General features: G+C 62.0%; 52 protein-coding genes and 2 riboswitches (2 of these 54 only partly in view). Of the genes, 33 read left to right on the top strand and 19 right to left on the bottom strand.

Features of this window, described 5'->3' with window-relative positions; translation table 11 throughout:
* Positions 1-1,215: the 3' portion of a metalloprotease TldD gene (gene tldD / locus KVU_RS01615; RefSeq protein WP_013383571.1), read on the top strand. It extends 207 nt beyond the left edge of the window; 1,215 of the gene's 1,422 nt are visible here — the last part of the coding sequence; the start codon falls outside the window, past its left edge; its stop codon occupies positions 1,213-1,215.
* On the opposite strand, the gene xseA is transcribed toward tldD, so the two are convergent.
* Complete coding sequence (gene xseA, locus KVU_RS01610; RefSeq protein WP_013383570.1) at positions 1,216-2,559, bottom strand: exodeoxyribonuclease VII large subunit; 1,344 nt, start codon at positions 2,557-2,559, stop codon at positions 1,216-1,218.
* 75 nt (positions 2,560-2,634) lie between these two features.
* Here xseA and purD point away from each other — a divergent pair, with 75 nt between their 5' ends.
* Entirely contained in the window at positions 2,635-3,888 is a 1,254-nt protein-coding gene (purD, locus tag KVU_RS01605; protein WP_060486240.1) for a phosphoribosylamine--glycine ligase, read from the top strand.
* Here the strand turns inward: purD and KVU_RS01600 are convergent.
* Positions 3,885-4,493, bottom strand: a complete 609-nt coding sequence (locus KVU_RS01600; RefSeq protein WP_014537504.1) for a thiamine diphosphokinase — start codon at positions 4,491-4,493, stop codon at positions 3,885-3,887. The two genes, purD and KVU_RS01600, sit on opposite strands and share 4 nt — an antisense overlap.
* 90 nt (positions 4,494-4,583) lie before the next feature.
* On the opposite strand from KVU_RS01600, the gene KVU_RS01595 reads away from it, so the two are divergent.
* Entirely contained in the window at positions 4,584-4,838 is a 255-nt protein-coding gene (locus KVU_RS01595; RefSeq protein WP_014537503.1) for a hypothetical protein, read from the top strand.
* On the opposite strand, the gene KVU_RS01590 is transcribed toward KVU_RS01595, so the two are convergent.
* Positions 4,835-6,127 carry an adenylosuccinate synthase gene (locus tag KVU_RS01590; RefSeq protein ID WP_014537502.1) on the bottom strand — a complete coding sequence of 431 codons (1,293 nt, stop codon included), beginning with the start codon at positions 6,125-6,127 and terminating at the stop codon, positions 4,835-4,837. The genes KVU_RS01595 and KVU_RS01590 overlap by 4 nt on opposite strands.
* 185 nt (positions 6,128-6,312) lie before the next feature.
* Here KVU_RS01590 and secG point away from each other — a divergent pair, with 185 nt between their 5' ends.
* The 11 genes from secG to KVU_RS01535 all read left to right on the top strand — a co-directional run bounded on the left by secG (position 6,313) and on the right by KVU_RS01535 (position 17,414).
* The gene (gene secG, locus KVU_RS01585; RefSeq protein WP_013383566.1) at positions 6,313-6,681 is read left to right on the top strand and encodes a preprotein translocase subunit SecG; all 369 of its coding nucleotides are present in this window, start codon (positions 6,313-6,315) and stop codon (positions 6,679-6,681) included.
* Positions 6,682-6,873: 192 nt separating this feature from the next.
* A complete protein-coding gene (gene pyrG / locus KVU_RS01580) occupies positions 6,874-8,517 on the top strand; it encodes a CTP synthase (protein ID WP_013383565.1) in 1,644 nt (547 codons plus the stop codon).
* Positions 8,517-9,293 (top strand): 23S rRNA (adenine(2030)-N(6))-methyltransferase RlmJ, encoded by a 777-nt coding sequence (gene rlmJ, locus KVU_RS01575; RefSeq protein WP_013383564.1) that lies wholly within the window; start codon positions 8,517-8,519, stop codon positions 9,291-9,293. Before pyrG ends, rlmJ begins: the two co-directional genes overlap by 1 nt.
* A gap of 115 nt (positions 9,294-9,408) precedes the next feature.
* Positions 9,409-10,206 carry an ABC transporter ATP-binding protein gene (locus KVU_RS01570; RefSeq protein ID WP_013383563.1) on the top strand — a complete coding sequence of 266 codons (798 nt, stop codon included), beginning with the start codon at positions 9,409-9,411 and terminating at the stop codon, positions 10,204-10,206.
* Between the two features lie 3 nt (positions 10,207-10,209).
* Positions 10,210-10,941 carry a transporter substrate-binding domain-containing protein gene (locus tag KVU_RS01565; protein WP_013383562.1) on the top strand — a complete coding sequence of 244 codons (732 nt, stop codon included), beginning with the start codon at positions 10,210-10,212 and terminating at the stop codon, positions 10,939-10,941.
* Positions 10,942-10,993: 52 nt separating this feature from the next.
* Positions 10,994-11,878, top strand: a complete 885-nt coding sequence (locus KVU_RS01560; RefSeq protein WP_013383561.1) for an ABC transporter permease — start codon at positions 10,994-10,996, stop codon at positions 11,876-11,878.
* On the top strand, positions 11,875-12,681 hold the full coding sequence (locus KVU_RS01555; RefSeq protein ID WP_013383560.1) for an ABC transporter permease subunit: 807 nt from the start codon (positions 11,875-11,877) through the stop codon (positions 12,679-12,681). Before KVU_RS01560 ends, KVU_RS01555 begins: the two co-directional genes overlap by 4 nt.
* Positions 12,678-14,009, top strand: coding sequence for a glutamine synthetase family protein (locus KVU_RS01550; protein ID WP_013383559.1), 1,332 nt, complete (start codon positions 12,678-12,680; stop codon positions 14,007-14,009). Before KVU_RS01555 ends, KVU_RS01550 begins: the two co-directional genes overlap by 4 nt.
* A gap of 62 nt (positions 14,010-14,071) precedes the next feature.
* Entirely contained in the window at positions 14,072-14,758 is a 687-nt protein-coding gene (locus KVU_RS01545; RefSeq protein ID WP_014537501.1) for a type 1 glutamine amidotransferase, read from the top strand.
* Entirely contained in the window at positions 14,755-16,110 is a 1,356-nt protein-coding gene (locus KVU_RS01540) for a glutamine synthetase family protein (protein WP_013383557.1), read from the top strand. The genes KVU_RS01545 and KVU_RS01540 overlap by 4 nt, the downstream gene beginning before the upstream one ends.
* Entirely contained in the window at positions 16,110-17,414 is a 1,305-nt protein-coding gene (locus KVU_RS01535) for an NAD(P)/FAD-dependent oxidoreductase (protein ID WP_013383556.1), read from the top strand. Before KVU_RS01540 ends, KVU_RS01535 begins: the two co-directional genes overlap by 1 nt.
* Here KVU_RS01535 and KVU_RS01530 read toward each other — a convergent pair whose 3' ends face one another.
* The 7 genes from KVU_RS01530 to miaB all read right to left on the bottom strand — a co-directional run bounded on the left by KVU_RS01530 (position 17,415) and on the right by miaB (position 24,393).
* Entirely contained in the window at positions 17,415-17,711 is a 297-nt protein-coding gene (locus tag KVU_RS01530) for an SH3 domain-containing protein (protein ID WP_013383555.1), read from the bottom strand.
* 57 nt (positions 17,712-17,768) lie between these two features.
* Complete coding sequence (metK, locus tag KVU_RS01525; protein ID WP_013383554.1) at positions 17,769-18,950, bottom strand: methionine adenosyltransferase; 1,182 nt, start codon at positions 18,948-18,950, stop codon at positions 17,769-17,771.
* Positions 18,951-18,957: 7 nt separating this feature from the next.
* Positions 18,958-19,007, bottom strand: a riboswitch (SAM-SAH riboswitch).
* Between the two features lie 34 nt (positions 19,008-19,041).
* Positions 19,042-20,514, bottom strand: a complete 1,473-nt coding sequence (gene lnt, locus KVU_RS01520; protein ID WP_013383553.1) for an apolipoprotein N-acyltransferase — start codon at positions 20,512-20,514, stop codon at positions 19,042-19,044.
* Positions 20,515-21,399, bottom strand: coding sequence for a CBS domain-containing protein (locus KVU_RS01515; RefSeq protein WP_014537500.1), 885 nt, complete (start codon positions 21,397-21,399; stop codon positions 20,515-20,517). It lies immediately after the preceding gene.
* 51 nt (positions 21,400-21,450) lie between these two features.
* Positions 21,451-21,948 carry an rRNA maturation RNase YbeY gene (ybeY, locus tag KVU_RS01510; protein ID WP_013383551.1) on the bottom strand — a complete coding sequence of 166 codons (498 nt, stop codon included), beginning with the start codon at positions 21,946-21,948 and terminating at the stop codon, positions 21,451-21,453.
* Positions 21,945-22,985: a PhoH family protein gene (locus KVU_RS01505; protein ID WP_013383550.1), complete on the bottom strand. Its 1,041-nt coding sequence runs from the start codon at positions 22,983-22,985 to the stop codon at positions 21,945-21,947. The genes ybeY and KVU_RS01505 overlap by 4 nt, the downstream gene beginning before the upstream one ends.
* A gap of 85 nt (positions 22,986-23,070) precedes the next feature.
* Positions 23,071-24,393, bottom strand: a complete 1,323-nt coding sequence (gene miaB, locus KVU_RS01500; protein WP_013383549.1) for a tRNA (N6-isopentenyl adenosine(37)-C2)-methylthiotransferase MiaB — start codon at positions 24,391-24,393, stop codon at positions 23,071-23,073.
* Positions 24,394-24,554: 161 nt separating this feature from the next.
* On the opposite strand from miaB, the gene KVU_RS01495 reads away from it, so the two are divergent.
* The 8 genes from KVU_RS01495 (at position 24,555) to KVU_RS01460 (ending at position 34,429) form a co-directional block, all read left to right on the top strand.
* Complete coding sequence (locus KVU_RS01495) at positions 24,555-25,421, top strand: hypothetical protein (protein WP_013383548.1); 867 nt, start codon at positions 24,555-24,557, stop codon at positions 25,419-25,421.
* An 84-nt stretch (positions 25,422-25,505) separates the two neighbouring features.
* Positions 25,506-27,206, top strand: coding sequence for a D-lactate dehydrogenase (gene dld / locus KVU_RS01490; protein ID WP_013383547.1), 1,701 nt, complete (start codon positions 25,506-25,508; stop codon positions 27,204-27,206).
* Positions 27,207-27,309: 103 nt separating this feature from the next.
* Positions 27,310-28,821, top strand: coding sequence for an ABC transporter substrate-binding protein (locus KVU_RS01485; protein WP_014537499.1), 1,512 nt, complete (start codon positions 27,310-27,312; stop codon positions 28,819-28,821).
* Positions 28,822-28,837: 16 nt separating this feature from the next.
* On the top strand, positions 28,838-29,797 hold the full coding sequence (locus KVU_RS01480) for an ABC transporter permease (RefSeq protein WP_013383546.1): 960 nt from the start codon (positions 28,838-28,840) through the stop codon (positions 29,795-29,797).
* 1 nt (position 29,798) lies between these two features.
* Positions 29,799-30,632, top strand: coding sequence for an ABC transporter permease (locus KVU_RS01475; RefSeq protein ID WP_014537498.1), 834 nt, complete (start codon positions 29,799-29,801; stop codon positions 30,630-30,632).
* The gene (locus KVU_RS01470; RefSeq protein WP_014537497.1) at positions 30,629-32,335 is read left to right on the top strand and encodes a dipeptide ABC transporter ATP-binding protein; all 1,707 of its coding nucleotides are present in this window, start codon (positions 30,629-30,631) and stop codon (positions 32,333-32,335) included. Before KVU_RS01475 ends, KVU_RS01470 begins: the two co-directional genes overlap by 4 nt.
* Positions 32,332-33,318, top strand: a complete 987-nt coding sequence (locus KVU_RS01465) for a serine hydrolase domain-containing protein (protein ID WP_014537496.1) — start codon at positions 32,332-32,334, stop codon at positions 33,316-33,318. The genes KVU_RS01470 and KVU_RS01465 overlap by 4 nt, the downstream gene beginning before the upstream one ends.
* Entirely contained in the window at positions 33,311-34,429 is a 1,119-nt protein-coding gene (locus tag KVU_RS01460) for an anhydro-N-acetylmuramic acid kinase (protein ID WP_060486239.1), read from the top strand. Before KVU_RS01465 ends, KVU_RS01460 begins: the two co-directional genes overlap by 8 nt.
* Here the strand turns inward: KVU_RS01460 and KVU_RS01455 are convergent.
* A complete protein-coding gene (locus KVU_RS01455) occupies positions 34,426-34,845 on the bottom strand; it encodes a GNAT family N-acetyltransferase (RefSeq protein ID WP_013383541.1) in 420 nt (139 codons plus the stop codon). The two genes, KVU_RS01460 and KVU_RS01455, sit on opposite strands and share 4 nt — an antisense overlap.
* A 69-nt stretch (positions 34,846-34,914) precedes the next feature.
* On the opposite strand from KVU_RS01455, the gene trpA reads away from it, so the two are divergent.
* The 4 genes from trpA to pth all read left to right on the top strand — a co-directional run bounded on the left by trpA (position 34,915) and on the right by pth (position 38,387).
* Positions 34,915-35,706 carry a tryptophan synthase subunit alpha gene (trpA, locus tag KVU_RS01450; RefSeq protein ID WP_013383540.1) on the top strand — a complete coding sequence of 264 codons (792 nt, stop codon included), beginning with the start codon at positions 34,915-34,917 and terminating at the stop codon, positions 35,704-35,706.
* Between the two features lie 27 nt (positions 35,707-35,733).
* A complete protein-coding gene (locus KVU_RS01445; RefSeq protein ID WP_013383539.1) occupies positions 35,734-36,897 on the top strand; it encodes an alpha-hydroxy acid oxidase in 1,164 nt (387 codons plus the stop codon).
* A gap of 91 nt (positions 36,898-36,988) precedes the next feature.
* Positions 36,989-37,588 (top strand): 50S ribosomal protein L25/general stress protein Ctc, encoded by a 600-nt coding sequence (locus KVU_RS01440; protein WP_081447059.1) that lies wholly within the window; start codon positions 36,989-36,991, stop codon positions 37,586-37,588.
* A 73-nt stretch (positions 37,589-37,661) separates the two neighbouring features.
* Positions 37,662-38,387 (top strand): aminoacyl-tRNA hydrolase, encoded by a 726-nt coding sequence (gene pth / locus KVU_RS01435; RefSeq protein WP_013383537.1) that lies wholly within the window; start codon positions 37,662-37,664, stop codon positions 38,385-38,387.
* 8 nt (positions 38,388-38,395) lie between these two features.
* On the opposite strand, the gene trpB is transcribed toward pth, so the two are convergent.
* The 6 genes from trpB to rpsA form a co-directional block, all read right to left on the bottom strand.
* Positions 38,396-39,622: a tryptophan synthase subunit beta gene (gene trpB, locus KVU_RS01430; RefSeq protein ID WP_013383536.1), complete on the bottom strand. Its 1,227-nt coding sequence runs from the start codon at positions 39,620-39,622 to the stop codon at positions 38,396-38,398.
* A gap of 15 nt (positions 39,623-39,637) precedes the next feature.
* Positions 39,638-40,081: a GNAT family N-acetyltransferase gene (locus KVU_RS01425; RefSeq protein ID WP_013383535.1), complete on the bottom strand. Its 444-nt coding sequence runs from the start codon at positions 40,079-40,081 to the stop codon at positions 39,638-39,640.
* Positions 40,078-40,710, bottom strand: a complete 633-nt coding sequence (locus KVU_RS01420; RefSeq protein ID WP_013383534.1) for a phosphoribosylanthranilate isomerase — start codon at positions 40,708-40,710, stop codon at positions 40,078-40,080. The genes KVU_RS01425 and KVU_RS01420 overlap by 4 nt, the downstream gene beginning before the upstream one ends.
* Entirely contained in the window at positions 40,707-41,069 is a 363-nt protein-coding gene (locus tag KVU_RS01415) for a lipopolysaccharide assembly protein LapA domain-containing protein (RefSeq protein ID WP_013383533.1), read from the bottom strand. Before KVU_RS01415 ends, KVU_RS01420 begins: the two co-directional genes overlap by 4 nt.
* A gap of 3 nt (positions 41,070-41,072) precedes the next feature.
* Positions 41,073-41,354: an integration host factor subunit beta gene (gene ihfB / locus KVU_RS01410; protein WP_013383532.1), complete on the bottom strand. Its 282-nt coding sequence runs from the start codon at positions 41,352-41,354 to the stop codon at positions 41,073-41,075.
* Positions 41,355-41,528: 174 nt separating this feature from the next.
* Positions 41,529-43,196: a 30S ribosomal protein S1 gene (gene rpsA, locus KVU_RS01405; RefSeq protein ID WP_420537794.1), complete on the bottom strand. Its 1,668-nt coding sequence runs from the start codon at positions 43,194-43,196 to the stop codon at positions 41,529-41,531.
* 294 nt (positions 43,197-43,490) lie between these two features.
* Between rpsA and carB the strand changes: the two genes are divergently transcribed.
* The 5 genes from carB to KVU_RS01380 all read left to right on the top strand — a co-directional run bounded on the left by carB (position 43,491) and on the right by KVU_RS01380 (position 51,464).
* Complete coding sequence (gene carB / locus KVU_RS01400) at positions 43,491-46,823, top strand: carbamoyl-phosphate synthase large subunit (protein WP_013383529.1); 3,333 nt, start codon at positions 43,491-43,493, stop codon at positions 46,821-46,823.
* A 79-nt stretch (positions 46,824-46,902) separates the two neighbouring features.
* Positions 46,903-47,085: riboswitch (cobalamin riboswitch) on the top strand.
* 123 nt (positions 47,086-47,208) lie between these two features.
* The gene (locus tag KVU_RS01395; protein ID WP_014537492.1) at positions 47,209-48,978 is read left to right on the top strand and encodes a TonB-dependent receptor plug domain-containing protein; all 1,770 of its coding nucleotides are present in this window, start codon (positions 47,209-47,211) and stop codon (positions 48,976-48,978) included.
* A complete protein-coding gene (locus KVU_RS01390; protein WP_236953133.1) occupies positions 48,965-49,771 on the top strand; it encodes an ABC transporter substrate-binding protein in 807 nt (268 codons plus the stop codon). Before KVU_RS01395 ends, KVU_RS01390 begins: the two co-directional genes overlap by 14 nt.
* A complete protein-coding gene (locus tag KVU_RS01385) occupies positions 49,768-50,757 on the top strand; it encodes a FecCD family ABC transporter permease (protein ID WP_014537491.1) in 990 nt (329 codons plus the stop codon). Before KVU_RS01390 ends, KVU_RS01385 begins: the two co-directional genes overlap by 4 nt.
* Entirely contained in the window at positions 50,754-51,464 is a 711-nt protein-coding gene (locus KVU_RS01380) for an ABC transporter ATP-binding protein (RefSeq protein WP_013383524.1), read from the top strand. The genes KVU_RS01385 and KVU_RS01380 overlap by 4 nt, the downstream gene beginning before the upstream one ends.
* On the opposite strand, the gene KVU_RS01375 is transcribed toward KVU_RS01380, so the two are convergent.
* Both KVU_RS01375 and KVU_RS01370 read right to left on the bottom strand, forming a co-directional pair.
* Positions 51,441-53,012, bottom strand: coding sequence for a DNA recombination protein RmuC (locus KVU_RS01375; protein WP_013383523.1), 1,572 nt, complete (start codon positions 53,010-53,012; stop codon positions 51,441-51,443). The genes KVU_RS01380 and KVU_RS01375 overlap by 24 nt on opposite strands.
* Before the next feature lie 66 nt (positions 53,013-53,078).
* A complete protein-coding gene (locus tag KVU_RS01370) occupies positions 53,079-54,263 on the bottom strand; it encodes an MFS transporter (protein ID WP_013383522.1) in 1,185 nt (394 codons plus the stop codon).
* 648 nt (positions 54,264-54,911) lie between these two features.
* Between KVU_RS01370 and KVU_RS01365 the strand changes: the two genes are divergently transcribed.
* Together KVU_RS01365 and KVU_RS01360 are read left to right on the top strand one after the other, a co-directional pair.
* Positions 54,912-56,126 (top strand): NAD-dependent epimerase/dehydratase family protein, encoded by a 1,215-nt coding sequence (locus KVU_RS01365; RefSeq protein WP_014537490.1) that lies wholly within the window; start codon positions 54,912-54,914, stop codon positions 56,124-56,126.
* Positions 56,127-56,155: 29 nt separating this feature from the next.
* Positions 56,156-57,671, top strand: partial view of a hypothetical protein gene (locus KVU_RS01360; RefSeq protein ID WP_013383520.1) — the 5' portion only. The gene runs 83 nt beyond the window's last position; only the first 1,516 of its 1,599 coding nucleotides appear in the window; it begins with the start codon at positions 56,156-56,158; the stop codon falls past the right edge of the window.

Genomic DNA, 57,671 nt, shown 5'->3' with positions numbered 1-57,671 from the left:
GAGACGACCGGCTATAGCCATTCGACCGAGATTTCCGAGGCTGCGGTCAAGCGCGCCGTATCGACCGCGCGCCTTGCGGTGGGCGCAGGGGGCGGCACGCTGGCCGATGCGCCCGCCCATACGAACCAACGTCTTTATACCGATATAGACCCGCTGGAATCGGCGACATTCCCGGCAAAGGTCGAACTGCTGCGCGCGATTGACGCCTATGCCCGCGGGCTTGACCCCCGTGTGGTGCAGGTGTCGGCCAGCGTCTCGGCGGGGCTGCAGCAGGTGGTGATTCTGCGCCCCGAGGGCGGCGAATATACCGACTTCCGTCCCCTCTCGCGGCTGAACATCTCGGTCACGGTTGAACGTGACGGCCGCCGCGAAACCGGCGGCACGGGTGCGGGCGGCCGGTTCGGGCTGGAAGGCCTGATGGACCCCAAACACTGGCAAACCGCTGCGCGCGAAGCGCTGCGAATCGCGACCGTGAACCTTGATGCCGTCCCCGCCCCTGCGGGTGTGATGGATGTGGTGCTGGGGCCGGGTTGGCCGGGCATTTTGCTGCATGAGGCCATCGGCCACGGGCTCGAGGGCGACTTTAACCGCAAGGGCTCGTCCGCTTTTGCCGGTCTGATGGGGCAGCGCATTGCCGCGCCGGGCGTGACTGTGCTGGATGATGGCACCATGCCGGATCGTCGCGGCTCACTCAATTTCGATGACGAGGGCACCCCATCCGCGCGTAACGTGTTGATCGAGGATGGAATTTTGGTGGGTTACATGCAGGATCGCCAGAATGCACGGCTGATGGGCGTAAAACCCACCGGCAACGGGCGGCGCGAAAGCTTTGCCCATACGCCGATGCCGCGCATGACCAACACCTATATGCTGGCCGGAAATGCCGCGCCCGAAAGTCTGGTGGCGGAATTGAAGGACGGCATCTATGCCGTCGGCTTTGGCGGCGGTCAGGTCGATATCACCAGCGGCAAATTCGTGTTTTCCTGCACCGAGGCTTACCGCGTCCGCAACGGCGTGGTGGGCGAGCCGGTCAAGGGCGCAACGCTGATCGGCGATGGCGCGACCGCCTTGCAGCATATTCGCGGCATCGGCAATGATCTGCAACTGGACCCCGGTATCGGCAATTGCGGCAAGGCCGGCCAATGGGTGCCGGTGGGTGTCGGCCAGCCCAGCCTGCTGATCGGCGGGCTGACCGTGGGCGGCGCGGGCAAGTAACTAGCGAATGCGCACGCGGCCGTCGGTCAGTTCAACCTCGACCGAAGTGGCCGCTTCCAGCGCGGCGGTGCTGGTTGCGACATGGCCATCGGCGCGCACCACCGCAAAGCCGCGCTTCAGCGTCGCCGCATAGCCTAAAGTTTCGCGCAGGCGGTCGATGTTTTCGACCGCCTGTTCTTTTTGCCGCATCAACCGTTCGGTCGCGGCGCTGGCGCGGGTGGCCAGCACGTCGATGGTGCGCAGATCATTGTTGATCCGCGTGCGCAGGACACTGGGGGTCAGCGCGTTGCGGGCAAGGCGCAGGGCGCGCGCATCAATGCCGGTCTGCAGCGCCGCATCCAGCCGCTGCGCCGCGAAATCCAGCCGCTGCGCCTGCCCCGCCAGCAGCGCATCGGCGCGCGGCAAGGCCCGCGACAGATCGGACAGACGCTGGCCGCGCCGTGTCAGCACCTGCTGCATCGCACGCGATTGACGCGCCTCTAGGCTTTGCATCTGCGCGAACAGATCCATTCGCACCGGCACCGCCATTTCCGCCGCAGCGGTGGGCGTCGGCGCGCGGCGGTCGGCGGCATAATCGATCAGCGTGGTATCCGTCTCGTGTCCCACCGCCGAGATCAGCGGAATGTCCGAGGCAGCAGCCGCGCGCACGACGACCTCTTCGTTAAAGGCCCATAGATCCTCGACCGAGCCGCCACCGCGCGCCACGATCAGCAGATCGGGACGCGGCATCGCACCGCCCGGTGTCAGCGCGTTGAACCCGGCGATCGCGCGGGCGACCTCGCCCGCCGCCGCCTGCCCCTGCACGGCGACCGGCCAGACGATGACCTTGCGGGGGAATCGGTCGCGCAAGCGGTGTAAAATATCACGGATCACAGCCCCCGAGGGCGAGGTGATCACCCCGATCACCTCGGGCAGAAACGGGATCGGCTTTTTGCGGGCGGGATCAAACAGGCCCTCTTCGCCCAGCTGCGCCTTTAGCTTTTCCAGCCGCGCCATCAGGGCACCGGCGCCTGCGGGGGCGATATCCTCGATGATCATCTGGTATTTCGACTGGCCGGGGAAGGTGGTCAGACGGCCGGTCGCGATGACCTCCAGCCCCTCCTCGGGGCGCGCAGACAGGCGCGCGGCCTGCCCTTTCCACACCACCGCCGCCAGAACCGAGCGGTCATCCTTCAGATCCAGATAGATGTGACCGGACGACGGACGCGAAATGCGCCCCAGCTCGCCCCGCACGCGGACATGGGCGAATTCGCCCTCGACCATGCGCTTCACCGCGCCCGACAGCTCGGACACGCTGAATTCGGGTGCATTGTCTTTGGGCTTCTCGTCCTCGAACAGTTCCATAGCGCGCCTTTGTCGTCTTGCCTGCATGTCGCGCCGACTTTAAGACCCCAAAGCAGTAAGGCAAAGGGGGCTGACGTGAAGATTCTTATTCTGGGATCGGGCGGGCGCGAACATGCGCTGGCTTGGGCTATCAAGCAAAATCCCACATGCACCGATCTGATCGTGGCCCCGGGCAATGCGGGTATCGCGGCGGATGCGACCTGTATGGCCGTCGACCCGCTGGACCCCGCCGCCGTTGTGGCGCTGGCAAAGGCGCAAGGCGTCGATTTCGTAATCGTCGGCCCCGAGGCTCCGCTGGCCGCTGGCGTATCCGATGCATTGCGCGCCGCCGGTATCCTGACCTTTGGCCCGAGCCAAGCCGCCGCGATGCTCGAGGCCTCCAAGGGTTTCACCAAAGAGGTTTGCGACGCCGCAGGCGCGCCGACCGCCGCGTGGGCACGGTTCGATAATGCCGCCGAGGCCCATGCCCATATCGCCCGCGAAGGAGCGCCGATTGTCATCAAGGCTGACGGCCTTGCGGCGGGCAAGGGCGTCACCGTCGCCATGACCGTCCCCGAGGCGAGCGCGGCCATTGATGCGCTGTTCGCGGATGCTGGCGCGGAAGTCGTGATCGAAGAATTCATGGACGGCGAGGAAGCCAGCTATTTCGTGCTGTTCGACGGCACAACCGCCCTTGCAGTGGGATCGGCGCAGGACCACAAGCGCGCCTTTGACGGCGATACCGGCCCCAATACCGGCGGCATGGGGGCCTATTCCCCCGCCCCCGTCTTCACCCCGGCGATTGAACGCCAAGTGATGGACGAGATTATTCGCCCCACCATGGCCGAGATGACCCGTCGCGGCACGCCGTTCCAAGGCGTGCTGTTCGCGGGCCTGATGATCAAGGACGGCAAGGCGCGGCTGGTGGAATATAACGTCCGCTTTGGCGATCCCGAATGTCAGGCGCTGATGATGCGGCTGGGGCCGCAGGCGCTGGATCTGATCCTGGCTTGTGCCGAGGGGCGTCTGGATCAAGTGCAGGTCGCATGGGCGGATGACCATGCCCTCAGCGTGGTGCTGGCGAGCCGTGGCTATCCGGGCGATTACGTGAAAGGCAGCGTGATTGACGGCCTCTCGGCTCTGCCCAACGACCCCGATCACAAGCTGTTCCATGCGGGCACCGCCTTTGGCGCGGATGGCCAGATTGTGGCGGCGGGTGGCCGTGTTCTGGCGGCCACGGCGCGCGGCAGCAGCCTGCAGGTCGCCCAGATCGCCGCCTATCACATGGCCGAGGCGATTGACTGGCCCGAGGGCTTTTTCCGCACAGATATCGGCTGGCGCGCGCTTTAACCCAGCGCGGCCACGGCTGCGGGCAAGCTTGCCCGCGGCAGAATCACCAATAGACCAGTGCGGGCGGGTGCGATGAAAATCGGCCCGCCCTTTGCGCTATTGGACACCCCCGTGCGCGCCAGCGGGTCCAGATGCAGGCCATGCGTCGCCCATTCCAGCCCCGTGCTGTCGCATTCCATCGCCACCAGTGGAAACAGCGAGACGCGGGTGCCTGCGGGCAGTTCCATGTGAAACGCGGGCGGACAGTGAAAGATGATGTCATCTGTCCCGATGACAATGGTGCGCCGGTCTGGATGCCCCGCCAGCGCCCCCAGCACCGCCAAGGCATGATCGGCCCGCCCGCCCCAAAAGCCAACGGCCAAGCGCAGCGGCGCACCGACGTGGATCAGCGCCTTTTCGAAATCGGTGGTGATCTGCTCGTTCACCTGTACCAGCCGGTCCTGAAAGGCCGCGCGGGCCGCATCGCCCAGCGAATCAAGATCGCCAATGACCAGATCAGGCTGCAATCCATGGCGCAGGCATTGATCCGCACCGCCATCCACCGCGACAATGGCGGCCCCTTGTGCCGGGGGCAGGTGATCCACAGGCACCGGGCCGATCAACATCACAGGCTTGTCGAAATGAATAGGTTTCAGAACGGGCCCCTTATCCGTTAAACTGCCGCCGAACGCGCAACACATACGATCGGGGAAATGATGACCGCACGCAAGATTGTGACCGTCACCTATGGCGAGCTGACAGTCTCGGTCGAGGGTTATGATGCCCCCGAGGCGATTCTGGAAGCGATCGCCACCATCATGCGCGACCTGCCGCATATGAATGTGCCGAAAAACCCGCCCGCGCTGCTGCCCTTGCGCCTGTCGCCGGAACAACGTGTGCCAAATGAAAACGAGGCGACACATGTTGTGCCGCCTCGCCTACTCCATCCCGATGAGACCCCGGCGGATTAATCCGCAAAGGGGTCGGTCACCAGAATCGTGTCGTCCCGCTCGGGCGAGGTCGACAGCAGCGCGACGGGGCACTGGATCAGCTCCTCGATGCGGCGGACGTATTTGATCGCCTGCGCCGGCAGATCGGCCCAGCTACGGGCGCCTGCGGTGGTCTCCGACCAGCCTTCCATCTCTTCATAAACCGGCGTGCAGCGGGCCTGTTGATCCGCAGCGGTCGGCAGGTAGTCGACAATCGCACCGTCCAGCTCATAGCCGACGCAGATTTTCAGCGTCTTAAAGCCGTCCAGCACGTCGAGCTTGGTCAGCGCGATGCCCGACACACCCGAGGTGGCGCAGGTCTGGCGTACCAGAACCGCGTCGAACCAACCACAACGACGCTTGCGGCCGGTGACGGTGCCGAATTCATGGCCACGCTCGCCCAGACGCTGACCATCTTCGTCGTTCAGCTCGGCCGGGAACGGGCCTTCGCCCACACGGGTCGTATAGGCTTTGACGATGCCCAGCACGAAATCAATCGCGGTCGGGCCAAGGCCGACGCCGGTCGCGGCCTGACCGGCCAAGGTGTTCGACGAGGTCACATAGGGATAGGTGCCAAAATCCACATCCAGCAGCGCGCCCTGTGCGCCTTCGAACAAGATCCGCTTGCCCGCGCGGCGGGCATCGTTCAGCACTTTCCACACCGGCGCGGCATAGGGCAGCACTTTGGGTGCGACGTCCAGCAGTTGCTGGATCAGGGCATCACGGTCGATCGGATCGAGGCCGAGGCCGCGACGCAATGCGTCGTGATGCGCCAGCAGCCGATCAACGCGCAGCTCGAGCGTCGCTTTATCTGCCAGATCGGCGACGCGGATCGCGCGGCGGCCGACTTTATCTTCATAGGCCGGACCGATGCCGCGACCGGTGGTGCCGATTTTGGCAACGCCGACAGCGCTTTCACGCGCACGGTCCAGCTCGCCATGCAGCGGCAGGATCAACGAGGTGTTCTCGGCGATCAGCAGGTTGTCGGGGTTGATATCAACACACTGCCCTTGCAGCTTGGCGATCTCAACCTCGAGGTGCCACGGGTCCAGCACGACGCCGTTGCCGATCACACTCAGTTTCCCGCCCCGCACGATGCCCGAGGGCAGCAAGCTTAGCTTATAGACCTGATTGCCAATGACCAAAGTATGGCCCGCGTTATGACCCCCTTGGAAACGCGCGACGATATCCGCGCGTTCGGACAGCCAGTCCACGATTTTGCCTTTGCCTTCATCGCCCCATTGGGCGCCAACGACGACTACGTTTGCCATGCCCTGAACTCCTCGTCCGGCAAAAATACCGCGCACCCTATAGCGAGGCACAGCCATATGTGAAACCGCTTTTTCACCCCGGCGACGCATTTACGTCTGATCCGCGCAAATGGACCGGCAGGGGTTGCGGCGCGCGGCACTTGGCTTTAGACAGACGCGCATCGCAGAAGTAGGACCCCCTTCCAATGGAAACTGTTGTCATCATCGTTCACCTGATCCTGGCACTGGTGCTGATCGGCGTGGTCCTACTGCAACGCTCGGAAGGCGGCGGCCTTGGAATGGGCGCTGGCGGCGGCAACGGCGGCCTGCCCTCGACGGGGCGTTCGGGCACGACCGCGCTGGCAAAAGCCACCTGGTGGCTGGCAGGCGCATTCATCGTGACCTCGCTGGTGTTGACGATCCTGGCTGCTACGGGCAATTCGGGCTCGGGCCTGATGAGCAACCCTGATCTGCTGCTGCCCCCGCCCGCATCTGACGCGCCTGCGGCCTCTGGCCTGCTGCCGCCTGCGGCTGGCACGACGGAAAGCAATTCGTTGCTGCCCAGCGGGAACTGATTCCCGCCTTTACCACAAAATCTAGAAGCGGCTTTGCCGCTTCACCCATTATTTCGCGGTCAGCGGGTTGCATAAGCCGGCCATAATCGGCTATAGTTAAATCCCGTGGTAAGCGCATTTTCATGCGCTGGCCGTATGATTCTATGCAATTCGATCTGGCAACATGATCTGGCAACACGGGGACATCCACAGATGGCACGCTATATTTTCATTACAGGCGGTGTGGTTTCCTCGCTGGGTAAGGGCCTTGCCTCTGCCGCGTTGGGCGCCTTGCTGCAAGCGCGCGGCTATTCGGTGCGCCTGCGCAAACTGGACCCCTATCTGAACGTTGACCCCGGCACGATGTCGCCTTTTGAACATGGCGAGGTTTTCGTGACCGACGACGGCGCGGAAACCGACCTAGACCTGGGCCACTATGAACGCTTTACCGGCGTTGCGGCGCGCACGACCGATTCGATCTCGTCCGGCCGGATCTATTCCAACGTTCTGGAGAAAGAGCGTCGCGGCGATTATCTGGGGAAGACCATTCAGGTCGTCCCGCATGTCACCAATGAAATCAAAGACTTCCTCTCGATCGGCGCCAACGAGGTTGATTTCATGCTGTGCGAAATCGGTGGCACTGTCGGCGATATCGAGGGGCTGCCCTTCTTTGAGGCCATCCGTCAGTTCATTCACGAGCGTCCGCGCGGCGAATGCATCTTGATGCATCTGACGCTGCTGCCCTACCTTGCCGCCTCGGGCGAGCTAAAGACAAAGCCGACCCAGCATTCTGTCAAGGAATTGCAGTCGATCGGCCTTGCCCCCGATGTGCTGGTCTGCCGCAGCGAGCAGCCGATCCCGGAAAAAGAACGCGAAAAGATCGCCCTGTTCTGTAACGTCCGCAAGGATGCCGTGATCCCCGCCTATGACCTGAAGTCGATCTATCAGGCGCCCCTCGCCTATCACGAGGCGGGTCTTGATGATGCCGTGCTGAACGCCTTTGGCATCGAGCCTGCGCCCAAACCGAACATGACCGTTTGGGAAGATGTCATTGATCGCCTGACCAACCCCGAGGGCGAGGTTAAAATCGGTATCGTCGGCAAATATACCCGTCTGGAAGATGCGTATAAGTCGATCTCCGAGGCGCTGACCCACGGCGGCATGGCCAACCGCACCAAGGTGAAAATCGCTTGGGTCGATGCCGAGCTGTTGGAAAACGACAATCCCGCCAATACGCTGGAACAGTTCGACGCGATCCTGGTGCCCGGCGGCTTTGGCGAGCGTGGCACCGAGGGCAAGATCCGCGCCGCCCAATTCGCGCGCGAGCATAAGGTGCCATACCTTGGCATCTGCCTGGGTATGCAGATGGCCGTAATCGAAGGTGCGCGTAACGTCGCGGGCATCAACAGCGCCGGTTCCGAGGAATTCGACCACGAGGCGGGCGTCCAGCGCTTTGAACCCGTGGTCTATCACCTGAAAGAATGGGTGCAGGGCAACCATGTCATCGCGCGCAAGCGGGACGACGACAAGGGTGGCACCATGCGTCTGGGCGCCTATAACGCCAACCTGAAGGCCGGATCGAAGATCGCCGAGATTTACGGCGCGACCGAGATCGAAGAGCGTCACCGCCACCGCTATGAGGTCGACACCCGCTACAAGGACAAGCTCGAGGCCTGCGGCCTTGATTTTGCGGGCATGTCCCCTGATGGCCGCCTGCCTGAAACGGTCGAATGGAAGGACCATCCGTGGTTCATCGGCGTGCAATACCACCCCGAACTAAAGTCCAAGCCCTTCGCCCCTCACCCGCTGTTTGCTGGCTTTATCAAGGCGGCGCTGGATAACTCGCGCCTCGTTTAATGCTATCATATCAGCATATCTATCACGCCGGGAATCTGGCTGACGTGCAAAAGCACGCGGCCCTTGCCGTGGCGCTGGATTATCTGACGCAAAAGAACAAACCCCTGACCTATATGGAAAGCCATGCGGGTCGGGGCCTGTATCTGCTGGACGCGCCCGAGGCGCTAAAGACCGGCGAGGCCGCGCAAGGCATTGAAAAGGTGGCGCATTGGTTCGCCGATGGCCACCCCTATGCCCGCGCGATTGCCGCGACCCGCCGCGATCATGGCCCCCGCGCCTATCCCGGCTCGCCGCTGATCGCCGCGCAGATCCTGCGCGATCTGGACACGTTGCATCTGGCCGATCTGCACCCACGCGAAAACGTGGCGCTGCAAAATGCGATTGCCCCCTTTGGCGCGCGCATCCACCAAAAAGACGGGTTCGACATGGCCTTGTCGCTGACGCCGCCCGATCCGCGCCGCGGCCTGTTGCTGATTGATCCCAGTTACGAAATCCGCAGCGATTACGCCGCGATCCCCGGCAAGATCGCGGCCATCGCCCGCAAATGGCCGGTCGGCATCATTATGCTGTGGTATCCGATCCTCTCGGACGCGCCGCATTTGCCGATGCTGCAGGCATTGGCCGATGATTTCCCCGATGCCCTGCGCCACGAAGTGACCTTTCCGCCCGCACGCGAAGGACACCGCATGGTCGGCTCGGGCCTGTTCATCCTGAACCCACCCTATGGGCTTATCCCCGAGCTTGAACGCCTGTCAGGCCTGTTCGCGCAGCTTTAACTGCCACAGCTTTGGGCAACCGCCCCATTGCGGGCACTGGCATCTGCTGAAAGCGTTGCAAAAAAAGCCAGATGCAGCCAACCTGACCAGAAGGTAAAACGGAATAGAACTCCTCGTGACCCATAGCGCTCCTGTCATTGCGATCCACAACCTGCATAAATCCTATGGCGATCTGCCCGTATTGAACGGCGTGGATATCACCGCGCCAAAGGGACATGTGATCGCACTGATCGGCTCGTCCGGATCGGGAAAATCGACGCTGCTGCGCTGCTGCAACCTGTTGGAAGACAGCCAAGATGGCGAGATTTTGTTCGACGGCAAACCGGTGCTTTGGGCGGGCGCAGGCCTTGATCGCCGCCCCGCCAGCCCCGCGCAGGTGCGCCAGATCCGCACCAACCTGTCGATGGTGTTCCAGCAGTTCAACCTGTGGTCGCATCTGACGGTGCTGCAAAACGTGATGGAAGCGCCGATCATCGTGCAAAAGCGCGACCGCGCCGAGGTCGAGGAAAAGGCCCGCGCCTATCTGGCCAAGGTCGGCATCGCCGATAAGGCCGACGCCTGGCCCTCGCAGCTATCGGGCGGCCAGCAACAGCGCGCCGCTATCGCCCGCGCCCTGTGTATGGAGCCGCAGGCCCTGCTGTTCGACGAGCCGACCAGCGCCCTCGATCCCGAGTTGGAACAAGAAGTGATCAAGGTGATCAAGGATCTCGCCGCCGAGGGGCGCACCATGATCATCGTCACGCACGATATGCGCATGGCCGCCGATATCAGCGATCATGTCATCTTCCTGCACCAAGGCCGCATCGAAGAAGAAGGCCCGCCAGAGGCCGTTTTCGGTGCGCCGCAAAGCCAACGTCTGCAGCAATTCCTGTCCGCAGGCCAGCCACACGCAACTTTCGCCAACAAGGAGTAGACCATGAAAACCCTGCTGCGTTCCACCGCGATCCTGTCGCTGGGGCTGCTTGCCTCGGGCGCGATGGCCCAAGATATCGTCCGTATCGGCACCGAAGGCGCCTATGCGCCCTATAATTTCGTGAACGACCAGAACCAGCTGGACGGCTATGAGATCGAGCTGGGCAACGAGCTGTGCCTGCGCGCCGGCATCACCTGTGAATGGGTGCAGAACGACTGGGATTCGATCATTCCGAACCTTGTCTCGGGCAATTATGACGCGATCATGGCGGGCATGTCGATCACCGATGAGCGTCGCCAAGTCATTGCTTTCTCGGACGAATATGTTCCGGCGCAAAGCTCGCTTTATGTCGCACAGACCGAAGGCGTCGATGTGAACACCGCCGTCGTCGCCGCGCAAACCGGCACGATCCAAGCGGGTCATGTGTCCGAGACCGCCGCCACCTTGCTGGAATTTGCGACCTTTGACGACGCGCTCGCGGCTGTGACCAGCGGCGAGGCGGATGCCGTTTTGGCTGACGGCGACAGCCTGCTGCCCGCGATCGAGGCATCTGGCGGCGCGCTGGTCGTTGTGGATTCGGTGCAAATCGGTGGCGGTATCGGTGTTGGCCTGCGCCAGTCGGACACCGCACTGGCCGAGACGTTCAACACCGCCATCGCCAGCATGAAAGCTGACGGCACCATCAACGAGTTGATGGTGAAATGGTTCGGTGCCGAAGCCGAAACCTTTGAATAAAAAATGAAATGGCGGCCTTTGGGCCGCCATTCCCTCGATTAGGAAAGACGGTATGGGTAGTTTCTGCGCAGATCCCGCAAGCCTCTCGGGCCCGGCATGGATGCTGTGCTATTTGACGAACCCCCGCCATCTGGCTTTTTACACGTCATTTGGAACGGTCATCGCGCTGCTGCTGATTACGGCGGTTGTGGCACTGTCTTTTGGCTTTGGCGGCGCCATGGCCGCACGGGCGCGGATCGCGCCGGTGCGCTGGTTCGGCAAAGCCTATATCGCGATTGTGCGCGGCGTGCCGGATATCGCCTTTTTCATGTTCTTTGTCATCGCGCTGGATCAGGCGTTTGAAATCGTCCGTCACCATGTGAAATGCCCCGATTGGGATCAGCCGATCCGGCAGGGCAGCGATTTTCTGGTCTGCGCGGCGGCGAAACTGCCGCTATCCACAGACCCAGCTTGGGTGCATGAGCTTTACGCCTTTGCGCTTGCGGTTCTGACCTTTTCCATTGTTTTCGGGGCATTCGCCGCGAATATCCTGTTTGGCGCGATGAAATCCGTGCCGCGCGGCCAGATCGAGGCCGCCGAAAGCTATGGCATGTCCCATGGCCAGATCTTTTGGCGCATCACCGTGCCGCAAATGTGGCTTTACGCGCTGCCGGGCCTGTCGAACCTGTGGATGGTGCTGATCAAGGCAACGCCGCTGCTGTTCCTGTTGGGCATTCAAGATGTGGTCTATTGGGCGCGGGAACTGGGCGCATCGCGCACGCCGCAATTCACCAGCTATCCGCATGGCGACTGGCGGATGTGGTATTTCCTGTTCCTGTTGGTGTTTTATCTGACGCTGACCAAAATTTCCGAGATCGGTTTCGACCGCTTGCAGCGCCGCTTTAGCGCAGGGCAAGCCACGACGGGCGGCGAGGCCCTACGAAAGGCCGTCGCATGAGCTGCTGGGACACTTTAACAACTTACGGTCTGCGCAGCATCGGCATCGGGCCGCGCGCGCTGCCCAGCGCCGATATTACCCTGTGCGATCAATTCGTTCTGATCGGATCGGGCATGATCTGGAACGTCTATTTCGGCATTATCGCGGTGATTTTCGGCTTTGTCGCCGCCGTCGCACTGGCGGTGGCCAAAGACAGCCGGAACCTTTGGGTGCAAAAGCCCGCGGCGTGGTTCATTTTCATCTTCCGCGGCTCGCCTTTGTTCATCCAGTTCTTTTTCTGCTATTTCCTGTTCCTGTCGCTGCGCGGCTGGGTGCCGCAATTGGGGTTCCTGACTTCGGCGGTTTACGGCGCGCTGGTGGTGCTGTTCATGAACACCGCCGCCTATTCGGCCGAGATCTTTCTGGGCGCGCTGCGTGCCATTCCCAAGGGCGATGTCGAGGCCGCCGATGCCTATGGCTTCTCGGGCTTTTCCCGCTTTCGCCGCATCATCTTTCCCAACATGCTGCGCCTTGCCTGGCCGTCTTATACAAACGAGGCGATCTTTCTGTTCCACGCAACGACGCTGGTGTTCTTTTCCGGCTTTCCGGCGGTGCAACAACAAGGTGACGCGCTGTATTATGCCAGCTATCTTGCAGGCAAGACGTTCAACCCTTTCATTTCCTATCCGATTTTGGCGGGCTATTTCATCCTGCTGACATTGCTGATCACCCTGATAATGGGGGTGGTGAATAAACGACTGAACCGACATCTTCCGCAGGAAAGGCGCAGTCGGATAAAGCTCCGACTACGATTGATAAGATGAGTTGGCTTGATGACAATCCGCATATCAAATCAGTCCGCACCGCAGCCGTTGACCTGAACGGTCAGGCGCGCGGGAAACGCACCCCCAGCCGGTTTGCCCGCCGTATCGAAGAAAGTGGCACAAGATTTCCCGCCTCGGCCCTGAATTTGGATATTTGGGGCGAGGATGTCGAAGACAGCCCCTTGGTGTTCGAAGAGGGCGACCCCGACGGCCTGTTGCGCCCGACCGAGCGGGGATATGTGCCCATGCCATGGCTGGACGGCACATCGGCGCTGCTTCCCGTCTGGATGTTCAAAGACAACGGCGACCCGTTCGAGGGTGACGCCCGCCACGCCCTTAGCGCCATTCAAAACCGGTTTGCCGAACGCGGCCTGCGCCCGGTCGTTGCAACCGAGATGGAATTCTATCTGGTCGATGACAGCGAAGCCGATCTGCGCGTGCCGCGATCACCCCGATCAGGCAAGCGGCGCATCGGGGCCGAAAGCCTGTCGCTGCGCGTGCTCGATGCCTTTGACGCCTTTTTCAACGACCTCTATGACGCCTGCGAGGCGATGGATATCCCCGCCGAAGCCGCCATGTCCGAGGTTGGCCCCGGCCAGTTCGAAATCAACCTGCAGCATGTTCCCGATGCCTTGCGGGCCGCCGATGATGCCTGGTTTTTCAAGATGCTGACGCGCGGCCTTGCGCGCAAACACAAGATGGCCGCCAGTTTCATGGCAAAGCCCTATCCCGATTTTGCCGGCAACGGGCTGCATGTGCATTTCTCGTTGATCAACGAACATGGCCGCAATGTCTTTGCCAATGACACGCATGACGGCACCAAGGTGCTGTATCGCGCGATTGCGGGCTGTTTGCAGGCCATTCCCGATTGCGCACTGATCTTTGCGCCCCATGCCAACAGCTATGAACGCCTTGTCCCCGAAAGCCATGCGCCGACCGGGATCTGCTGGGCCCATGACAATCGCACCGCCTCGATCCGCGTGCCCGCGTCTGAATTTCAGGCCCGCCGGATTGAACACCGCGTCGCGGGCGGCGATGTGAACCCCTATTTACTGCTGACGGCGATTCTTGGCGCGGCGCTGATCGGCCTTGAGGATGACATGCGCCCCCCGCCCGCGATTGAGGGCAGCGCCTATGATCAGCCTTTGCCGCAAATTCCTGTCAGTTGGGAGGCCTCGATCGACGCCTTTGCCGGATCGGAACTGGTGCGGCGCATTTTCCCCGATGCTTTGGTTGATAATCTGGTGCGCACCAAACGGCAGGAAATGCATTACATGGCCGAGCTGACCCCCGCCGAACGGCTGGAACTGTATTTGGACACGGTCTAGCCGCCTTGCCCGAAGGGTCAATTTTCGCTAAGGTCCCCAGTAACAAGCCAAATGGTGACTCCATGAAAATCGGTATCCTGCAAACCGGCTACGCTCCCGATGCGTTACAGCTTACCCATGGCGATTTCCCGGATCTGTTCATCAAGCTGCTGGACGGTCAGGATTTCGACTTTCAGACATGGCGCGTCGTCGACATGGATTTTCCGACCGGCACCGATCAGGCTGATGCTTGGCTGATTACCGGATCGAAGCATGGCGTTTACGAGGATCACGCCTTTATCCCGCCGCTGGAACAGTTCATCCGCGACATTCAGGCCAGCGGCAAGCCATTGGTCGGCGTATGCTTTGGTCACCAGATCATCGCCAAGGCGCTGGGTGGCCGGGTCGAGAAATTCGATGGCGGCTGGCGCGTCGGGCGGTTCGATTACGATTTCGGCGGCGAGACACTGGCCCTGAACGCATGGCACCAAGACCAAGTGCTGGATCTGCCCGCAGGTGCGCGCCGCATCGCCAGCGGCCCGATGTGCGAAAACGCGGCTGTGGTCTATGGCGACAGTATTTTCACCATCCAGCCCCATCCCGAATTCGGCACCGCCTATGGCCACGATATGATCGAACAGCGCGGCCCCGGCATTGTGCCTGATGATCTGCTGTCGCGCGCCCGCGCGGCAGCAGACCTGCCCCTTGATGCGGGCCGCCTTGGCGCGCGCATCGCCCGTTTCCTGAAAACCAAAGAGATCCCTGCATGAGCTGGACCGACCAGATCCCACAAGCTGCGCGCGACTACCTCGAGGCGAACAAGCTGGACGAGGTCGAATGTGTCATTGCCGATTTCCCTGGCATCGCCCGGGGTAAAGCCGTTCCCGCCATGAAATGGGAGCGCCAGCAATATTTCCATCTGCCTAATTCGATCTTTTTCCAGACGATCACCGGCGAATGGGCCGAGGCTGCAGGCCCCGAGGGCTATGTCGAGCCTGACATGGTTCTGCGCCCCGACCTGTCAACCGCCTCGGCTGCGCCATGGGCCAAGGATGGCACGCTGCAGGTCATCCATGACGCCTTTGATCAAAAGGGCAATCCGGTCGCCTGCTCGCCGCGCAATGTGCTAAAGCGCGTCGTCGCGCTTTATAAAGCGCGCGGCTGGACGCCCGTTGTCGCGCCCGAGATGGAATTCTATCTGGTCGCCCGCAATACCGATCCGGCCAAGGCGATCTCGCCCATGATGGGCCGCACCGGCCGTCCCGCCGCCGCACGGCAGGCCTATTCGATGACCGCCGTGGATGAATACGGCCCCGTCATCGACGACATCTATGAATTCGCCGAAGTGCAGGGCATCGAGATCGACGGCATCACCCAAGAGGGCGGTGCCGGCCAGATCGAGATCAATCTGCGCCACGGCGATCCGGTGAAACTGGCGGATGAGATCTTTTATTTCAAACGTCTGATCCGCGAAGCCGCGCTGAAGAATGATTGCTACGCGACCTTCATGGCCAAACCGATCGAGGGTGAGCCGGGCAGCGCCATGCATATTCATCATTCGATCATCGACCTACAGGGCCGCAATCTGTTCAACGGCCCCCATGGCGGCGAGACCGATTTGTTCTTCCACTTCATCGGGGGCTTGCAGGAACATATGCCTGCGGCCATCGCGGTGATGGCGCCCTATGTGAACAGCTATCGCCGCTATGTGCGCAACTTTGCCGCGCCGATCAATCTGGAATGGGGCCGCGACAACCGCACGACCGGCATCCGCATTCCGATCTCGCCGCCCGAGGCCCGCCGGATCGAGAACCGTTTGGCCGGGATGGACTGCAATCCCTATCTTGCCATCGCGGCCAGCCTGGCCTGCGGCTATTTGGGTATGGTGAACGAGATCTGGCCCGAAAAGCGCTATCACGGCGATGCGGGCGATGCCGAGGGCGAGGATATCCCGACCTCGCTGGGCGATGCGATGGACCTGTTTGACGAGTCAAAGGCCCTGCACGAGGTGATGGGGCCGGATTTTGCCCGCGTCTATTCCATCGTGAAACACACTGAATATGATGAATTCCTGCAGGTGATCAGCCCGTGGGAACGTGAACATTTGCTGCTGAACGTCTGATGAACCCTCTCTATCGCAACGACAAACCGGGGGAGTATCCGCCCAGCTGGTACACAGCCAGCGCGACCATTCCCCCTGCCCGCCCGCAGCTGCATGGCGCGCATCGGGTTGATGCCTGCGTGATCGGCGCGGGCTATACCGGTCTTTGGGCGGCTAAAACGCTGGCGGCCGCGGGACTGTCGGTCATCGTGCTGGACGCGCACCGCCCCGGCTTTGGCGCCTCTGGCCGCAATGGCGGGCAGGTTGGCTCGGGCTATAACAAGGGCCAGATCTGGCTGGAAAAGCGGCTGGGCGCGACCCGCGCCCGCGCGCTATGGGATGTGGCCGAGGACGCCAAATCCCAACTGGTCGATTTTTGCAGCGTGACCGCGCCCGAGGCCCGCTATCGCCCCGGCGTCGCCCATGGCGAATATTCCGCGACCGAGGGGCGCGAGATGCGCGCCGAGGCTGATTTCCTGCGCGACCGCTATGGCTATGACAAGATCACCTCGCTGGACAAGGACGGCATCCGGGCGCTGGTGAAAACGGAGTCTTATGTCGCGGGCCAGATCGACCGCGGCGCGGGACATGTCCATCCGCTGCGCTATGCGCTGGCGCTGGCCGCGAGCGCCGAGCAAGCGGGCGCGGTGATCTTTGAAAAGTCCGAAGCGATCCGCATCGACCAAGGCCAGCCCGCGACCGTCCATACCCCAAACGGCAGCGTCACCGCCGATTGGGTCATCACGGCGGGCAATGGTTATCTGACCGATATCGTGCCCAAAGTCCCCGCCCGCGTCATGCCAATCAACAGTTTCATCGGCGCGACCGAACCCTTGGGTGATCTGGCGGCCCAGGTTCTGGCCGAGGATATCGCGGTTGCGGACAGCAAATTCGTGGTGAATTACTATCGCATGTCCGAGGATGGCCGTTTCCTGTTTGGCGGGCGTGAAAGCTATTCCATCGGCTACCCCAAGGATATCGGAACGGCGCTGCAAGCGCGGATGTTGTCGCTGTTCCCGCAACTGCAGAGCGTAAAAATCAGCCATGTCTGGGGTGGCACATTGGCGATCACCATGTCGCGCCTGCCCTATGTGGCGCGGGTGGCGCCCAATATCCTGTCCGCCTCGGGCTATTCGGGCCACGGCGTCGCGCTGGCCGGTATGGCAGGCCGCGTCATGGCCGAGGCAGTGCTGGGCCAAGCGGGCAAGTTCGACGTGATGGGCGCGCTGCCCGTGACGCCCTTTCCGGGCGGCACGGCGTTTCGCGCGCCGCTGTTGACGCTGGCGATGACGTGGTTCGCGCTGCGCGACAGGTTAGGGCTGTAATTAGTTGGCGGTCAGGTAATCGGCCGAGACATAGCCGTGAATACCGGGTGCCGCCGCCAGGCTGACGCGGCACCACCGCTGCCCCAGCTCCGTGACACAATCCTGACGGCGCAGGCGCGTGCCGTCAGGCAGGCCCAGAATCACGGCATATTCAAGGCTGGGGCCTGCGCGTAGTTTCAAAAGATCATTCTGCCCGACACCCCTGACCGTGGTCGTGCCGCCATAGCTGGCCATCGAGCCGCCGCCACAACCGGCAAGAAAAACAAGGGCAAGTAAAGCTGTCAGGGTCAGGCGCATCAGTGGTCTCGATCGTTGGATAAAAGTAAGGCCCCGGAACACCGGGGCCTTATCATCTTAGACGCTGCGCTTCAGCGCGTCGATCAGATCGGTGCGTTCCCAGCTAAATCCGCCATCCGCATCCGGCGCGCGACCAAAGTGGCCATAGGCCGAGGTGCGCGCATAGATCGGGCGGTTCAGTTGCAGGTGGTTGCGAATACCGCGCGGCGACAGGTCCATAACTTGGCCCAGCGCCTTTTCGATCGCGGCATCGTCCACCTCGCCCGTGCCATAGGTGTCGACATAGATCGACAGGGGTTTGGCCACACCAATAGCATAGGACACTTGGATCAGGCAGCGTTCGGCAAGGCCCGCCGCCACCACGTTTTTCGCCAGATAACGCGCGGCATAGGCGGCCGAGCGGTCAACCTTTGTCGGGTCCTTGCCCGAGAACGCGCCGCCGCCATGGGGGGCCGCACCGCCATAGGTATCGACAATGATCTTGCGCCCGGTCAGGCCCGCATCGCCATCGGGGCCACCAATGACAAAGGTGCCCGTGGGGTTCACCCACCATTCGGTTTTATCCGTCAGCCAGCCCTCGGGCAGGACTTCGGTGATATAAGGCTCGACAATCGCGCGGATATCATCCGAGCTTTGCGCCGCGCTGGCATGCTGGGTGGACAGCACGATCGAGGTCACCTCGACCGGTTTGCCGCCCGCATAGCGCAGCGAGATTTGCGACTTTGCATCGGGGCGCAGCAGCGGCGCGGCGCCGGATTTGCGCGCCTCGGCCAGACGGCGCAGGATCGCATGGGCGTATTGGATCGGCGCAGGCATCAGCTCGGGCGTCTCGGTGGTGGCGTAACCGAACATAATGCCCTGATCGCCTGCACCCTCGTCCTTATTGTCACGCGCATTGACGCCTTGGGCGATATGGGCGGACTGCTCGTGCAGCAGGTTCGTCACCTCGACGGTGGCGTGGTGGAACTCGTCCTGCTCGTAGCCGATGTCGCGGATCGCCTCGCGGGTGATGCCCTCGACCTTGTCCATGAATTCATGCAGGCGTGCCTTGTCGGACAGGCCGACCTCGCCGCCGATAACCACACGGTTGGTGGTGGCAAAGGTCTCGCAGGCGACGCGCGCCTCGGGCTCTTCGGCGATAAAGGCGTCAAGCACCGAGTCCGAAATACGGTCGCACACCTTGTCGGGATGCCCTTCGGAAACCGATTCCGAAGTGAAGATATAGTCCTGTCGGGCCATGAGAAATTGCTCCATTTCAATCTTACCCGCCACGTCAGGAAGCCGTTGTGGGGGATGCTGGGGACAGGCCTATGCCTGCCCCGCGCTGGGGTCAATGCGGTTTGCGCGCGCGGATGGTGATAAGCGCGCCCAAAAGCAGAAAAATCGCCGCAAATGCGGGCCAATCACCAAAGCGTGCATAGGGTGTTGCACCGAGGGCCTGCGGCAGCAGCGCATCCAAACGCCCTGCCTGATCCAGCGGCAGGCTGGCCGTCATCCGCCCGCGCGGATCAATCATCGCCGAGACACCGTTATTTCCGACCCGCACCATCGGCAGGCCCAGCTCGATCGCGCGCATCCGCGCCTGCACCAGATGCTGGTAAGGACCGGCAAAGCGGCCGAACCAAGCATCATTGGTCACCAGCACCATGAGACGCGGGCGCGCGCCTGCGGCATTCACGGCGGCGCGCACCTCGGGGGCGAAGATGCCCTCATAGCAGATCAACGCCTGCGCCCAGCCGATGCCCGGCACATCCAGCCGCCCCGGCCCGGTGCCGATATCGAAACCCGCCCCATCACGGGCGGCAAAACCGCTGATGCCCCATTGCGAGAGCGTCTCGCCGAACGGGATATATTCGCCAAAGGGCACCAGATGCACTTTGTCATAGACCTGCAGCGGCACATCAGGCTCGACCAATGCCAGCGAATTAAAGAATTCCTCGCCGCGCAAGGACACCGCCCCCACCATCAGTGGGGCGCCGGATTCCTCGGCAATCGCCTCGAACAGGCCGCGCGCATCCTCGAGCAGCCATGGCGTTGCGGATTCGGGCCAGACGACCAGATCGGGCGTCGCACCGCCCACCGACAGATCGCGCATCAGCGGGATCAGAGTCTCGACCGTCTCGGGCCGCCATTTATCGGCCTGTGCAATATTGGGCTGTACCATGCGCACCAGCGGCCCGCCGGTCGGATCAGGCAGCGCGGGGAATAGCGCAAGCGATGCGGCCCACAGCGCCGCGATCCCGCCCGGCACCGCCATCGTGCGGGCGCGCGGGCCCAGCCACGCCAGCGCCGCCGCAAGACCAAGTGTGAGGAACGTCAGCCCCAGCGGCCCGCCCCACGCCCCATATTGCGCGATGGGCGTGTCGATCCAGATCTCGCCCGGCATCGCCCACGGAAAGCCGGTAAAAATCCGCGCGCGCACGAGTTCCGCCAGCGCGATCACCGCGGCCGCGGCAAAAGGGCCGGACAGGTGCAGGCGGCGCATCAGCCAGCCGCCAAGGCCCCAAAACAATGCCATGCCGCCGCACATTGCGAACAGGCCAAAGGGCGCCAGTGCGCCGTGTCGGGCGATATCGACCAAGAACGGCTCGACAATCCACCACAGGGTCAGCGCGAAATAGCCAAAGCCAAACAGCCAGAACCTGCGAAAGCCGCTGCCTGCTTTGGCAAAGAAAATCGCCAGCGCCAGAATGGTCAGCGGCCAAAGACCAAAGGGCGCTATGCCAAAACCGGCAAGCGCCCCCAGAGCCATCCATGCGACCGCGCGCATGGCGCGGCCGCGATCTAATTTCAAACGCTTCATTTATTCCGGAACGGCCTCGGGCAGATTGATCCGCAGACGTTTGATGCGGCGATTATCGGCATCGAGCACCTCGAAACTTGCGCCTGCGGGATGTGCGATAATCTCGCCGGTTTCGGGCACATCGCCCGACAGCATAAAGGCAAGACCGCCAAGGGTCTCGACCTCTTCTTCGTCGATGCCGTCATCGGCGGTCAGATCAAAGCCCGATTGCGCGGCAAAATTTTGCAGCGAGACCGTGGCATCGGCCTCCCAGACCAGCGGGGATTCCTGCGTCAGATCGTCCAGCTCTTCGATGTCATGCTCGTCCTCGATCTCGCCGACGACGGTTTCGATCAGGTCTTCGATGGTCAGCAATCCGTCGGTGCCGCCGTATTCGTCGATCACGAGTGCCATATGGATGCGTTCGGCCTGCATTTTGGCCAAAAGCGCGCCAAGCGGCATCGACGGGGGCACATACAGCACGGGGCGCAAAATGCCGCGCAGATCAAAGCCTGTCACATCCGCGCCAAAGCCGAATTTCAGCGCCAGATCCTTCAGGTTGACCATGCCAAGGGGCGTATCCAGCGTTCCCTCGTAGACAGGAATGCGGCTCATCCCGGTTTCGCGGAACGTCTCGACCAGAAAGTCAAAGCTGCTGTCAACCGGCAGCGCGACGATTTCGGCTTTCGGGGTTGCGACATCCTCGACCTCGAGGCGGCGCAGATTGCCAATACCCAGCACGGGCCCAATGGCCTCGGCGGTTTTGACGCTGTCCTGCGGGTTTAGGGCATCAAAGATACGGCTCAGAAAGCCGCCACGACTTTGCCCCTCGTTAGAGGCAGCCTCGCCTTGCTCCTCGTGCAACCCGTTCTGGGTTGACGGGGGCTGATTGCTCGCGTCTGACATGGTCTCCTTCCTGAAACCGATGGGGGACGGGGGTTTCACCCGTCCGAAAAATTAGTTGTGATCCGAATATGGGTCAGCGATGCCCATTTTGCCAAGGATTTCTGTTTCCAGACCTTCCATCAGCGCAGCATCTTCGTCGCGTTCGTGATCAAATCCCAGCAAATGCAGGCAGCCATGCACCAAAAGATGCGTCACATGCACATCCAGCGCTTTGCCGCCCTCATCCGCCTCGCGGGCGCAGGTTTCAAAGGCGATGGCGATATCGCCGATCTCGGGGTCATCGCCCGCTTGCGGCAGCATCGGCATATCGCCGGCGGTGCGCGCGCCGCGTTCCTCGGACGGCCAAGAGAGCACATTCGTGGGCTTTGGCTTGCCGCGAAAATCGGCGTTGAGTTCTGCGATGCGCGCGTCGTTGCACGCGAGCAGGCTGATCTCTAGATCCGCCGGCAGTTGCAGGCGGGCGGCAACGCCCGCCGCCGCCTTGACCGCCAAAGCATCCAGATCGACGGCATGCCAACGCGTTTCCTCGATCAGGCAATCGACGTTCATCGCGCGGCATTCCTTTCGTCATCCGCCTCATAGGCGGCGATGATCCGCGCCACCAGCGGGTGACGCACCACATCCTGCGCGGTGAAATAGTTAAAGCTGATCCGCTTGATGCCCTTCAGCAGACGCTCGGCCTCGGAGAGGCCCGAGGTCACGCCGCGCGGCAGGTCGACCTGCGTGCGGTCGCCCGTGATCACCATGCGCGACCCCTCGCCCAGACGGGTCAGGAACATCTTCATCTGCATGGATGTGGCGTTTTGCGCCTCGTCCAGCACGACAAAAGCATTCGACAAGGTGCGTCCGCGCATGAAGGCCAAAGGCGCGATCTCGATCACCTTTTCCTCCATCATCTTTTGCACCTGCTTGCCGGGCAGGAAGTCGTTCAGCGCGTCATAAAGCGGCTGCATATAGGGGTCGATCTTTTCCTTGGCGTCGCCCGGCAAAAAGCCCAGACGCTCGCCCGCCTCGACAGCGGGGCGCGACAGGATGATGCGGTCGACATGGCCGCCAAGGAACATCGACACGCCAACGGCAACCGCCAGATAGGTCTTGCCGGTGCCCGCAGGGCCGATGCCAAAGGCCAACTCGTTGTCCATCAGATTGCGGACATAGGTCTTTTGCGCCTCGGTGCGCGGCTCGACCGTTTTGCGGCGGGTGCGGATCTCGACCGGCGCATCAAGCGAGGGACGCGGGCCGCCAAGGGGCGCTGCAGGCGCATCGCGCTGCACTTCGGGCTGGGCGGGGCTGCCCATGCGGATCTCGCGATCAATGTCGGCGGTTTCCAGACCCTTACCCGCCTCAAGCCGCTGGTACAGCGCCTCAAGGACGTCGCAAGCGCGGGTGCGGTCATCAGGCTCGCCCACGACCGACAGCTGATTGCCGCGGCGCAGGATCTGCACCGACAGGCGATCTTCGATCAGGGCCAGATGGCGGTCATGCTGACCGCACAGGTCGATAAGCAGATAGTTGTCAGGGAATTCAAGGATCGTCTCGCCCGTATCGGGCTGATGCGGCCCGGGCGGCTGCGGCGTCAGTGACAATCAGTGCTCCTTTGTGGCCATAGCGGAAATTGCAACACCATAGGGGTGTTTTGCCCCCTGATGCTGCATCGCGCAAGCCTCGTGTTTAGGTGGCCAGACGGCCGGCAAGCGAATTGGTGCTGGTCGCCATAATCTCGACCATGCGGATTTCAGCGATATCGCTTTCGGGCGCATCGGCGTGAACGGCATGCAGGTAACCGGATTTGCCGATCAGTTGACCGGGCATCCGGCCTTTCTTTTCGAACAAAACAGGGATCGTCCGACCCACCATACTGGCCAGCGAGGCGTTTTGCTGCGCGATGATCTGCGCCTGCAGACGCTGCAACCGCGCGTCGAGCAGTGCGGGCGGCAGCTCGGGCTTTTCAGCGGCGGGCGTGCCGGGGCGTGCCGAATATTTGAAGCTGAACGAGGCGCCAAAGCCGACTTCTGCACAAAGCTGCAGCGTATCTTCGAAATCCTGATCCGTCTCGCCCGGAAAGCCGACGATGAAATCCGACGACAGCACGATATCGGGGCGTGCAGCGCGGATGCGTTCGATCAGGCGCAGATATTGTTCCGCCGTATGTTTGCGGTTCATCGCCTTTAGGATGCGATCCGATCCCGATTGCACCGGCAGGTGCAGATAGGGCATCAGCTTTTCTTCCTCGGCATGGGCGGCGATCAGATCATCGGCCATGTCATTGGGGTGCGAAGTCGTATAGCGGATACGGGCCAGCCCGTCGATCCGCGCAAGGCGGCGCACCAGATCGCCCAGCCCCTCGGCGCCCTGCCCGTGCCATGCGTTCACATTCTGGCCCAGCAGTGTAATCTCGCGCACACCGGCCTCGACCAGACCCTGCGCCTCGGCGATGATCTTATCGGCGGGGCGGCTGACTTCGGAGCCGCGCGTATAGGGGACCACACAGAAGGCGCAGAATTTATCGCAGCCCTCTTGCACGGTCAGGAAAGCGGTCGGGCCGCGCTGGGCGCGCGGACGCGCCTTGAGTTGCGTGAACTTATCAACCTCGAAATCCGTATCGACGGCGCGGCGGCCCGATTGAACGCGGGCCTCCATCGCGGGCAGATTGTGATAGCTTTGCGGGCCGACGACCAGATCGACCAAAGGCATCCGGCGCATGATCTCGGCGCCTTCGGCCTGCGCGACGCAGCCTGCGACACCGATCTTCAGTTGAGGGTTTGCCTCTTTCAACGGCTTCAGGCGGCCCAGATCGGAATAGACCTTTTCAGCCGCCTTTTCGCGGATGTGACAGGTGTTCAGCAGCACCATATCCGCCTCTTCGGCGTTATCTGTGGTGACATAGCCCTGCGCGCCCAGCGTTTCTGCCATGCGCTCGCTGTCATAGACGTTCATCTGACAGCCATAGGTCTTGATGAACAGCTTTTTGGTTTTCTCGGCTTGGTTGTCCATCACAGGGCCTTCCCGCGCTTGATCGTTCGTATCAAGGGCCCGTTTCTACCCCTGAATTCGTGCTAAAGTCCTGCCATAATCTGCAAGCGCTACACTTGCAATGCTTTGGCCTTTGGGCGATCACTTGTTCAAGCAATCTAAAGTTGCAGCAAAGGTCAGCCATGCGCTACGCCAGCGTCGATCACTTTCTTACCGGGGCCAGCGCCGTATTGGCCAAAGGCCCCATCGGCATCATCTATGCCGACGATAATATCGAGATCGACAGCACGATCAGCCATCACCTTGCCCGCGGGCCTAAGGTATTGATTGTTTTCGGCCATAAATCCTTTGTCATCGCCCCCGAACTGTCGGATCTGGTGCATTACATCGAATATGATGTGTTCACGGAAAACGGGTTGCCGCTGGCCGTAAACCGGCTGCTGGATGCGGCGCCTGAAAAGGTTTGGTTCTACTATAGCTATAATGCCGAATATTTGTTCCATGCCTTTAGCGAACATCGCACGATCGCCGAATTGACGACCTTTTGTGCCGAAGAACGCCGCGACAGCGTGCTGACCTATGTGATCGACCTATATCCGGGCGACCTGCAGCGCACCGACAGCGGTATCAGCCTGTCGGATGCCTATATCGACCGCACCGGCTATTATGCGCTGGGACGCAAGGACAAGGAAAACAACTATGAAGAACGGCAGTTGGATTTCTTTGGTGGCCTGCGCTGGCGGTTCGAGGAATATGTCCTGCCCCGCTATCGCCGCATCGACCGTGTCAGTATTTTCCGCAATAAGCGCGGGCTACAATTGTTGCCCGATCACCGGCTGAATATCCCAGAATACAACACCTATGCCTGCCCCTGGCACCACAGCCCAACGGCGGTCATGGCCTCGTTCCGCACAGCGCGGGCATTGCGGCGCAATCCCGGCTCGCGCTTTGATATCAAAAGTTTCATGTGGCACAATTCGGTACCATTCACATGGAACTCGCAGCAGCTCCTCAGCCTTGGGCTGATGGAGCCGGGGCAATGGTTCTAAAGCGCGTAGCATAGCTTTCCCCCTTGAACGGGGGGCGCGGCTGCCCTAGCCAGTCAAGGTAATTTACCATGACGCAGGCCCATTATGACCGATATCGCCGCAGCCGAGCTGATCTCCCGCCTGACCAAAATCGTCGGGGCCGAATTCGTGCAGACCGCCCCCGCAAAAATGGCGCGCTTCACCACCGGATATCGGTTCGGCGACGGCCCGGCGATTGCGGTGGTGCAGCCTGGATCGCTGTTGCAGCAATGGCAGGTGTTCAAGCTGTGCGTGGAATCGGGCCGTATTGTCATTATGCAGGCCGCCAATACCGGGCTGAACGGCGGCTCGACCCCGTTTGACAATCAATATGACCGCGAAGTTGTCGTCATCAGCGGGATGCGCATGAACCGCATCGACCTGATCGACGGCGGCAAACAGGTGCTGTGCCTGCCCGGCGCGACGCTGCACCAGTTGGAAAAGACCATCCGCCCCCTTGGCCGCGCGCCGCATTCGGTGATCGGATCGACCAGCGTCGGCGCGACTGTCGTGGGCGGCGTGTGCAACAATTCGGGCGGCGCGCTGATCCGGCGCGGGCCGGCCTATACGCAGCTGGCGCTTTATGCGCGGGTGACAGCGGATGGCCGCGCTGAACTGGTCAACCACCTCGACATCACCCTTGGCGAGGCGGCCGAGACGATCCTCGCGCGGCTGGATGCGGGCGATTACGATGCGACCGATGTGCTGTTCGACGCGGGCAAGCGCGCCTCGGACCCCGATTATGCGCAGATCGTCCGCGATTTGGATGCGCCGACGCCTGCGCGCTACAACAACGACCCGCGCCTGCTGGACGAGGCGTCGGGCAGCGCAGGCAAGCTGTGTGTCTTTGCGGTGCGGCTGGACACTTTCCCCTCGGGCGGCCCCAGCAAAGTGTTCTACATCGGATCGAACGATTCCAATGAACTCTCGGATCTGCGCCGCGCCGTGCTGACCGCATTCCAGACGCAGCCGGTCGCAGGCGAATACATCCGCCGCGACGCCTATGAGCTAGCGGTGAAATACGGCAAGGACATTTTCCTCGCGCTGAAATACGCAGGGACCGAGCGGATGAGCACGCTTTATCGCCTGAAATCAGGCTTTGACGCGTTCACAAAACGCATCGGACTGGGCGATAATCTGTCAGATGTGATGCTGAACGGGCTGATGGGTATCCTGCCGAACCACCTGCCCAAGCGGATGAACGACTTCGCCGCCAAATACGAACACCACATCCTGCTGCGCATGGATGGCACCGGCATTGACGAGGCCCGCGCTTGGCTTGCCGCCCGTTTCCCGAATGCCACCGGCGATTTCTTTGAATGCACGGATGACGAGGCTGACGCCGCCTTTCGTCACCGCTATGCGGTCGCGGGATCGTCGGTCCGCTATCGCGCTGTGCATCACAAAAGGCTGGATAACCTTGTCTCGCTGGACATGGCCCTGCCCCGCAACATTGACGACTGGCGCGAGGATCTGCCCGTCGAGGTGCGCCCCGCGATCGAGATGACGATGGCCGCCGGTCACTTCCTGTGCATGGTGTTCCACTATGATTACGCGATCAAAAAGGGCTGGGACTGGCACAAGGTCGAGGCGGATATTATCGCGCATCTGGCGGCGCGGGGCGTTGAATTCCCGTCCGAACATAACGTCGGGCATCTTTATGATGCGAAACCCGCACTGGTGGATTTCTATCGCAGCCTTGACCCGACCAATACGATGAACCCCGGCATCGGCCGCACCACGCGCAAGCGTAACTGGGCGAACTGACCCCGTGACGACGCCTGCGGCCTGTGCCAAACTTGGCGCAGGCATTCACGGGCGCCGAGTCTAACATCGGCCCCTGCCCAACTGTCCGCGGAGGGGACCCATAATGACATTTTTGAACGCTACGCGTCTGTCCGGCCTTGCACTGGCCGCCTGCGGCGCCTTGGCCGCCATGCCTGCCAGCGCCGAAGTGCTGCGTTTTGCCTGGGCGCAGGATGCGACCGGCATCGACCCGCACAAGCAAACCGCCTTCCCGTCGCTGCGCCTAATGGAGCTGGTCTACGAGCCGCTGGTGCGCCTTGACGCCGATCTGAACATCGTAAGCGCTATTGCCGAAAGCTGGGAATTCACCAATGATTCCCAGACGCTGACCTTCAAACTTGACCCGGATGCGAAATTTTCGGACGGGACGCAGGTCACCGCGGCCGACGTCAAAGCCACGTTCGAGCGGATTTTGGACGAGGCAACCGGCGCCTCGGCGCGCGCGAATTTCGGCGCCATTGCCAGCATCGACACACCCGACGATCTGACCGTGGTGTTCAACCTGTCGCTGGCCGATGTGCCGCTGCTGACGGCGATGTCATCGGCCAATGCCTCGATCGTGCCAGCGGCGGCGATCGCCGATGGCTCGGTCGGCACGTCGGTCGTGGGTTCGGGCCCGTTCACCTTGACCGCGTGGGAGCCGAACAGCCGCGCCAGCCTTGGCGTCAATGAACATTGGGCGGGCGGCGATGTCAGCTATGACGGGATAGAGATTTCGGTGCTGCCTGACGAATCCGCGATCCTTGCCTCGCTGCGCGCGGGACAGACGGATTTCGCGCTGCTGAACGATCCGCTGATCGCGACGCTGGTGCCCAGCCAAGCGGGTCTGACCCTGAACCGCACGCCGCAATTGTCGTATCATGTGCTGCAACTGAATGCCTCGCGCCCCCCGTTTGATAATCTGGCCGTGCGTCAGGCGATTTCCTGCGCCATCGACCGCCAGGACGTGCTGGACACCGCCATGATCGGCGAAGGCAGCGTCACTGGGCCCCTCACCATGCCCGCCTATCGCACCGATCCCGCCAATTTGTTCTGCTATGAACAGGATATCGAACAGGCCCGTGCCCTGATGGCCGAGGCGGGCTTTGCCGATGGTTTCTCGACAACCGTCGTCGTTGCCACCGGCGAGCCGCCCACCGCCGCATCCGAGGCGCAGGTGATCCAGTCGCAACTGGCCGAGATCGGCATCAGCATCGACATCAAGATGATGGAGCTGAGCGTCTATGTCGACACCTGGCTGAAGGGTGATTTCGATATGGCGGTCGCGCTGAACGGCGGCCAGCCCGATCCGTTCACCATGTATAACCGCTATTGGACAAAGGCAGGCAACCTGCAGGGCGTCGCGGGCTATATCGATGATGAACTGGACGAGCTGATGCAGGCGGGTCGCGCGGAATCTGATCTGGACGCCCGGCGCGAGATTTTCGCCGCGTTCGAGGCCCACCTGGCCGAGGCTGCGCCATGGGTTTGGCTGTACACCGCCTATGCCTATTCGGCGCTGCGCGACAATGTGACGGGCTTTGTGCCGACGCCGCAGGGCTCGCTGTTCTCGCTGTCCAGCGTTACTTTGAACTAATCAGGCAGAAGCCCCGATGACATATTTCCTACGCCGGCTGGTCACCTTCCCGCTGATCATGCTGGGTGTCTCGATCCTGGTCTTCGTCGCGATCCGCCTGATACCCGGCGATGCGATCACGGCGATGCTGGGAACGGAATCGGGGCTTTTGACACCGGCCCAGCGCGCGTCGCTGGCCGCCTATTTCGGCATCGACCAGAATTGGTTTGTCCAATACGGGCGGTGGATCTGGGGCGTGGTGCAGGGCGATTTCGGCCTGTCCACGACCTTTGGTCGCCCGGTGCTGGATGTGATCGGCGACCGCTTTCCGATGACGCTGCAACTGGCGGTCATGTCGCTGGTGATCGCCCTGATCATCGGCCTGCCTGCGGGGATTTACGCGGCCACGCGCCAAGATCGACTGTCGGACATCATCCTGCGCATCGTGGCGATGATCGGGCAATCGACGCCGAATTTCGTCATCGGGCTTGTGATTATCTATATCCTGTCGGCAGGCTTTGGCATCCTGCCGGTCATGGGGCGGCCGGTCAGGTTTTTGGATGACCCGCTGGGCAGTCTGGCGCAGCTCTCGCTGCCTGCGCTGATCCTTGGGTTTTCATTTGCCGCTTCGGTCACGCGGATTTCGCGCTCGTCCATGCTGGATGTTTTGGGCGAGGATTACGTCCGCACCGCCCGCGCCAAGGGCGTCAAGCGGCGCAACGTGATCTGGAAACACGCGCTGCGCAATGCACTGATTCCTGTTGTGACCCTCAGCGGGGTCGAGTTCGGCTATCTGCTGGGCGGCGCGGTGATTGTTGAGCAGATCTTTGCCCTGCCCGGCCTTGGACGTGTGGTGCTGGAGGCAATCGGGCAACGTGACTATGCGATGGTACAGGGATCTATCCTGTTCATCGCGCTGAACTTTCTGGTGGTAAATTTGCTGGTCGATCTGCTTTATGTCGCACTAGATCCCCGCATCCGGCTGGAGGGGCGCTGATATGCTAAAACGTATCTGGCAACACCCCAGCGGCCGTATCGGCGGGCTGATCGTGCTGGTGTTTTTGGTGCTGGCGGTCATGGGCCTGACGGGCCTGACACCGCATGATCCCTTGCAGCAATTCCGCATTGATCGGATGCGCGCGCCAAATGGCACCTACCTGATGGGCACCGATCTATTCGGGCGCGATGTCCTTAGCCGGTTGATGATGGCAGTGGGACAAAGCTTTATCGTCGCCTTTGCCTCTGTCGCGATTGCGGCGGTGATCGGCACGGTGCTGGGGCTGCTGGCCGCATGGTTTGGCGGCAATACCGATGGCGGCATTATGCGCGGCATGGATGTGCTGCTGGCCTTTCCGTCGATCCTGCTGGCGATGCTGATCATCACCGTGCTGGGCGCGGGGCTGTGGACGTCGATCTTTGCCATTGCGCTGGTCTATATGCCGATCTTTACCCGCGTGGTGCGCGGCCCTGCCTTGTCACTGAAATCGCGCGATTTTGTCGATGCGGCGCGCACCTTTGGCTCGTCCCGCAGCTATATCCTGCGCCGCCACCTGATGCTGAACCTGATCGCGCCTTTGACGGTGCAGGTGACGCTGGCGCTGGCGTGGTCCTTTCTGACCGAGGCGGGCCTCTCGTTCCTAGGCCTTGGCGTGCAGCCCCCCGCCCCCAGCCTGGGGCTGATGCTGTCGGAAAGCCGCAATATGATGGAGATGGCACCGTGGATGATGGCTTTTCCGGCGCTGACGATCATGCTGATCATCCTTGGATTTAACCTTTTGGGGGATGCGCTCCGCGATATCCTTGACCCGCGCGCGCAGGAGCGGACGGCATGACCCTGCTTTCAGTGAAAGACCTGCGGGTCGGCTTTGGCCGCAAATCCGTGACCGAGGTTGTGCGCGGCGTCAGTTTCGACCTTGCCGCAGGCGAGGTGCTGGCGATTGTCGGCGAAAGCGGATCGGGCAAATCGGTCACCTGCAGCGCGGTGAACCGGCTGGTGGATTTTGCAGGCGGTCAAGTGCTGGGCGGCGCGATTGACTTCACCCGCCGCGACGGAAGCCAGGTTGATATCGCCACCGCCCCCGAAAGCGTGATGGAGACATTGCGCGGCGCGGAAATCGGCATGATCTTTCAAGAGCCGATGACCTCGCTGAACCCCGTGCTGACCATCGGCGAACAGGTGGCCGAGGCCTTTCGTCTGCACCACGCCTTGCATGGCGCAGCGGCGATGGCAGCGGCGCAAAAAGCGCTGGAGCGCGTGCGCATTCCCGATGCGGCGCGGCGGCTGCGCAACTTTCCGCATCAGCTGTCGGGCGGGATGCTGCAACGCGTGATGATCGCAATGACGCTGGCTTGCAACCCGCGCCTACTGATCGCGGACGAGCCGACAACCGCGCTGGATGTGACGACGCAGGCCCAAGTCATGGCCCTGCTGGCCGAGCTGGGGCGCGCCTCGGGTATGGGGATGATTTTCATCACCCATGACATCGGCCTTGTCGCCGCCATCGCGGATAAGGTGATGGTGATGCAGAACGGCGTTGCGGTGGAATATGGCGCGCTGGATCAGATTTTGGACGCGCCGCAGCATCCCTATACCCAGCATCTGCTGCGCGCCGTGCCGCATTTCGCGGGCGGCGATGCCGTCAGGCATGACAATGACGCGGCCGCGCCCGTGCTGCTGGATGTGGATGGGCTGACCGTGCGCTTTCCGGTCTCGGGCGGCTTTTTGCGCCGCAGCGCGGGCGCGGTCCATGCGGTCGAGGGGATCGGCTTTACCCTGCGCCGCGGCGAGACATTGGGCATTGTCGGCGAAAGCGGCTCGGGCAAATCCACCACCGCCCGCGCGATCTTGAACCTTGTGCCGGTGTTGCGCGGCGAAGTGCGCGGCAACGCGGATGGCGCGGTGCAGATGGTGTTCCAAAACCCCAATGCCTCGCTGAACCCGCGTCTGAAAGTGGCGGAAATTCTGGCGGAACCTGTCATCGCCCGCAACAAGACCCTAAGCGATGCCGATCGCGCGCAGATGCAGCGGCTGATTGCCCGCGTCGGCCTGCCCGAAGATAGCCTGACCCGCTATCCACACCAGTTCTCTGGCGGGCAGCGCCAGCGCATCTGTATTGCGCGGGCGCTGATGTTGAACCCCAAAGTGCTGGTGCTGGACGAGGCGGTGTCGGCGCTGGATGTATCCGTGCAGGCCAAGGTGCTGGAATTGCTGGTGGATCTGCAACAGGAATTCGGCCTCGCCTATCTGTTCGTCTCGCATGATATGGCGGTGATCGAACGCATCGTCCACCGTGTCGCCGTCATGTTCGCGGGCCAGATGGTCGAGGTTGGCGCCGCCAAAAGCGTGCTGTCAAATCCGCAGCACAGCTATACCCAGCACTTGATCGCTGCCGTGCCATCGACGCACCGCCGCCATCAGGATTTCGCGCTGAACACCACCGAGATCCCCTCGCTGGTCCGGCCCAAAGGATACGAGCCTGCCGCGCCCAGATGGGTGCAGCACGGCCCCGATCACATGTCGAGAAGTGAAGTATGACACCATTCGATCAGGCTTTTGCCGCCGTTGAACAGCACATTAACACAGGTCGCATTCCGGGGGCGGTGCTCGGCCTTGTGACCCGTGACGGCACCCGCCATTTCCGCGCCGTGGGTCACGCCCAGACCGTGCCGGAGGCGCGGCCGATGACGACGGGCACATGGTTCGACCTTGCATCCGTGTCCAAGGTGATCTTTACCACCGCGCGCATTTTGCAACTGGCGGTGCAGGGCAAGATCGACCTCGATGCGCCGATCACCTCGGTCATTCCCGATTTCCGTCAATACGACCCCAAATGTTGGGAGCGTCAGGTCACCTTTCGCGACTGCCTTGGCCATGCCACGGCGTTTCCAGCGGTCGAGCCGATCTATACTTACGGCGATGACCCGCAGCGCCTGCGCGCCTTTGTGCTGCAACGCGAATGGCGACGGCTCGAGGCGCCGGTCTATTCCGATATCAACTACATCCTGCTGGGCATCGCGCTGGAACGGCTGGCGGGTAAGACGATCCGGCAGATGGATGCAGGCCCCGGCTTTGCCTTTTCTGCGGACCCGAGCCATGCCGCCGCGACCGAATATTGCACCTTGCGCCAGCGCATTCTGGTTGGCGAAGTGCATGACGAAAACTGCTGGGCGCTGCAAGGATCGGGCCATGCGGGCCTGTTCGGCACGGCTGATGCAGTGCTGGGCTTTGCCGCCGATCTCCTCTCCCGCGAAGATGACGCCGATGTGCGCCTGATGCGGCAGACCGTGACCGGCCACCGCACCCATGGCTGGGAAAAGCCGTTTGAGGGCTGGTCGGGCGGCGGCAAATGCAGCGAGGACACCATCGGGCACACCGGCTTTACCGGCACCGGCCTGTGGGTCGATTTCGCGCGCGGCCATGCCTGGACGCTGCTGACCAACCGCGTCCACCCGACGCGCCATTTCGACAGCGGCATTTTCGCGCTGCGCCAAGAGGTAGGAGATCTGATCAATGGCTGAGGCAATCTGGTCCGTCGGCTTGATGACCGGCACCGTGCTGGACGGTAATATCGACGTGGCACTGCTGCGCACCGATGGGGAGACGATCTCGGAATTCGGCCGCTATACCCTCGCCCCCTATCCCCGCGCGACCCGTGATCTGCTGGAAGAAACGCTGGCCGCCGCGCGCGTCTGGAATTTCGAGGGGCCGGAGCCCGCGATCTTTGCCGAGGCCGAGGATGTCCTGACCCGCGCCCAGTCGCAGGCGGTCATGGATTTGGTCACATCGGCGGGTCTGGAGATGTCCGATATTGGTATCATCGGCTTTCACGGCCAATCTGTGCTGCACCGCGCGCCGACGCCGGATCGCATTGGCCAGACGCGGCAACTCGGGAATGGTGCGCTGATGGCGCAGATCACCGGCACGCGCGTCGCCTATGACTTCCGCAGCCGCGACATGGAGTTCGGCGGCCAAGGCGCGCCGCTGGCCTGTGCCTATCACGCCGCCCTGCTGCGCGGGGCTGATACCCGCGATGAGGCGGCGATCCTGAACCTTGGCGGCGTTGCCAATGTCACTTGGACGGATGGCGCGGATCAGGTCATCGGTTTCGACACAGGCCCCGCGAATGCGCCGCTGAATGACTGGGTCAAGCTGCACGGCGCGGGCGATATGGATGTTGGCGGCGCGCTAGGCGCGGCGGGCCACGTCGACGAAGATCGTCTGAGCGCGCTGCTGCAGCATCCCTACCTGTCCAAAGCCTATCCCAAATCGCTGGATCGCTTTGACTTTACCGCCGATATGGCCAAGGGCCTGTCCTTGGAAGATGGCGCGGCGACCCTGACCGCTTTTACCGCCGGTGCCGTTGGCCGCGCACTGGATATGCTGCCGCATCGGCCCTCAAACATATTCGTCTCGGGCGGCGGGCGGCATAATCCGACGCTGATGCGCATGATCGAGGAACGCGCCCGCGTCACCGCCCGCCCCGCCGAGGATCTGGGCTGGCGCGGCGATGCGGTCGAGGCGGAATGCTTTGCTTTCCTTGCCGTGCGAGTGCTGCGCGGGTTGCCGATTAGCTTTCCGACCACCACCGGCGCGCCGCAGCCGCTGACAGGCGGTCGCCTGGCGCCCTAAAGGCTTTTTTGCAAGAACGACCGCGCGCGGCCCGGTGGAAAATCGGGCAGCACCCCAAAGACCGCATAGCCCGCGCGCTGGTAGACGTGCAGCGCATGCGGGCTGAACGTATCGATCCAGGCGCCGTGGCAGCCGCGCGCCCGCGCCTCGGCCTCGGCCATGTCCAGCAGGCGGCGCGCCATGCCCTGCCCGCGCGCGGCCTCGTCCACCCACAGCCATTGCGTATAGAGCCACCCCCAAGCGGTAAAGCCGTTCAGACCTGCGCGCAGCACACCCGCCTCGTCCTGCACAAAAATCACCAAATCGCGCTTTTCAGACGGGCCGGCATCGCCCGCGTTAAAGGCGGCCAGCGCCGCGCCCAACCGATCACGCATGGCGGCGTCAGGCGCGTCGGTCAGGGTGAATGACAGCTTCATCCGGGCAACTCCCCATTGCAATTTCGGCGCGCTTGTCACAAACCAGACCCAACTTAATCGGGGATCGCTATGTCGCGCATTGATGCCAAATTCGCCCAGCTTCGCGCCGAGGGGCGCAAGGCCTTTGTCTCTTACGTGATGGCGGGCGACCCCGATTATGAAACATCGCTGGAGATCGTGAAAGGCCTGCCCGCCGCTGGCGTCGATATTATCGAACTGGGTATGCCCTTTACCGATCCGATGGCCGATGGCCTGACCATTCAGGCGGCGGGCCAACGCGCGCTGGACGGCGGCCAAACGCTGGAAAAGACACTGGATATCGTGCGCGCGCTGCGCAAGGTCGACAATACGACCCCCGTCGTGATGATGGGCTATTACAACCCGATCTATTCGCGCGGCGTGACGCGGTTCCTGTCCGACGCGCGCGAGGCGGGCATCGACGGTCTGATCGTCGTCGACCTGCCGCCCGAGGAAGACAGCGAGCTGTGCATCCCCGCCCGCGATTACGATATCAACTTCATCCGCTTGGCGACGCCCACCACCGATAATGCGCGCCTGCCGACGGTGCTGCAAAACACATCGGGCTTTGTCTATTACGTCTCGGTCAATGGCATCACCGGCACCGCCGCCGCCAGCGCCGCCGCTGTGGGTCCCGAGGTTGCACGGATCAAAGCGGCCACCGATCTGCCGGTGATCGTCGGTTTCGGCATCCGCTCGCCCGAGGCGGCTGAAAGCATTGCAAGTGTCGCGGATGGCTGCGTCATCGGCTCGGCCATTGTGGCGCAGATTGCCGACGGCAAACCCGTCTCCGAGGTGCTGTCCTTTGTCGCCGATCTCGCCGCAGGCGCGCACCGGGCCTAATATTCGCGCCTCATCTGGGAGTTCAACATGACCGTCATGACCACGATCGAGGATCTGCGCCGCGTCTATAAACGTCGCGCGCCCAAGATGTTCTATGATTACACCCAGTCGGGCAGTTGGACCGAACAGACCTTTCAGGACAATACCAGCGATTTCGCCGATATCCGCCTGCGCCAGCGCGTGGCGGTCGATATGTCGAACCGCAGCCTGAAAACCACGATGCTGGGGCGCGACGTGTCGATGCCCGTGGCCCTCAGCCCTGTTGGCCTGACCGGCATGCAATCGGCAGATGGCGAGATCAAAGCCGCCCGCGCCGCCGCGAAATTCGGTGTGCCCTATACGCTATCGACCATGTCGATCTGTTCGATCGAGGATGTGCGCGCGCACAGCAAAGAGCCGTTCTGGTTCCAGCTCTATGTCATGCGCGACGAGGCGTTCGTCGATAATATCATCCAGCGTGCCAAGAATGCGGGCGTCTCGGCGCTGGTGTTGACGCTGGATCTGCAAATTCTGGGCCAACGCCACAAGGATTTGAAAAACGGCCTGTCAACGCCGCCAAAGCCGACCCTGCGCACGATGGCCGACCTTGCGCTGCGCTGGCGCTGGTGTGCGCAAATGGCGAAAACCCAGCGGCGCACCTTCCGCAATATCGTCGGGCATGCGCCCTCGGTCGGCAATCTGTCGTCGCTGTCGTCCTGGACGGCGGAGCAATTCGACCCGCAATTGGACTGGGGCAAGATCGCCCGCATCCGCGAAAAATGGGGCGGCAAGCTGATCCTGAAGGGCATTTTGGATGCCGAGGATGCCGTGATGGCCGCCGATGCCGGTGCCGATGCGATTGTGGTGTCGAACCACGGCGGGCGGCAATTGGATGGCGCGCTGTCGTCCATCCGCATCCTGCCCTCGATCGTGCGCGCCGTTGGCGATCGCACGGAGGTCTGGCTCGATTCGGGCATTCGTTCGGGTCAGGACGTGCTGAAGGCGCTGGCGCTGGGGGCAAAGGCCACGATGATCGGCCGCTCGTATATTTACGGCCTAGGTGCCTATGGCGAAGAAGGTGTTACCATGGCGCTAGATATCATCCGACGTGAGTTGGACGTGACCATGGCGCTGGTTGGCAAGCGCGATGTGCGCGATTTGAACCGCGATGTGCTGCTCGTGCCCAAAAACTTTGAGGGCGACTGGGCCTGACCCTTTCCTTTCCACGCTGTTTGCGTTAGGGGCAGAGCTTCATCGGGCCTTACACCCTTGGAGGAAGGCCCCTCAATTTACGGAGTTTCAAATGGCTAAGACCATTGAGCTGAACGCGACTGCGCGTACGGGGACAGGCAAGGGGGCCGCTCGTCAGGCACGTCGTGATGGGCAAGTCCCGGGCGTCATTTACGGCGCGGGCCAAGAGCCTGCTGCTATCAACGTGTCGTTCAACGTCCTGCTGAAGACGCTGCGTCAAGGCGGCTTCCTGTCGACCCTGATCGACCTGAACGTCGACGGCAAGACCGAGCGCGTCGTCTGCCGCGGTGTGCAGCGTCACGTCGTCAAAGACCTGCCGACCCACGTTGACTTCCTGCGTCTGGCACCGACCACCCGCGTCAAGCTGCACATCCCCGTCCACTTCGAGAACGAAGCGGCTGCACCGGGCGTCAAGCTGGGCGGCACCGTTGTTCACGTCCGTTCGGAAATCGAACTGGAAGTGACTGCGAACGACATTCCCGAATTCGTGACCGTCGACCTGACCGGCCGCAAAATCGGTGATGTGATCCACATCCAAGACGTGACCCTGCCCAAGGGCGCGGTTCCGACCACCGACCGCAACTTCGCTATCGCGAACATCTCGGCCCCCTCGGGCTATGTTCCGGGCGCGGAAGAGGACGACGCTGAATAATTTCAGCTTTGTCTGCGACATGCTAAACGGGGGCCATCGGCCCCCGTTTTCGTATCTTTAAGGAAGGATTGCCATGAAACTGTTCGTCGGTCTTGGAAACCCCGGCGCGAAATATGCCGGCAACCGCCATAACATCGGCTTCATGGCGATGGATTATATTGCGGGCGATCACGGCTTTACGCCCTTTCGCGCGCGTTTTCAGGGCCTGATCGCCGAAGGGCGGCTGGGCGATGAAAAGGTGCTGCTGCTGAAACCCGAGACATTTATGAACCTGTCCGGCCAGTCGGTGGGCGAGGCCATGCGCTTTCACAAACTCACCCCCGATGATGTGGTGGTGTTCCATGACGAATTGGATCTGGCCCCCGGCCGGATCAAGGCCAAGACCGGCGGCGGTCATGCGGGACATAATGGCCTGCGCTCGATCCACGGGCATATTGGCGAGGCTTATCATCGCGTCCGCATGGGCGTCGGGCATCCGGGGCATAAGGATGCGGTGGCCTCCTATGTGCTGCATGACTTTGCCAAGGCCGATCAGCAATGGCTGGACGACATGCTGCGCGGCATTTCGGACGGGGCGGCGCTGCTTGCGGCTGGCGATCAGGCACGGTTCCTGAATGCGGTGAACCTGCGGCTGAACCCGCCGCGTTCCTCGACCACCACGCCCAAGGCTGCGCCAAAGCCGGTCGCGGCGCCGGTTGAGGTAAGGAAGGTTGAGGCAAAGAACGAGGGGCCAAAAAAAGAGGGGGAAGAAAACCTCTCCCCCCTGCAAAAACTGGCTGCGAAATTCCGCAATATTTAGGGCAGCGCTTAGGCCTGAATATCCACCCCAAGGTGGCGGGCGACGGTGAAGATATCTTTATCGCCCCGCCCCGACAGGTTCATGACGATGATATGGTCCTGCGGCAGGCCGGGGGCCATTTTGATCACCTGCGCCAGTGCGTGGGATGATTCGAGGGCGGGGATGATCCCCTCGTATTCACAGCACTTTTGGAAGGCATCAAGCGCCTCGGCGTCGGTGATCGATTCGTATTTCACGCGGCCGATCGAATGCAGCCAGGCATGTTCCGGCCCGATGCCCGGATAATCGAGGCCTGCCGAGATCGAATGGCCTTCCAAAATCTGGCCATCCTCATCCTGCAGCAGGAAGGTGCGGTTGCCATGCAGCACGCCCGGGCGCCCGCCGGTCAGGCTGGCGCAATGCTCCATCCGGTCGTCAACGCCGTGGCCGCCCGCCTCGACGCCGACGATCTTGACCGCCTCGTCATCAAGGAACGGGTGGAACAGCCCCATCGCGTTCGAGCCACCGCCCACAGCCGCCACCAGCGTATCGGGCAGACGGCCTTCGTGTTTCAGGATCTGCTCGCGCGTCTCTTTGCCGATGACGGCTTGGAAATCGCGCACCATCGCGGGATAGGGATGCGGCCCGGCAACCGTGCCGATGCAATAGAATGTGTCATGGACGTTGGTCACCCAATCGCGCATCGCGTCGTTCATCGCATCTTTCAGCGTGCCGCGACCCGACTTCACCGGAATAACCTCGGCGCCCAGCAGCTTCATACGGAACACGTTCGGGGCCTGACGTTCAACGTCGGTGGCGCCCATATAGACGATGCATTTCAGGCCGAATTTAGCGCAGACGGTCGCGGTCGCAACACCGTGCTGACCCGCGCCGGTTTCGGCGATGATCCGCGTCTTGCCCATGCGACGTGCCAGAATGATCTGGCCCAGCACGTTGTTGATCTTATGCGCGCCGGTGTGGTTCAGATCCTCGCGCTTCATATAGATTTTCGCACCGCCAAGGGCGGTTGTCAGACGCTCGGCGAAATACAGCGGGCTGGGGCGGCCGACGTAGTTGAACCACAGATCGTCCATCTCGTCCCAGAAGGTCTGATCTGTTTTGGCTTTTTCATATTCGGCCTGCAGTGCAAGCACGACGGGCATCAAGGTTTCGGAAACGAAACGCCCACCAAAGTCTCCGAAACGACCGTTGTCATCCGGCCCTGTCATGAAACTATTGATCAATGTATCGGCCATGGCGCGCCCCTCCTGTCAGGTCAGTTCGCGTTTATATCCAATGTGCGAGGCGGTAAAGCCAAGGCGCTCATAGAAAGCATGGGCGCGGGCGCGACTTTTATGCGTTGTCAGCTGCAACACCTTGGCACCAAAAGCGCGGGCGCGCGTTTCCGCATCCGCGACCAGCTGCGCCCCCAGGCCCTGACCGCGCAACGTGCCATCGACGCGCACCGACTCGAGCACCGCCACGCGCCGCCCCTGATGCGACAGGCCGTATTGCACGATCAACTGATAGGTCGCGACGATACGGCCCTCCAGCACGCCGACATAGACGCTGGTATCGCGCCCCTGCATATCGCGCAAAGCCTGAATATAGGGCGCCATATCCTGCCCCTCACGCGTCGCGCCCAGCGCATCATCGGCCAGCATGGCGACGATGGCGGGCAGGTCAGCCTCGAGGGCCGCGCGAAAGGCGATCACCGCAGCGCCGCCGCGACAAAGGCACGGATGCGGACGGGGTCTTTCACGCCGGGGGATGATTCGAGGCTGGATGAGGCATCAAGCTGCACCGCGCCGGTCAGATCGCGGGCCTGCGCGACGTTATCGGGGGTAAGGCCGCCCGCCAGCATCCATGGCTTGCGCCACTGACGCCCCTGCAGCAACGTCCAGTCAAAGGTATTGCCATTGCCGCCGGGGCGCGTTGCGCCTTTTGGAGCCTTGGCGTCCAGCATGATCTGATCGGCCACATCTTCGTAATCGGCGATGGCGGCCAGATCTTCGGCGCCCGCGATGCTGAGGACTTTCATCACCGGCAGACCGTAACGGGCCCGCACCTCGGCCACGCGGGCGGGGGTTTCGTGCCCATGGAGCTGGATCATATGCAGCGCGACATGTTGGGTAATCTTGTCCAGCAGCGCATCATCGGCATCAACGACCAGCGCCACCATCCGAAGGCCCGCAGGCACATGCAATGCGCCCGCAGCTTCGGGTGTGATCGCGCGAGGGGATTTGTCGAAAAAGACAAAGCCGCCATAACTGGCGCCCGCATCGGCCACGGCCTGCAGATCCGCGTCACTGCGCAGACCGCATATTTTCACATAGGCTTTCATTTCGACTTTGACGCACCTAGCAGGGCCAGAATCTCGGCATCGCCCTGCCCTGCGGATGTATCGCGGCGCAGACGCTGCACCTCGTCATCCAGCGCAGTCAGCTGTTGGCGATGCTTTGCAACGGCGGCGCGCACCGGGTATTCGCGGATCCATTCCCACAAAAACCCGACCAGCAGACCGACGAAAACGCCAAAGAAAATGGCAACGAACAGCGGCACTTGGATCGTAGGCTGGATGCCGATGGCCTGCGCAAGGCCGGCGGGTATGGCGTGCAATGTCACCATACCCCGATTCGCCAGACCAAGCACCACCAGACAAGCGGCGACGATCAGCCAAAAGGCCAGACGGATAAGGCGCATCCGTTACTTGCCGTTTAGCCGGTCACGCAGCAGTTTGCCGGTCTTAAAGAACGGAACGCTCTTTTCCTCGACATCGACGGGATCGCCGGTGCGGGGATTGCGGCCAGTGCGCGAGTCGCGATGTTTCACGGAAAACGCGCCAAAACCGCGCAATTCAACGCGATTCCCCTTGGCCAGCGCCTCGGTAATCTCGTCGAATATCGTATTCACGATATTTTCGACATCGCGGTGATATAGATGCGGATTCTCATCCGCAATTTTCTGGATCAGTTCAGAACGAATCATCGTTAGGGGCTCTCCCTCAGGTATTGCGGCGGCTAGGCGCAGGGCGGGCGATATCCAAGTATCAGACTATCCTGCCTTATCTTGTAGTGTTTGGCAAAGATTCAATGACTTGTGGCAAAAAAATGCCCCGCGGCCTGATGACCGCGGGGCAAATGCTAGCACAAGTCGCGCTGATTAGTTGTTCGAACCAACCTTCAGAGCCGCACCGAGGATGTCGCCCAGCGAGGCGCCCGATTCGGACGAGCCATATTGCTCGACGGCTTCTTTTTCTTCAGCGATTTCGCGTGCCTTGATCGACAGACCCAGCTTGCGGGTCTTGCTGTCGACGTTGGTGACGCGCACGTCGACCTTGTCGCCAACCGAGAAACGCTCGGGACGCTGGTCAGCGCGGTCACGCGACAGGTCCGAACGACGGATGAACGACTTCATGCCTTCGTATTCGACTTCGATACCGCCGTCTTCGATCTTGGTGACCTCGACAGTGATGACCGAGCCGCGCTTCACGCCGTCAACGGCATCCGCAAAGGGATCTTCGTCCATCGCCTTGATCGAGAGCGAAATGCGCTCTTTCTCGACGTCGACTTCCAGAACCTTGGCCTTCACGACATCGCCCTTGCGGTAGTCGCCGATGACATCCTCGCCACGACCTTCCCAGGTCAGGTCCGACAGGTGAACCATGCCGTCGATGTCGCCCGAAAGACCAATGAACAGACCGAATTCGGTGATGTTCTTGACTTCGCCTTCGACATTGGTGCCCTCAGGATGGGTCTCAGCGAAGACTTCCCACGGGTTGCGTTGGGTCTGCTTGAGGCCCAGCGACACGCGGCGCTTGCTGCTGTCGATTTCCAGAACCATGACTTCGACTTCTTGTGAGGTCGAAACGATCTTGCCGGGGTGCACGTTCTTCTTGGTCCAGCTCATTTCCGAGACGTGGACAAGACCTTCAACACCGGGCTCCAGCTCAACGAAGGCGCCGTATTCAGTGATGTTGGTGACGCGGCCGGTGTGGACCGATTCCAGCGGATACTTGGTTTCAACCGAGTGCCACGGGTCGTCTTGCAGCTGCTTCATGCCGAGGCTGATGCGGTGCGTTTCCTTGTTGATCTTGATGACTTGGACCTTGATGGTCTCGCCGATCGACAGGATTTCCGACGGGTGGTTCACACGGCGCCATGCCATGTCAGTGACGTGCAGCAGGCCATCAACGCCGCCCAGGTCAACGAACGCACCGTATTCGGTGATGTTCTTGACAACGCCGTCAACCACTTGACCTTCGGTCAGGTTGCCGATGACTTCTGCACGCTGTTCAGCACGCGATTCTTCCAGAATTGCACGACGCGAGACAACGATGTTGCCACGGCGACGGTCCATTTTCAGGATTTGGAACGGCTGCTTCAGACCCATCAGGGGGCCAGCGTCGCGCACGGGGCGCACGTCGACTTGGCTGCCCGGCAGGAACGCAACAGCGCCGCCCAGATCGACAGTAAAGCCGCCTTTGACGCGACCAAAGATGGCGCCTTCGACGCGCTCTTCGGATGCATATGCCTTTTCAAGGCGATCCCAGGCTTCTTCGCGGCGGGCCATCTCGCGCGAGATGACGGCTTCGCCACGGGCGTTCTCAGCGGCACGGAGGTAAACTTCGACCTCGTCGCCGACCTTGATCGACGGTGCTTCGCCGGGATTTGCGAATTCTTTCAGGTCAACGCGGCCTTCCATTTTGTAGCCGACGTCGATGATGGCTTGGCCAGCTTCAATAGCAATGACCTTACCTTTGACAACCGAACCCTCTTGGGGGGTGTCAATCTCGAAGCTTTCTTGCAGAAGGGCTTCGAATTCGTCCATAGTGGTTTTAGCGCACATAAATCAGTCTATCCTTTACGGGTGTTTTCTGGCCATGCGGTTGTCTCCGCCGGTCTTTTGCGGGGCATGCGCCCCTTACGGATGGGCGCGCCATACCGGAAATTACGGGCTGCTTCAACTGCGGATTGCCGCTTGCCGCCGATTCCAGCAAGATTCCCCCCGTTTGGGGTTGCGCGGGGCGGCGCGCTGTCTATAAGGCAGGACAATTTGACCGCCCTCCCCTGTGGATGGGCGGCTTTCATCACGAATCCAGCCGTAGCCGCCGAGGGGAACGCCATGCCGAAGAGAACCGACATCCAATCGATCATGATCATTGGGGCGGGGCCCATCGTCATCGGGCAGGCCTGTGAATTTGACTATTCCGGTGCCCAAGCCTGTAAAGCCCTGCGCGAAGAGGGCTACCGCGTCGTTCTGGTGAACTCGAACCCCGCGACGATCATGACCGACCCGGAAATGGCCGATGCGACCTATATCGAGCCGATCACCCCCGAGGTCGTCGCCAAGATCATCGAGAAAGAGCGCCCCGACGCGCTGCTGCCGACCATGGGCGGCCAGACCGGCCTGAACACGGCACTGGCGCTGGCCGATATGGGCGTGTTGGAGAAATTCGGCGTCGAGTTGATCGGCGCGAACCGCAACGCGATTGAAATGGCCGAAGACCGCGCCCTGTTCCGCGAAGCGATGGACCGCATCGGTCTGGAAAACCCCAAGGCCACCATCGTCACCGCCCCCAAGGGCGCTGATGGCCGCAAGGATCTGAAGGCCGGCGTGCGCATCGCGCTGGACGCGCTGGAAGAGATCGGCCTGCCCGCCATTATCCGCCCCGCCTTTACCCTTGGCGGCACCGGCGGCGGCGTGGCCTATAACCGCGAAGAATACGAACATTACTGCCATACCGGCATGGATGCCTCGCCCGTGGGTCAGATCCTGGTCGATGAATCGCTGCTGGGTTGGAAAGAATACGAGATGGAAGTGGTCCGCGACAAAGCGGATAACGCCATCATCGTCTGCTCGATCGAGAACGTCGATCCGATGGGCGTGCACACCGGCGACAGCATCACCGTCGCCCCGGCCCTGACGCTGACCGACAAAGAATACCAGATCATGCGCAACGGCTCGATCGCCGTGCTGCGCGAGATCGGCGTCGAGACGGGCGGCTCGAACGTGCAATGGGCGGTGAACCCCGAGGACGGCCGTATGGTCGTGATCGAGATGAACCCCCGCGTGTCGCGTTCGTCCGCGCTGGCCTCGAAGGCTACCGGTTTCCCGATTGCCAAGATCGCGGCGAAACTGGCAGTGGGTTACACGCTGGACGAGCTGGACAACGATATCACCAAAGTCACGCCCGCCTCGTTCGAGCCGACCATCGACTACGTCGTGACCAAGATCCCGCGCTTTGCCTTTGAAAAATTCCCCGGCAGCAAGCCCGAGCTGACCACCGCCATGAAGTCGGTCGGCGAAGTGATGGCCATCGGCCGCACCTTCCACGAATCGATGCAAAAGGCGCTGGCGTCGCTGGAAACCGGCCTGACCGGTTTTGACGAGATCGCCATCCCCGGCGCGCCCGCGAAATCCGCCATCGTTGCGGCACTGGCAAAGGCCACCCCCGACCGTCTGCGCACCGTCGCCCAGGCCATGCGCGAAGGCCTGTCGAATGACGAGATCAACGCTGTCACCAAATTCGACCCGTGGTTCCTTGACCGTATCCGCGAGATCATCGACGCCGAAGCCCGCGTAAAACACGATGGCCTGCCCGTGACCGAAGCTGGCCTGCGCGAATTGAAAATGCTCGGCTTCTCGGACGCGCGTCTGGCACAGCTGACCGGCCGCACCGAAGATAACGTGCGCCGCGCCCGTCTGAACCTGGGCGTGACCGCCGTGTTCAAGCGGATCGACACCTGCGCCGCCGAATTCGAAGCCCAGACCCCCTACATGTATTCGACCTATGAAATGCCCGTCATGGGCGAGGTCGAGGACGAGGCGCGTCCCTCGGATCGCAAGAAAGTCGTGATCCTGGGCGGTGGCCCGAACCGCATCGGTCAGGGGATCGAATTCGACTATTGCTGTGTTCACGCCTGTTTCTCGCTGTCGAAAGTCGGCTACGAGACGATCATGATCAACTGCAACCCCGAGACGGTCTCGACCGACTACGACACCTCGGACCGCCTGTATTTCGAGCCGCTGACCTTTGAAAGCGTCATGGAAATCCTGCGCGTCGAGCAGGAAAACGGCACGCTGCATGGTGTGATCGTGCAGTTCGGCGGCCAGACGCCGCTGAAACTGGCGAACCAGTTGCAAGAGGCGGGCATCCCCATCCTCGGCACAACGCCCGACGCCATCGACCTGGCCGAAGACCGCGAGCGTTTCCAAAAGCTGGTTGAAGACCTCGGTCTGAAACAGCCGATCAACGGCATCGCCCATTCGGACGCCGAAGCGCTGGAAATCGCAGGCCGCATCGGCTTTCCGCTGGTGATCCGCCCGTCTTACGTGCTGGGTGGCCGCGCGATGGAAATCGTGCGCGATATGGATCAGCTGAACCGCTATATCCGCGTCGCCGTGCAGGTGTCGGGCGACAGCCCCGTGCTGCTGGACAGCTATCTTGCGGGCGCGACCGAGGTTGACGTTGACGCCCTGTGCGATGGCACCCGTGTGCATGTTGCAGGTATCATGCAGCATATCGAAGAAGCTGGCGTCCATTCGGGCGACAGCGCCTGCTGCCTGCCGCCCCATACCCTGAGCGCCGAGATCATCACCGAGATCCGCGCCCAGACCGAAAAGCTGGCGATGGCGCTGAACGTGGTCGGCCTGATGAACGTGCAATTCGCGGTCAAGGACGATGTCGTCTACCTGCTGGAAGTGAACCCGCGTGCCAGCCGCACCGTGCCGTTTGTGGCCAAGGCGACGGATAGCGCGATTGCCTCGATCGCGGCCCGTCTGATGGCGGGCGAGCCGCTGGATAACTTCCCGCTGCGTGCGCCCTATCCGCAGGCAACCGATTACGACAGCCCGCTGCCCTATGCCGACCCGCTGACGCTGGCCGATCCGAACATGCCTTGGTATTCGGTGAAAGAGGCGGTGCTGCCCTTTGCCCGCTTCCCCGGTGTCGACACGCTGCTGGGGCCGGAAATGCGCTCGACCGGCGAAGTCATGGGTTGGGACCGTAGCTTTGCCCGTGCTTTCCTGAAGGCGCAAATGGGTGCGGGCACTGAACTGCCCAAATCCGGCACGGTGTTCATCTCGATCAAGGACAGCGACAAAGGCGCGCTGATGCTGGAAGCCGCACAGATCCTGACGGATCTGGGTTTCAAGATCATCGCGACCCGCGGAACCCAAACCTGGCTGGGCGAAAACGGTGTCGAGGCTGGCGTCGTGAACAAGGTCTATGAAGGCGGTCTGACCATCGTTGACCGTCTGAAAGATGGCCATATCGCGTTGGTGCTGAACACCACCGATAACACGCAGACCATCTCGGACAGCCGCGAGATCCGCGCCGTCGCCCTGAACGACAAGATCCCGTATTTCACCACCGCCGCCGGATCGAATGCCGCAGCGCAAGCGATCCAAGCGAGAGAAGAGGGCGAGATCACCGTCCGCGCGCTGCAGGCCTGATTGCAGCCAAATGAACACGGGCGGCCCCGCGCGACCTGCGCGGGGCCTTTCATTTTGTTGACTTTGCCCCGCGCGGCAGGTCACAAGACAATCGCCTGGTGCCACATGCGTGGCCGAACAGGGAATGCGGTGAAACTCCGCGGCTGCCCCCGCAACTGTAAGCGGCGAGCGGGTCCGATTTGCCACTGGGGTATCCCCGGGAAGGCCGGTGCCCCGCCCCGACCCGCAAAGCCAGGAGACCTGCCAGTCGGATCACCCACTTTGGTCGCGGGGCGCGTATCAAAGGGCGGCGCATTCGCGTTTGTGCGGTGACATTCACCGCCGGCTGACCCCGGCATATGCACATCGGCGCGGGCCCGCCCGCGTCCCTACAGGAGGCCGGGCCATGAAAGCCCTGACCACAATTTCCACGCTTGCACTGATCGCGATGACAGGTGCTGCATCTGCGCAGACCGATCTGGGCACGATCATCATTCTGTCCGGCCCGATGCCGGTCGAGGCGAACCGCACCGGCGCCCTGCCCTATGTGGTCGCTGATGCCACCGCAGGCGGCCAGCGCGCGCTGTCGGAGGTGCTGCAAACGATCCCCGGGTTTAACCTGACCCGCAGCGGCGGTTACGGCCAAGCTGCCACTTTCAACCTGCGCGGCGCATCGCAAAAATACGTGCCGGTCTATATCGACGGGATCGAGGTCACCGACCCATCCGGCACGCAGGTCGCCTTTGACTTTGCCAGCCTGACAACCGGCGGACTTAGTCGGATCGAGGTGCTGCCGGGCAGTCAATCCGCCCTATTCGGCGCGCGCGCCGTGGGCGGCGTGATCAATATCCAATCCGCCCGCGCAACTGAGGACGGCACGCATTACAGCGTGGATAGCGAATATGGCAGTCACAACACCCGCGCGCTGACCTTTGGCGCGACCCACCGCGATGACCGCCTGTCGACCACTGTGACGCTGACGCATCTGGCCACTGACGGTATCTCCGCCGCGGCCAGCGGCACCGAGGATGACGGCGCAGAAACGAACCGTCTGTCGTTCAACGTTGAATACGCCCTGCAAGAGGGCGCGGTGATCGGCGCATCCGGCTTTGCCGGTCGCAGCAGCGCGAATTACGACGATTCTTATCCCGCGATGGCCGACGCCGATAACCTCGCGAAATCCGAGACTCAGGGCCTGCGCCTTTACACCGGCTTTAGCGCTTTTGGCCTCGATCAGGAGCTGTCCTACAGCCACTTCAATATCGAGCGCGCCAACTATGAGGCGTGGTCGGATATCTTCTATACCGGCACCCGCGACCGTCTGGCTTGGGTTGCCTCGACCGCCATCGGTGCGGCAGGTGATATCAGCTTTGGCATCGATCACAGCCGCGAGGATTACACCCAATCGGGCAGTTACGGCGATTCTGAGGGCAAGACCGACATCACCGGCGCCTTTGCAGAACTGCGCTATGCGCCGATCCAGACGTTGGATATCAGCGCCTCGCTGCGGCACGATGACCATTCGGATTTTGGCAGCTTTAATAGTGCGCGTCTGGCGGCGGCTTGGCGTTTCGCGCCGGATTGGACGCTACGCGGACAGATCGGCAACGGCTTTCGCGCGCCCTCGAATTACGAGCTGCACGGGCCGTTCGGCAATGCGGGCCTGCAGCCTGAAACCTCGACCTCGACCGAGATCGCTGCGGAATATGCGCTGGCCTATGGCGGCTTTATCCGCGCCACGCTGTTCGATCTGAAGATCGAGGATCTGATCGGCTTTGGCACGTCCAGCTATGAACAGGTTGCTGGCGAAACGCATCGCCAGGGCGTGACGTTGGAAGGTGAACTCGCGCTAGCACAAGGTCTGCGCGCGCTGGCGTCCTATACCTATACCGACAGCGATCCGGCATATACGACCCATGTGGGCCAGCAGATCATGCTTGGCTTTGCGGCGCAGTTTACCGATCTGACCACGGGCCGCTTTGACGTGACCCATGTCGCGGACCGCACCAGCCTGCCCGATTACACCGTGGCAAATGCGGCCCTGACCCATGCACTGACCCCGGCGATCACCGCCAGCCTGCGCGTCGAGAACCTGTTTGACGCGGATTATCAACTGGTCAGCGGTTATGCGACCTCGGGTCGTGCGGTCTATGCGGGCCTTGGTGCGCGTTTCTGACGCCATAATGCTGGTGGCGCTGTCCCTGTGGGGCGGCGCTGTCCTTGCAGACGATGCGCCCCGGCGCGTCGTCTCGATCAACCTGTGCACGGATCAATTGGCGCTGCAATTGGCTGCGCCGGGGCAGTTGATCTCGGTGACGGCTGTGGCGCGCGATGCGCAGGTCTCGCCCTTTGCGGATCTTGCGGCGGATATCTCCGTGAACCATGGCGGCGCAGAGGAAGTCTTTCGCCTGTCGCCCGATCTGGTGCTGGCCAGCGATTATACCCCCATCGCGACCCTCGATCTGCTGCGCCGCCTTGGCCTGCGGGTCGAACAATTCGCGCCGGAATATAGCTTTGACGATATCCGCACGAATACCGCCCGCATGGGCGCGCTGCTGGGTCAGGACGCGGGCGCGCTGATCGCCGATTTCGACGCGGGGCTTGCCCGCATATCCACCCCCACCCGCCCCATCCGTGCTGTCATCTATGGCGCAAATGGCTTTGCCAGCGCAGGCCCCGGCCTGCCGCAAGCGGTGTTGGACGCCGCCGGTCTGCAAAACGCCGCAGCCGAGGTCATGGCCTATAGCGGCACCCTGCCGCTGGAACGTCTTATCATGCTAGATCCCGACATGATCATCACCCCCACCCCCTATCCCGGTGCCTCGAACGCCGAGGGGTTGCTGCGCCATCCCGCGATGGACAAGGTCCGCCCTGGCGCAGGGCTTGCGGGTAATGAATGGGCCTGCGGCACGACTGCCGTGTTGCGGGCCGTCCAGCGCCTTGCCGCCGCGCGTGAGGGGTTGGAATGAGATACCCTCTCCTGCTGTCCCTGCTTGCCGCCTTGGTCGCCCTGCTGTTTGTCGCCTCGCTGCTGATCGGGCCTGCGGGGATCAGCGTATCCGATAGCCTTGCGGCCCTGTTCACCGGCGGCGCGCAGGCCGAGGTGCTGGTCATGCGCGAGATCCGCCTGCCCCGCACGCTGCTGGCCGCGATGATCGGCGCGGCACTGGGGCTGGCTGGGGCGGCTGTGCAAGGCTGGTTGCGCAATCCGCTGGCCGAGCCGGGCCTTTTGGGGACATCGGCCACAGCGGCGCTTGGGGCGGTGATCGTGCTGCAAACGGGGCTGGCGGGGGCGATCGGCTTTCTGCTGCCCATGGCCGCGCTGGCGGGCGCGCTGCTGTCGGTGCTGCTGGTACTGGTGCTATCGGGCCCGCGCGGGCAGACGCTGACGATCATTCTGGCGGGGGTTGCGATTTCGGCCCTTGCCGGCGCGGGTGTGTCGCTGGCGCTGAACCTGTCGCCGAACCCCTATGCGGCCTATGAGACGATGTTCTGGCTGATGGGCGCGGTTGCGGACCGATCAATGGCGCATGTCGCACTGGCCGCACCGCTACTGATGGTCGGGGCGGTGCTGATCGCACTGACCGCGCGGGGGCTTGATGCGCTGACATTGGGCGAGGATGCCGCCAGCGCCATGGGCATTGATCTGACCCGCCTGCGCATTTTGCTGGTGCTGGGCCTTGCGGCGCTGGTGGGCGGGGCGACCGCCGTGGCGGGGGCGATTGGATTTGTCGGCCTTGTGGTGCCACATGTGCTGCGCCGCGCTGTGGGGGGCAGGCCCTCGCGTCTGCTGGGCGCAAGCGCGCTGGGTGGCGCTGCGCTGCTGCTGGCGGCGGATATCGCGATCCGGCTGATCGCGCCTGATCGCGATTTGAAACTGGGGGTCATCACCGCCCTGATCGGCGCGCCGCTGTTTTTGCACCTGATCTGGAAGCTGCGGCGGGAGGCGCTATGAGCGCGCTGGAATTACAAGAGATTTGCGTTCCCGGCGCATTGGATCGCGTCAGCTTGCGCATTGCCGCCGGAGAATATGTCGGGCTGATCGGGCCGAACGGCGCAGGCAAAACCACGCTGCTGCGCGCGGCGCTGGGGTTGCAGGCGCATCGGGGGCGATCCTCGCTGGCCGCCTTGCCGCCCGGGCCGCGCGCCAAGCGGGCAGCGTTTTTGCCGCAACAGCGCCAGATCGCATGGCCGATTGCGGTGCGGGATCTGGTGGCGCTGGGCCGCCTGCCGCATGGCGATCAATCGTCCGAAATCATCGACGCGGTGATCGCACGGCTGGATCTGGCGGCACTCGCAGACCGCCCCGCAACCGCGCTATCGGGCGGAGAGCAAGCCCGCGTGCTGCTGGCGCGCGCGCTTGTCCAACAGGCAGAGCTGCTGCTGGCGGATGAGCCGACCGCGAACCTCGATCCCGCCGCGCAATTGCTGGCGATGGATGTGCTGGCGGATGAGGCCGCGCGCGGTACAGCAGTCATTTGCGCCTTGCATGACTTGGGTCTGGCCGCGCGCTATTGCAGCCGGTTGATCGTGCTGCACGCAGGCCGCATCGCGGCGGACGGCGCGCCCAAAGATGTGCTGACCCCGCAGCTTTTGGCCGATGTTTTCGGGGTCCGCGCGCAGCTGCGCGGCGATCAGCTAGAGGTCTTTGGGCGGCTCTAGCGCGGGCTCATCGGCGCTGTCGTCGTAATCCAATCCGATGGATTTCGTGGCTTTTGCCCCCATGGTTTTCAGCGTCTCGACCTGCGACAGCACATTGCCGCGCCCGCGCGACAACTGGCCAATCGCCGCCTCATAGGCGTCATGCGCGCCGGTGATATTCTTGCCGACCTTTTCCATACTGGCGACGAAATTCGCGACCTTGTCATACAGCAGTCCCGCGCGGCGTGCGATCTCATCGGCATTCTGGTTGCGCCGCTCGACCGCCCAAACCTGCGAGACAGTGCGCAAAGCCATCATCAGCGTGGTTGGCGTGGCGATGGTGATATGCCGCTCTAGCGCGTATTCAGTCAGCTTGCCATCGACGCGGAGCGCCTCGGACAGGGCGCCCTCGATGGGGACAAACATGATGACGTAATCGACCGACATCCCCTCGGCCTGCTGATAGCCTTTGGAAGACAAGCCATTGATATGGTTGCGGATCGCGGTCAGGTGGCGGCGGCGGAAGATCTCGGCCTCGGCCTCGTCCAGCGTATTCACCGACGAGGCGTAATCGTTCAGCGAGACTTTGGAATCGATCACCAGACTTTTGCCGCCGGGGATTTTCACCACCACATCGGGACGCAGCCGCTCGCCATCTGTACCGGTGCGATGGGCCTGCGTCACATATTCCTCGCCCGCGCGCAGACCCGAACGCTCGAGAATGCTTTCCAGGATCATCTCGCCCCAAGCGCCCTGCTTCTGGCGGTCGCCCTTTAGCGCGCGGGTCAGCTGCACGGCCTCTTGCGAGATCTGCTCGGATCGTTTCGTCAGCTGTTCGATTTCCGCCTTTAGACGCGCACGGTCTTTGACAGTTTCTTGATGGACTTCGCGCAGTTCTTTTTCAAAATGGCCGACATGTTCCTTCAGCGGAGTCAGGGTCGCTTCCAGCCGCTCGACATTGGCCTTGCTGAACGCCTCGCCCTGGGTGCGCAGCGCCTCGTCCGCCAGCAGGCGAAAGCGCTCTTGCATATCGGTGCGGACCTGCCCCAGCAGCGCGATCTTCTCCTCGGCCCCGCGCTTTTCCGCGTCGAGTTCTGTCTCCAGCGCCGAGATGCGTGAACGCAGCCCCTGATGGCTGTGCTGTTCCTCCTCGAGCCGCTCGCGCAGCGCGTCGACCTGGTCGCTGAAGCGCTGCACGGCCGCGCCCCGTGCGTCCAGCAATTCGCTGTCGGCGATGCGGCGGGTTTCCAGGCCAGAGACCCGCTGCGCGAGGCCGCGGCTCTCGCTCTGGGCCTGCTCGATCCGGTCGCGCAGATCCTGTTGAAGCTGCGCGGCGCGATCTGCCTCGATCCGGCGTTCATTCAGCAGGGCTTCGGCCCGCTCGAACCGGGCCGTGGCGTCGCGCAGGTCTTGGGCGCTGCGCTGGGCGGCAAGCCGGTGCTGACCGCCGCGCGCCAGCAGCGCCAGTGTGATGCCGATGGCCGCAACGCCGACCAGCAGCAGCACCATCACCAAAGCAGGGTTCGCAGCGGTCCACAGGGCAAAGGATTGCAAAAATTCGTTTTCCATTTTGTCCCGTCCGATCGCTGCATCCCCGCCAGATGGCGCAAGAGGCACCGCAATTGCAAGCCCGCTTTAGTCGGCGGGCCGTGTATCCAGCCGCGGCAAGAACCAGGCTACCAGACCGGCCAATGGCAATAGCGCACAGATACGATACATCGTATCGAGGCCATAGCTATCGGCGATCACGCCCAAAATCGCCGCCGCCACGCCGCCAAGGCCAAAGTTCAGCCCATAGAACAGCCCGCCGACAAGACCGATGCGGTTCGGCATCAGATCCATCGCATAGATCAGGATCGAGGCAAAGGCGCTGGCCATGATCAGGTTGATGAACACCGTCAGCACGCCCGTCCAGAACAGATCGACGTAAGGCAGCATCAGCGTCAGCGGCAGCGGCCCAAGGATCGAGATCCAGATCACCCGATACCGCCCGATCTTATCGCCCACGATCCCCCCGATCAGCGCGCCTGCGGCAGATGCGATCAGGAACAGGAACAGCATCATCTGCGAGGACGAAATCGACAGGTCGAACCGCTCGATCAGATAGAATGTGTAGAACGACCGAAAGCTTTCGCCATAGGCGTTCTTGGTGAACATCAGGAAGATCAGCACGAACATCGCCAGCGCGATGGTTGCGGGGGCATGGGCGGGGGCGCTGGGGCCACCCGCCGCCTTGCGCGCGGCCATTTGTTTAATGTTCTGATGATGCGCGCGGCCCGTCCAGACCAGCAGCGCCATCGCCAGCAGCGCAATGACCGCAAACCAAGACAGGCTGCCCTGCCCGCGCGGCACGATGATCAGCGCCGCCAGCAGTGGCCCCACCGCGCCGCCGGCCTGCCCGCCGACCTGAAAGATGCCCTGCGCCAGCCCCTGCCGTCCGCCCGACGCATAGCGAGCCATCCGCGTCGCCTCGGGGTGGAAAATCGACGAGCCGATACCGATCAGCGCGACCGAGATCAGGATCGTCGCATAATTGCCCGCCTGCGACAGGCACAGCAGCCCCGACAGCGTGAACATCATCCCCGCGACCGGCGAATAGGGCGACGGGCGGCGGTCTGTGATATAGCCCACCACCGGCTGCAGCATCGCGCCCGCAATCTGGAATGTCATGGTGATGATGCCGATCTGCACGAAATCCAGACCATAGCTTTCGCGCAGGATCGGATAGATGGCGGGGATCAGCGACTGCATCAGGTCGTTCAGAAAATGCGTCATCCCCAGAACGATAAGGACGGCGAATTGGGTCTTGGGGCGGATCATCAACGTAAGTCCCGGACATATTCATAATATCCGGTCTTTCTGATCCTATTTTCCGTGCGGCACCACCCCTCATATTGCAACAATGTAATGCGTTAGAAATATGCGTAGATTCGTATGCAATCGGTAACATTGACCGCAACCAAAAGTTGATTTTATCTTTCTGTGATTATTTTATGTGCAATTCACACTGGTATTCCAGCTTCAACATAATCGCAATTATTCAATCAGATTAGCTCACGCGCCCAATCCTGCGCTGCAAAGCCGTTATATTCATGATCAAGCCGCCGCCATTCTTACTACACATTGGCGCACGATCTATGTGCAATGGCGAACTAAACCCTTGTAAAACAGGATTAAGATAAGGCAGTTTTCTAATCACATCTCTCGCGCAGCCCCCTTAAAATCACCAGCGACTCGGGTAATGCCTACCTGTCCATCCGCTGTTTTTAGGGCGCGAACGCCGCGCTGCAATACGATCAAATCCGATAGAAATAATCAGCGCAACGCAACTTCAGATACCGAATGACTGTCCTGCAATACAATCATAGATTGCAATCGGACGAAGATTACCGATTTTTAACATTAACGAATTGCTTTCCCCTAGATCCGCTCCTATGTGCGCCGAACTTCAGATTCGGGGAGCCTAACGTGGGCAATATTGTAGTTATCGGTGGCGACGGGTTTTGCGGATGGCCCACCTCGCTTCACTTGTCGAACCTTGGCCATCATGTGACGATCATCGACAACCTGTCGCGTCGCACGATCGCAGATGAGCTGGGCGCGCAAAGCCTGACGCCCATCGCATCCATCGCTGATCGCCTGTCGGCGTGGAAGCGCGTGACCGGCCGCGAGATTGATTTTCTCAATGTCGATGTCGCCAAGGATTTTGACGCGCTGATGGCCGTCATCACCGACCTGCAGCCCGATGCCGTCGTGCATTTTGGCGAGCAGCGCGCCGCCCCCTATTCGATGAAGGGCGCCGTCCAAAAACGCTACACCGTCGATAACAATATCAGCGCCACCCATAACCTGCTGGTCGCGATTGCGGCCGTCAGCCCCGACACACATGTCGTGCATCTGGGGACGATGGGCGTTTACGGCTATGATGGCGACGGGCTGGAGATTCCCGAAGGCTATCTGGATGTGAAGGTCGAGGCGCCTGATGGCCGTCTGCTGCCGCGCAGCATTCTGTATCCGACCAATCCGGGCAGCGTCTATCACATGACGAAATCGCTCGATCAGCTGCTGTTCCAATTCTATGCCAAAAACGACCACATCCGCATCACCGACCTGCACCAAGGCATCGTGTGGGGCACGCAAACGGATGAGACCCGTCTGGACGAGGCGCTGATCAACCGCTTTGACTATGATGGCGATTACGGCACCGTGCTGAACCGCTTTTTGATCGAGGCGGCTGTCGGCCACCCGCTGACCGTGCATGGCACGGGCGGGCAGACGCGCGCCTTTATCAATATCCAAGACACCGTGCGCTGCGTCGCGCTGGCGATCGAAAACCCGCCCGAACGCGGCGACCGCGTCCGCGTCCGCAACCAGATGACCGAAACGCATCGCGTTCGCGATCTGGCGGCGATGATTGCAAAGATCACTGGTGCGGCCGTCGATTTCGTCGACAATCCCCGCAATGAGGCGGCCGAGAACGAGCTGAAAGTCTCGAACCGGTCATTCCTCGCGCTGGGTCTGACGCCCATCACTTTGTCGAACGGGCTGATGACGGAAACGCTGGAAATCTCGAACCGCTACGCCGACCGCTGCGATCTGTCCAAGATCCCCGCGAAATCGCTGTGGCGCAAAGCGGACGAAGACACCGTAGCCGTAACTGCTGAACTAAAGAAGGCCTCGTAACAGGGCAACGCTCGGACGGGTAAAGACATATGTTGAAATGGGTTCTGCCAGTCGTTGGACTGGGTGTATTGGGTGCGGCTGGTTGGGCCACATATGTCACGGTGCAAGTGGCGCGCGGGCAAGAGGTCAATCCCGGCCTGTCGCCCGCGCAGATCAGCGCTGTTCGCGCCAGTGTTGCGCGGGTGCTGCCGGGGGCGACACCCGCCCCTGCAGCAGCCATCTTGTCCGGCGGGACGACCATCTTGCCGGCGGGCAGCCTGTCGGAACGCGCACCTGCGCTGACCGGCCTGCCCGGCTATGGCCGCATGACCTTTTTGCTGCCACGCGAAACACGCCTGACCGAGGCCGAAGCGATCCTGCGCTTTGACTCGGAAATTCCGCTGAATGTGAACGCGACCTTGCGTGTGTCGGTCAATGGCGCGCGCCGCGCCGATGTGCTGCTGGCCGATGGCCGCGAAACGCGCGAGCTGCGCATTCCGCTGCAAGAGCAGGACCTGGCGCTGAATTCAGTACAGATCACCTTTGCGATCACGGGCGTCTCGACCAGCAGCGTATGCAGCGTCAATACCGGTAATGCGCTGGTGAATATCCTGCCCGGCACGATGATCGCAACCAATGCACCGCCGCTGGACAGTATCAGTGACCGCTATCGCGCGGCGGGGCAGCGCTTTGGCCTTTCGTGGCCCACGGTTGCCATCGATGATGCACAGGCCGGTACAGCTTTGCTTGCGGCGGTCGAGGGGCTGAAAAGCGGGCTGAATCTCAATCTGGTCGCGGAGGATTCAATTGATGCGCCGCAATTTCTGGGCACGCTCGAGGATCTGAACACGCTTGGCGCATTGTTGCCGTCTGATACAGCGGTCGCGGCGAAATGGCCGTTGCAACTGATTGACCCGGCCGTTGGCGGCGGACGCAGCTTTACCGGCACTCAAGTCTGGCGCTATGGCTATGCTGCGGCAGACCTGCCGGACGGACGCGCACCGGGGCGCATTGATTACAGCCTGAACCTTGGGACGTTGGGCGCCGATCTTCCGCGCGAAGATGGCTGGATGGTCTCGGTCATGCTCAATGGCCATCTGCTGGACAGTTTCGCCGCCAGCGCGGGCAAAGTCGTACGCAGCGCCGATATTCCCGCCGCGCTGACCGGCCTTAGCAACCAGCTAGAGATCACCTTGGGCCGTGCCTATGGCGATGAGGGTATTTGCAACGATGGCCCACTGCTGGTTGCGGAACTTGAATCAACGTCGGTGTTGCAGCCCGGGACGGCTGTGATCGACGATATCCCGGCGCAATTGCAGCGGCTTTTGGGTGCGCATCCCCGCTTTGACGCCGGCGGCACCGCCGCTTTGCTCAGCTTTGAGGCACAGGCCGCCATGATGATGCTGGCCGACCTGCCTCCGCTTGCGAGCGTTGGTGACAAAGCCGAGGTTCTGGTCGCCCGCACGCTGGATCTGCCGCTGCCCGAGAATGTCAGCGCTGCCTATCTGGGATATGAGGCCTGGGTTTATCTGCGCGATGATCGCGGACGCGTGCTGGGCCGTCTTG

Origin of the sequence: Ketogulonicigenium vulgare WSH-001 (assembly GCF_000223375.1) — a bacterium.
Lineage (GTDB): Bacteria > Pseudomonadota > Alphaproteobacteria > Rhodobacterales > Rhodobacteraceae > Ketogulonicigenium > Ketogulonicigenium vulgare.
This window is presented reverse-complemented; position numbering and strand designations above follow the sequence as displayed.

Bases quoted from the DNA above. Each gene is read 5' to 3' on its own strand.
- pyrG (WP_013383565.1), top strand. From the start codon at position 6,874: ATGGCACGCTATATTTTCATTACAGGCGGTGTGGTTTCCTCGCTGGGT.
- KVU_RS01385 (WP_014537491.1), top strand. From the start codon at position 49,768: ATGAGATACCCTCTCCTGCTGTCCCTGCTTGCCGCCTTGGTCGCCCTG.
- miaB (WP_013383549.1), bottom strand. From the start codon at position 24,393: ATGGACAACCAAGCCGAGAAAACCAAAAAGCTGTTCATCAAGACCTAT.
- KVU_RS01530 (WP_013383555.1), bottom strand. From the start codon at position 17,711: ATGCGCCTGACCCTGACAGCTTTACTTGCCCTTGTTTTTCTTGCCGGT.
- rpsA (WP_420537794.1), bottom strand. From the start codon at position 43,196: ATGGACGAATTCGAAGCCCTTCTGCAAGAAAGCTTCGAGATTGACACC.
- KVU_RS01515 (WP_014537500.1), bottom strand. From the start codon at position 21,399: ATGTCAGACGCGAGCAATCAGCCCCCGTCAACCCAGAACGGGTTGCAC.
- KVU_RS01590 (WP_014537502.1), bottom strand. From the start codon at position 6,127: ATGGCAAACGTAGTCGTCGTTGGCGCCCAATGGGGCGATGAAGGCAAA.
- KVU_RS01565 (WP_013383562.1), top strand. From the start codon at position 10,210: ATGAAAACCCTGCTGCGTTCCACCGCGATCCTGTCGCTGGGGCTGCTT.
- KVU_RS01550 (WP_013383559.1), top strand. From the start codon at position 12,678: ATGAGTTGGCTTGATGACAATCCGCATATCAAATCAGTCCGCACCGCA.
- ybeY (WP_013383551.1), bottom strand. From the start codon at position 21,948: ATGAACGTCGATTGCCTGATCGAGGAAACGCGTTGGCATGCCGTCGAT.
- KVU_RS01485 (WP_014537499.1), top strand. From the start codon at position 27,310: ATGACATTTTTGAACGCTACGCGTCTGTCCGGCCTTGCACTGGCCGCC.
- dld (WP_013383547.1), top strand. From the start codon at position 25,506: ATGACCGATATCGCCGCAGCCGAGCTGATCTCCCGCCTGACCAAAATC.
- KVU_RS01560 (WP_013383561.1), top strand. From the start codon at position 10,994: ATGGGTAGTTTCTGCGCAGATCCCGCAAGCCTCTCGGGCCCGGCATGG.
- KVU_RS01440 (WP_081447059.1), top strand. From the start codon at position 36,989: ATGGCTAAGACCATTGAGCTGAACGCGACTGCGCGTACGGGGACAGGC.
- KVU_RS01375 (WP_013383523.1), bottom strand. From the start codon at position 53,012: ATGGAAAACGAATTTTTGCAATCCTTTGCCCTGTGGACCGCTGCGAAC.
- KVU_RS01600 (WP_014537504.1), bottom strand. From the start codon at position 4,493: ATGTTGATCGGCCCGGTGCCTGTGGATCACCTGCCCCCGGCACAAGGG.
- KVU_RS01540 (WP_013383557.1), top strand. From the start codon at position 14,755: ATGAGCTGGACCGACCAGATCCCACAAGCTGCGCGCGACTACCTCGAG.
- carB (WP_013383529.1), top strand. From the start codon at position 43,491: ATGCCGAAGAGAACCGACATCCAATCGATCATGATCATTGGGGCGGGG.
- lnt (WP_013383553.1), bottom strand. From the start codon at position 20,514: ATGAAGCGTTTGAAATTAGATCGCGGCCGCGCCATGCGCGCGGTCGCA.
- KVU_RS01370 (WP_013383522.1), bottom strand. From the start codon at position 54,263: ATGATCCGCCCCAAGACCCAATTCGCCGTCCTTATCGTTCTGGGGATG.
- pth (WP_013383537.1), top strand. From the start codon at position 37,662: ATGAAACTGTTCGTCGGTCTTGGAAACCCCGGCGCGAAATATGCCGGC.
- KVU_RS01415 (WP_013383533.1), bottom strand. From the start codon at position 41,069: ATGCGCCTTATCCGTCTGGCCTTTTGGCTGATCGTCGCCGCTTGTCTG.
- KVU_RS01535 (WP_013383556.1), top strand. From the start codon at position 16,110: ATGAACCCTCTCTATCGCAACGACAAACCGGGGGAGTATCCGCCCAGC.
- KVU_RS01545 (WP_014537501.1), top strand. From the start codon at position 14,072: ATGAAAATCGGTATCCTGCAAACCGGCTACGCTCCCGATGCGTTACAG.
- KVU_RS01480 (WP_013383546.1), top strand. From the start codon at position 28,838: ATGACATATTTCCTACGCCGGCTGGTCACCTTCCCGCTGATCATGCTG.
- xseA (WP_013383570.1), bottom strand. From the start codon at position 2,559: ATGGAACTGTTCGAGGACGAGAAGCCCAAAGACAATGCACCCGAATTC.
- secG (WP_013383566.1), top strand. From the start codon at position 6,313: ATGGAAACTGTTGTCATCATCGTTCACCTGATCCTGGCACTGGTGCTG.
- ihfB (WP_013383532.1), bottom strand. From the start codon at position 41,354: ATGATTCGTTCTGAACTGATCCAGAAAATTGCGGATGAGAATCCGCAT.
- KVU_RS01495 (WP_013383548.1), top strand. From the start codon at position 24,555: ATGCGCTACGCCAGCGTCGATCACTTTCTTACCGGGGCCAGCGCCGTA.
- KVU_RS01465 (WP_014537496.1), top strand. From the start codon at position 32,332: ATGACACCATTCGATCAGGCTTTTGCCGCCGTTGAACAGCACATTAAC.
- KVU_RS01445 (WP_013383539.1), top strand. From the start codon at position 35,734: ATGACCGTCATGACCACGATCGAGGATCTGCGCCGCGTCTATAAACGT.
- KVU_RS01555 (WP_013383560.1), top strand. From the start codon at position 11,875: ATGAGCTGCTGGGACACTTTAACAACTTACGGTCTGCGCAGCATCGGC.
- KVU_RS01420 (WP_013383534.1), bottom strand. From the start codon at position 40,710: ATGAAAGCCTATGTGAAAATATGCGGTCTGCGCAGTGACGCGGATCTG.
- metK (WP_013383554.1), bottom strand. From the start codon at position 18,950: ATGGCCCGACAGGACTATATCTTCACTTCGGAATCGGTTTCCGAAGGG.
- KVU_RS01395 (WP_014537492.1), top strand. From the start codon at position 47,209: ATGAAAGCCCTGACCACAATTTCCACGCTTGCACTGATCGCGATGACA.
- trpB (WP_013383536.1), bottom strand. From the start codon at position 39,622: ATGGCCGATACATTGATCAATAGTTTCATGACAGGGCCGGATGACAAC.
- KVU_RS01380 (WP_013383524.1), top strand. From the start codon at position 50,754: ATGAGCGCGCTGGAATTACAAGAGATTTGCGTTCCCGGCGCATTGGAT.
- KVU_RS01455 (WP_013383541.1), bottom strand. From the start codon at position 34,845: ATGAAGCTGTCATTCACCCTGACCGACGCGCCTGACGCCGCCATGCGT.
- rlmJ (WP_013383564.1), top strand. From the start codon at position 8,517: ATGCTATCATATCAGCATATCTATCACGCCGGGAATCTGGCTGACGTG.
- KVU_RS01470 (WP_014537497.1), top strand. From the start codon at position 30,629: ATGACCCTGCTTTCAGTGAAAGACCTGCGGGTCGGCTTTGGCCGCAAA.
- KVU_RS01595 (WP_014537503.1), top strand. From the start codon at position 4,584: ATGACCGCACGCAAGATTGTGACCGTCACCTATGGCGAGCTGACAGTC.
- KVU_RS01475 (WP_014537498.1), top strand. From the start codon at position 29,799: ATGCTAAAACGTATCTGGCAACACCCCAGCGGCCGTATCGGCGGGCTG.
- trpA (WP_013383540.1), top strand. From the start codon at position 34,915: ATGTCGCGCATTGATGCCAAATTCGCCCAGCTTCGCGCCGAGGGGCGC.
- KVU_RS01460 (WP_060486239.1), top strand. From the start codon at position 33,311: ATGGCTGAGGCAATCTGGTCCGTCGGCTTGATGACCGGCACCGTGCTG.